This window comes from Arthrobacter sp. SRS-W-1-2016, assembly GCF_002009585.1.
Lineage (GTDB): Bacteria > Actinomycetota > Actinomycetes > Actinomycetales > Micrococcaceae > Arthrobacter > Arthrobacter bambusae_A.
In genome coordinates this window covers 56,318-103,528 of the sequence record NZ_MTPV01000059.1, presented here as the reverse complement: position 1 = coordinate 103,528, position 47,211 = coordinate 56,318, and the positions used below count along the sequence as shown (strand labels likewise).

Genomic DNA, 47,211 nt, shown 5'->3' with positions numbered 1-47,211 from the left:
CCAGTTCTTCGCCCGGACCCAACTGACTCGCAGTTGTTGTCGTTATGACGGGTCAAAACGACAACAACTGCGAGTCAGTTGGGTCCGGGCGAAGAAACTAGCTGGCGCGCTCCACCACGGCGTGGGCGAAGTTCGTGAGCGACTCCTTGACCACGCCTTCGGGCAACGGCTTCAAAGCCTCGATGGCCTCGGCGGACCACTGGCGCGCAATCACCCAGGATTCGGCGGTGACAGGATGCTCGCGCAGTCCGGCAACGGCCAGGGCCAGCGCCTCATCGGAGGACAGGTCGCCGTCAACCAGCTTCAAGAGTTCGACGGCGGATTGGTCACCGTTGTCGGCGGCCTTCCGGAGCAGGAGGACGGGAAGCGTGGGAACGCCTTCGCGGAGGTCCGTACCCGGGGACTTGCCGGACTTGACCTTGACGCCGGTCACGTCGATGACGTCGTCGGCCAGTTGGAAGGCCACGCCGACCTTTTCGCCGTATTCCACCAGCACGTCCTCGAAGGCTTCGTCGGCGCCGGCGAAGATGGCACCGAGCTGGCCCGAGGCCGCAACGAGGGAACCGGTCTTGTCGGCGATAACGGACAGGTAGTGCTCCACTGCGTCCTCGCCTTCACGCGGACCGACGGTCTCGTGCAGCTGGCCGAGGCACAGGCGTTCGAACGTGCGGGCCTGGATTCCCAGGGCACGCGACCCGAGTTCGGAGACCAGGATCGAGGCGCGGGCGAAGATCAGGTCGCCCGTGAGGATGGCCACCGAGTTGCCCCAGACTTCGTGCGCCGTGGGGGCGCCGCGGCGGTAGGGCGCGGAGTCCATCACGTCGTCGTGATAGAGGGTTGCGAGGTGGGTCAGTTCAACCACGACGGCGGCCTGGACCACTTCGGGCCGGGAGGCGTCACCGAGGTGGGCACACAGGAGAGTCAAGAGCGGGCGGATGCGCTTGCCGCCGGCTTCCACCAAGTGACGCGACGTTGCGTCAGCCAGGGGGTCCGAGTTGGCGATTGCTTCGCGGAGCTTCTTTTCCACGCGCGCAAGGTTCGTGGTGATGGCAGGACCCAGCTCCACGTCCTTGGCGATGGCCGCAAAACCGGCAGGAAGCTGCAGGCCAGTGGCGATCGCGGTGGTGGTGGGAGCGGGTTCGACAGCGTCCGGCAGGCCGTGCCCGGCGTGCGTCCAGCTGTGTTCGGCAGAGTGAGTCACGGGTTAACCCTAACTTTTCACGGAGGAAAGCGTTGATTCGGTGCCGGCGCGGGTGGAAGCGGCGGTGGACGTGGTGTTGGACGTGGCCGGGACCAGCATCTCGAGGACGCGGATCGCGCGGTCCTCGAAACCCTTGGCCGACGTATCCGTGAGGTTCGCGAGCATCCGGACCACAAAGCGCATGAGCACCGGGATGGGCATGCCGGTCCGTAGCGCGAGTTTCATGACGGCGGGCTTGCCGATAAGGGCGGCAAAGACGCGGCCCAGGGTGAAGTGTGAACCCCACTGGTCCCGCACATAGTCCGCGTACCGCGCAAGGTAGGCGTCGGCGTCGTCGGCTGTCCACCCGGCCGAACGTGAACGCGATGACGCGTCAATGATGAACTCGGCCGCAAAGCGGGCGGACTCCATGGCATAGGAAATACCCTCGCCGTTGAACGGTGAAACCATGCCGCCGGCGTCGCCCAGGAGCATGAGCCCCGGAGAGTAGTGCGGGGTGCGGTTGAAGCCCATGGGCAGGGCGGCGCCGCGGATCTCCCCCACCTGGTTTTCGGGCGTGAATCCCCACTCGGAGGGCATGCCGGCGGTCCATTCGCGCAGGACCTGCTTGTAGTCGAGCTTGCCGAATTCCTTGGAGGAGTTCAGGATCCCGAGGCCGACGTTGGACGTGCCGTCGCCGACGCCGAACACCCAGCCGTAACCGGGCAGCGGTTTGCCGGACTTGCCCGGGAGCTCCAGCCAGCCTTCCATCCAGTCGTCCTCGTGGCGGGGCGAGGTGAAGTAGGTGCGGACGGCGACGCCGAGAGGGCGGTCGTCGCGTTTGTGCATGCCGAGCGACACGGCGGTCCGCGTCGAGTTGCCGTCCGCGGCGAGCACGACGTCGGCATGGAAGTCGCGCGTCTCGCCCGTCTTGCGTCCGGACTCATCGAGCAGCGCGGCGCGCGCGCCGATCACCCGCCCGGCGTCGTCGCGCAGGGCTTCGGTGACGCTGTGCCGTTCAAGCACCACGGCGCCCGCCGACTGGGCATGCCGGGCCAGCTCCTCGTCGAATCCGAGGCGCGTGCGGATGAGCCCGTACGTGGGAAAGTCGGCGACCTCGGGCCACGGCAATTCAATCGTCCGGCCGCCCGCAATGAGCCTGAGCCCCTTGTTGCGGCGCCACCCGGCGTCCTCGGCGTGCGGGAGGCCGAGCTTCTGGATCTCGCGGACGGCGCGGGGAGTCAGGCCGTCGCCGCAGACCTTCTCGCGCGGGAAGCTGGTCTTTTCCAGCACCGTCACGGAAATGCCCGCCTGGGCAACGTAGTACGCAGCGGTGGACCCGGCTGGCCCTGCGCCGACTATCAGTACGTTCACAGCGTCCTTGTTAATAGGGCCGGTTAGCGGGACTGATCGCCGGCTTGGCGGCGCGGCTTGATCTGGCGGCGCAGCTTGGCCACGGGAACGCTTTCACGGTGTTCGGCACCGGGCTTCTGGGCGCGGTGCACTGCCACGATGCCGCCGCTCAGGTTGCGGTAGGTGACGTCGGTCCAGCCGGCTTCCTGCAGCCAGGCGGCCAGGTGATCCTGGTCCGGCCACGCGCGGATGGACTCGGCAAGGTACACATAGGCGTCCGGGTTGGAGGAGACCTTCGTGGCGATGGCGGGCAGCGCGCGCATGAGGTATTCGGTGTACATGGTCCGCCAAAGGGGCACCACAGGGGCCGAGAATTCGGCGATAACCAGGCGTCCGCCCGGCTTGGTGACGCGGAACATCTCTGCGAGGGCCTTGTGCGGTTCGTTGACGTTGCGCAGGCCGAAGGAAATGGTGCAGGCATCGAAGGAAGCGTCCGCGAAGGGCAGCTTGGTGGCGTCCCCGGCAACGAAGTTGATGTCCGGGCGACGGCGCTTGCCGACCTTCAGCATTCCCAACGAGAAGTCGCACGCCACGACGTCCACTCCGGCGTCGGCGTACGGTTCGCTGGACGTACCGGTACCGGCCGCCAGGTCCAGGACCCGCTGGCCTACGCGAACGTCCATCGCATCGACGACGACGCGGCGCCAACGCCGGGTCTGCCCCATGGACAGGACATCGTTGACGACGTCGTATTTGGGGGCGACATCGTCAAACATCGTCGCAACTTCGTCCGGACGCTTTTCCAAGGATGCTCGGTTCACCCTGCAATTGTCTCAGACAAATATAGGAAGAACTTTCGGGGCACTCCGGTCCGGGCAGGGTTCGCGTTGCGCGCGGGAGTAATGTTGTTCCATCATGACGAGTACGCTCCGCACCTTGACAGTCCCCCTCGATGTTGATTCATCCTCAGGGGGGCTGCCGTCATTTCTGGTCCGGGACGATGTCCTGTGCTGGTCCCGCCGCGAGAACGGCCTGGTGGGCTTTGGCGAACTCGCGCGCTTCACCGCGTCCGGACCGGATCGCTTTCTCGAGGCCGACATTTGGTGGCGGCACCTCGTCATCGAGGCCGACGTCACGGATCCCCTTGAGCTCCCCGGTACCGGTCCTGTCGCCTTTGGCTCCTTTGCCTTCTCCAAGACCTCCGCCTTTGAATCCCGCTTGATCCTTCCGGAAATAGTTGTCGGGATCCGGGACGGGCGGTCCTGGCTCACCCAGTTGACGCTCGACGACGTCGAACTCACCGAAGCGGGTGCCCTCGCCGCCCTGGCAGGCTGGCTAAGCCCCGCCGTCGGGCACCCAACTAACTCGCAGTTGTTGTCGTTTAGAGCGCCCAAAACGACAACAAATGCGAGCCAGTTGGGGGATGGAAAGGTCACGCTCGAGAGCGGTTCGCTGAGCGAGGCCGCTTGGAAGCAGGCGGTGGCCGACGGCGTGGCGGAAATCCGGACCGGAAAGCTGGAGAAACTGGTCCTCGCGCGCGACGTTGTGGCGACGCTGCCCGACGGCGTCAACGCCGCCAAAGTGCTGCAGCAGCTGGCCAGCCGTTACCGCGAATGCTGGACCTACGGCGTCGACGGCTTGGTGGGCGCGACGCCGGAGATGCTCATCCAAGTGGAGGGCCGCACGGCACAGGCGCGTGTCCTGGCCGGAACGCTCGACCGGCGCGACGCCGAGGGCTTGGACGGCTCCCCCATGGAATACGCCGAACGCGTGCTGGCCGGCTCCGAAAAACAACGGCACGAGCACGAGATCGCCATCCAATCACTGACCACGCAGCTCGCACCCTTTTCCGAAGCCATGAACGCCCACAGTGAACCGTTCATCCTGGAGCTGCCCAATGTGTGGCATCTGGCATCGGATGTGAAGGCCGAGCTCGCCGATATTGAGGGACATGTCCCTACGTGCCTGGCCTTGATCAACGCACTCCACCCCACGGCCGCCGTGTGCGGAACGCCCACTTTGGTTGCCGGGGAGTTGATCCGGCAGCTTGAGCACATGGATCGCGGACCGTACGCCGGCCCGGTCGGGTGGCTCGACGCCGCGGGCAACGGCGAGTGGGGCATCGCACTGCGTGGCGCGATCATCGAAAGTCCTACAACCGTGCGCCTCTATGCGGGCTGCGGGATTGTCGAAGGCTCCGTTCCCGACGCCGAGCTGGCCGAGACGTGGGCCAAATTCCGGCCCATGCTCGAGTCGCTGGGCATCAGCAGCTAAGCCTCCAAACCCACGGATTCCCTTCGAAACCTGACTACCGACTGTCTGGGGTGCGAGACAATAGCCACCATGGGGGGCTTGATTTTTTACTTGGTAGGTTATCCAATAGTAAAACTTAGTTTTCTGTGACGCACATCTCATGTTCGGCGCTACACTATGAACCGATTAGTTTCGCATCCACTGCAAAAAAAGGTAAGAAAATGCAGAAATTCCGTTCGCTCCCGGTCAGTTCGACGCTCAAGGCTGCAACCATCATCGCAATCGGCGCCTTGGCACTGACTGCCTGCACCAATGCCTCGGAGGCAGGCCCGTCGAGTGCCGCTTCGCCTTCCGGCAGTGCCAATGCAAGCTTTGACCCCAGCACCATCGCCAAGGACGACACCCTGGCCGCAATGGTCCCCGCCGCGATCAAGTCCAAGGGCACGCTGACCGTTGGCTCGGACACGACCTACGCTCCCGCCGAGTTCCTCGGACCCGATGGCCAGACTCCTGTCGGTTACGACGTCGACATCGCCAAGGCGATCGGCGCCACACTTGGCCTGAAGGTCCAGGTGCAGACCGCCGAATTCACGGGCATCCTTCCCGCCCTCGGCCCCAAGTACGATCTGGGCATCTCGTCCTTCACCATCAACCCCGAGCGTCTCGGCGCCGTCAACATGGTCAGCTACTTCAACGCCGGTACCGCATGGGCCGTGCAGAAGGGCAACCCGAAGAAGTTCTCCCTGGATGACATCTGCGGCAAGTCCATTGGCGTGCAGACCGGTACCGTCCAGGAAGACCCGGACCTCTCGGGCCGCAACAAGAAGTGCGCAGCTGACGGCAAGCAGCCGATCAACATCGTCACGCTCAAGAACCAGACCGACGTCACCACCCGGCTCGTCAACGGCAGCATCGACGCCATGGCTGCCGACTCCCCCATCATCGGTTACGCCCTGACCCAGACCAACGGCCAGCTTGAGAAGCTCGGCGACGTTTACGACGCCGCTCCCCAGGGCATCGCCGTTGCCAAGTCGGACACCGCCCTTGCCGATGTCATCCAGAAGACGCTGACCAAGCTCATGTCTGACGGTTCATACAAGAAGATCCTCACCGGCTGGGGCAACGCTGAAGGCGCCATCACCAAGTCCGAGGTCAACCCGGCGGTCAAGTCTTGAGTATTCCCGCCACCGATAACAAATCAGGTGCACAGATGGATCATCATCAACCAGGCCACGCAGCACCCGTGCTGAACGATGCGGTGCCGGTCCGGCATCCTGGCCGTTGGATCAGCGCGATCATCATAGTTGGCGCCGTGATCCTTATGATTCAGAGCGCGATCACGAACCCCAATTTCCGCTGGGACGTGGTCGGGACCTACATCCTGGACGTCAAGGTCGTCCAGGGCGTGGGCTGGACCCTGCTTCTGACCGTTGCTGCAATGGTTCTGGCGATTGTCCTGGCCATCCTGCTGGCCGTGATGCGCCAGTCCGACAACCCCGTCCTGCGCTACACCTCCTGGGTATGGGTCTGGTTCTTCCGCGGCACCCCTGTCTACACCCAGCTTGTCTTCTGGGGACTCGTCACCGTCCTCTACCCCACACTCTCCCTCGGCATCCCCTTCGGCCCCCAACTCGTCACCTACGTGCTTTCGGACCCCACCCACGGCCTTATCCCGGCCATCCTAGGGCTTGGCCTTAATGAATCGGCCTACCTGGCCGAGATCTTCCGGGCCGGCCTGAAGTCCGTCGACAAGGGACAGACCGAAGCCGCGGAAGCGTTGGGCATGAGCAAGGGAAAGATCATGTGGCGGATCATCCTGCCCCAGGCCATGCGCATCATCGTCCCGCCTACCGGCAACGAGACGATCGGCATGCTGAAGACCACCTCCCTGGTCTTGGCCGTCCCCTTCACCCTGGACCTGACCTTCGCGACCAACGCCCTGGCCAACCGGATCTACCTTCCCATCCCGCTCCTGATCATCGCCGCCGCCTGGTACCTCTTGGTCACCAGCGTGCTCATGGTCGGCCAGCACTACATCGAGGCCTACTACGGCAAGGGCGTTGACACCAACCTCGCGCCGGCGGTCATCAACCCCGCAGCCGCCAAGGCTGCCGCGGCAGTCGCACCGAGCGCAGAAGCAGAGCCGTCGTTGAAGATGGAATTCCCCGAGGAGGAGGCAAAATGACGATCACCACCCAGAAACCGCTGGTACGGATCGAAGGCCTCCACAAGTACTTCGGTCCCCACCATGTGCTCCGCGGCATCGACCTGACGGTCAACCAGGGCGAAGTTTCCGTTGTCATCGGCCCGTCCGGTTCGGGCAAGTCCACGATGCTCCGCTGCGTGAACCTGCTTGAAACCATCAGCGCCGGCCGCATTTCCGTCGGTGACCAGCTGATCGGCTACCGCGAAGTCAACGGCCGCCTCCACGACCTGAAGGTCAAGGAAATCGCCGCGCAACGCCGCGAAATCGGCATGGTCTTCCAACGCTTCAACCTGTTCCCGCACAAGACCGCGTTGTACAACATCATGGAAGCTCCCGTGCAGGTCAAGGGGAAGAACAAGGGCGATGCCAAGAAGGCCGCCCTCGAATTGTTGGACAGGGTGGGCCTGGCCGACCGGGCCAACCACTACCCGGCACAGCTTTCCGGCGGCCAGCAGCAACGGGTCGCGATTGCCCGGGCCCTGGCCATGGAACCGGAGCTGATGCTCTTCGACGAGCCGACGTCCGCCCTTGACCCCGAACTCGTGGGCGATGTGCTTAACGTGATGAAGGATCTGGCCAAGTCCGGCATGACCATGATCGTGGTGACCCACGAGATCGGCTTTGCCCGCGAAGTCGGCGACCGCCTGACCTTCATGGACGGAGGTGTGGTGGTGGAATCCGGCGACCCCCGTGAAATCATCGCCAACCCTCAGCATGCTCGCACCAAGGAGTTCCTCAGCCGCGTGCTGTAGGTTCTGGCGACGCCCGATACGCAAAATGCCCTGCGCGGCTGGAATTCCAGCTGCGCAGGGCATTTTGCGCAGCGCAAGGAATTGGAACTACTGGGACACAGCCGAAGCCACCGCGGCCTTGATCCGCGCGTGCAAGGGACGCAGGTCTGAACGGTCCGTGCGTACTTCCACAATGCTGCGCCCCTTCAAAGGCGAGGCAAGCACGGCGGCGAGCTCCGCCGTCGTACGCACCGAAGCGTGCCCGACGCCGTATGCCGCGGCCAGCGCGGACATGTCCACGCTGTGCGGGGTGCCAAAGAGGCGCTCGACGGCGGTGCCGTAGCCGCCGTCGTCCTCCACCTTGCCGTGCTCAAGGAGGCCGAAGATGCCCCCGCCGGCGTCGTTGAGGACCACGATGCGCAGGTCCGGTGCTGGCTCTCCGGCTCCGAGGAGGAGGCCGCCGGCGTCGTGCAGGAAGGTGACGTCGCCCAGGAGGAGGGTGGTTTCGCGGCCACCGCCGAGGGCGATTCCGGTAGCCGTGGAAATCGTGCCGTCGATGCCGGCCAGGCCGCGGTTCGCGAATACTGTGGCCAACGGTTCGGTGCTTGGCTGCCCGGCGAGGTCGACGTCGCGGATACCGTTGGAGGAGCCCAGGACCAACTGCCCTCGGGCGTGTTTCCAGACGGTGGCTCCCACGGCGGGTCCGTTGGCTGCGTGCTCGGCCTCGAGGACGCCGTCGAGCGCGTGTTGGGCCGCGGCACCGGCCAGGAGCCAGGCGTCGAGCCACTCATCCGAGCCCCTGCCAGCGAACCCTGCCAGTTCAGTCAAGGACTCGAAGCGTTCCTCGCGACGCCGGCCGTGCTCGTACCAGGCCACCGGGACGGGCTCGTACATGGCTGCGGGGAGGTCGTTCCGGGCCAGGAGGGCGGCGACAGGCCTGGACAGCGTAGGCCGACCGAAGACCACCACCCGCTCGATCGGCATCGCCGACCCGGGCCCGAAGTTGTCCAGCATGAGGCGATACGGCCCGACGGCGTTGGGACCGAAGCGCGCATTGGATGAGGGCTCGGCGAGCAGGGGAAGGCCATGGGCGCGGGCGAACGCCTCGGCGACCGGTCCGGCGTCGTGCCCTGCCAAAACCACCGTCCGCCGCTCGGCCAGCTCGGCGCGAGCGGGGGGCATGCTCAATGGTTGGGGACCGGAATCGTAGTGGAAGACTCCGTGGTCCTTGGTGGCGGGCAGCGCCTCGCCCGGTTCCGGAACCAGCGGCTCGCGGAACGCCAGGTTGAGCTGCACCGGCCCGGGAGGGGTGTCCTCGAGGGCGCCGGTTGCCGCGTATATGGCAGTCTCGACGGCCCTCTGCGGGTTGCTGCCCGCCGCGATGTCGACGGCGAAGCGAACGTGTTCGCCGAAGAGGTCGAGTTGGATGGTGGTCTGGTTGGCGCCGGTTCCGTGGAGCTCGGCGGGGCGATCGGCCGAAAGGACCACGAGCGGCACGGCGGCGTGGTTGGCCTCCATGACCGCGGGCAACAGATTCCCGACGGCGGTGCCCGAGGTGGTCAGGACGGCCGCCGGGGCTCCCGTCGAGAGGGCCAGGCCGAGGGCCGTGAAACCGGCCGAGCGTTCGTCGATCCTCACCAAGAGCCTGACGTTCCCGGCTGCTTCAGCCTCGGCCAGCGCGTACGCCATGGGTGCCGAGCGCGAACCGGGAGAGACCACCACGTGCCGCACACCGCCGTCGAGCAGGGCCTTGACAGCGATCCGGGCAGCGGCGAGGGAGCTCAGGGAGCCTTGCGAAGTCACCGCACCAGTCTATTAGCGGCGCCTCCCCCCAAACGCTCGCTCACATATCGGGCCCCAAACCCAAACGCCCGCTCACTCCCTTGAAGAGAGTGAGCGGGCGTTTCCCGAAACACCCACGTAGGTGAGCGGGCGTTTCCCGAAAGACCCATGTAGGTGAGCGAGCGTTGGGAAAAGGGGAACGGGGAACCCTTAGCCGTCCTTGCGGAACACCTGCACGATCGCCGGACGCGGGGCGCGGACCTGGCCGGCGGCCGGCGCGGCTCCGGCGCCCACGTAATCCGGGAAGAAGGAGTGCGGGGCCTCGAACGTCCCTTCCTCGCCCGGGTGCTGCACGGCGACGAAGACGGTCCGCTCGTCGTCGTGCACGATCGGCCCACAGGTCTCGGCGTCGCGCGGTACGGCGAGGAACTGCTCAACCTTGCCGCGATCGCTGCCATCCAAGGTGACTTTGAACAGCCCGTCCGCATACCCGATCGACGACGGCGCACCGTCAGTGGCGATCCACATGTAGCCTGCCGAGTCGAAAGCGACGTTGTCCGGGCAGGAAATGGGCGAGACCTTGTCGGCCGGGAAACCGGAGAAGTAGGTGGAGGAGTTCTTGGCCGGATCTCCACAAACCATCAGCAGGGTCCAGTTGAAACGCGTGGACGTCTGGTCCCCGGTTTCCGTGATTTCCACGATGTGGCCGTCCCGGTTGAGGGTGCGCGGGTTGACCTCGGTGGCGCCTTCCTTGCCGGGCTTGCCGCGGTCCGAGTTGTTCGTGCAGACCACGTAGACCTTGCCGGTGGCCAGGTTCGGCTCGACGTCTTCGCAGCGGTCCATCTTCGTGGGGCCAACTTTGTCCGCGGCGAGGCGGGTGTAGACCAGGACCTCGGGGACGGACATGCCCGGAACAGCGGAAGCGCCGTCGACCACCAAGGGAAGCCACTCGCCGGAACCGTCGAACGCGCCGTCGGACGGCAGCTTTCCGGTGCCGTCGATCTCAGCTGCGGGAGAGTCACCCGCGAACTTGGCGACGTAGAGGTCCCCCTCGGAGAGAAGGTTCATGTTGTTCCGGCGGGCTGCGGCCGAGTCGCCGGCCATGTACTTGCCTTTGGAGACGAACTTGTAGAGGTAGTCGAAGCGCTCGTCGTCGCCCATGTAAGCCACCACACGGCCGGAGGCGGCAACGATCACGTTGGCGCCTTCGTGCTTGAAGCGGCCCATCGCGGAGTGCTTTTTCGGTGTGGAGGAGGGGTCGAACGGGTCGACTTCCACGATCCAGCCAAAGCGGTTGGTCTCGTTGGCGTAGCCCGCGTTATTGGTGTTGAAACGCGCCTCATCCAATTCCCACTTGCGGGCCGTTGGCTTGTTCGAGAGACCGTAGCGCTTGTCGCCCGCCGAGGTACCGGGAGCTACGAAATAGCCGTTGAAGTTTTCCTCCCCGGAGAGGATGGTGCCCCACGGAGTCGTCCCGCCGGAGCAGTTGCCCAGGGTGCCCTTGATCTTCCGACCGGACGGATCGTCGATGGTCTTGACGAGGTCCGTGCCCGCGGCCGGGCCGGTGAGCTCATACGTCGTGTCGGTCAGGAAGCGGCGGTTGAGCGGCGCGCCCTTGACGTAGCTCCACGGCTTGTTCTTGTTCTTCCGTTCGAGTTCAACAACCGTGAGCCCGTGTGCGGCACGTCCGATCGCGCGCGCCTCCGCAGCCGCCAAAGTGGCCGGGAACATGATGTTCTCGTTGGTGTACTCGTGGTTCGTGAAGAGCACCGCACGGCGGTCCTTGGAATCCGGGATGGGCAGGATGTCCGTGTAGTCGTTGTTGTAGCCGAACTGGCGGGCCTGCGCTGCCGCGGTCTGGCCGTTCAGCTCGAAGGCCGGCGAGTCGGCAAAGAGCGGGTCGCCCCAACGGATGATCGGCTGCCACGCGAAGCCATCCGGCACGGTGAACGCGTCAACCGTGTAGTCGACAGGCTTGATCGGGGCGAACTTGAGCTTGGCCTTGTCGAAGCCCGTCTTTGCCGCCGCGGACAGGCCAGTACCTTCGGGCACGTTGCCCGGGAGGTTTCCGCCCAGCACGACGGCGAGCGCGCCCACAGCGCCGAAGCCCAGGGCGGCGCGGCGGGACACAGCTGCGGAAGCGATGTCGCGGAAGTAGGCGTTGGAGCTCGTGTTGCACACCTCGCCCGAGCAAGCGTTGTCGCACTTCAGGGCGCACGTCACGGGGCTGCGCTTGCCCTTCGTATGGCCGAGCATCGGGAGCAAGTCGAACTTGCGCTTGGTTGATTCAGACATGGGAAATACCTCCGGGGATTGAGTGATTTCCCAACCCTTACAGCGCTAGCGGAATCCGAGAGGACGCCCCGGTAAAATTCCGGTGAATTCCCAGACTTTTCCCAGCTTTCTATGCATTCAGGAGCGCGTGCACGCGACGGAGCCGGTCCAGCCACCAGTCGCGACGTCCAGCGGGAGCCGCGTACCGCTCCAGCAGCCCCTCGTCGGCGACGGCTTCGCGGACGCGGATGGCGCCGTCGTCGGGCACCAACGGATCCTGGGTAATGTCCGAGGCGAAGAGCCGCACGGTCCCCAGCCCGCACGCGAACGGCAGCTCCGGCACCGCGGCGGCGAGCGCGAGCCCCGCGCGGATCCCCACCGAGGTGTCCAGCGCCGAGCTGACGACGGCGGGAAGCCCGGCTTGCGTCACGATGTCCAGCGCACGCCGCACTCCCCCAAGCGGCGCCACCTTGACCACGATCAGGTCGGCCGCGCCCGCGCGGGCAACCTTGAGGGGATCGTCTTCCTTCCGCACGGATTCGTCGGCGGCGATGAGCACCGGCGTTCCCTGCTGCGCTAGCCGTCGACGGACTTCGGCGAGGCCCTCGATGTGGGGCACGGGCTGTTCGGCGTATTCGAGTCCGACGGCGGACAGCCGCCCGAGTGCCTCAACCGCCTCCGGCACGTCCCAGCCCGCGTTCGCGTCCACGCGGATCGCGGCGTCCGGCAGGGCGTCCCGGACTGCGGTGACGCGCGCGACGTCGTCGGCAAGTTCCTGTCCGCGCTCGGCAACCTTGACCTTGACGGCGTCCACCCGGCCAAAGCGCTCCAGGACCTCGGGCACCCGGGCGGCAGGCACGGCGGGGACGGTGGCGTTGACGGGAATGGTGTCCCTTAGTTGCGGCGGAAAACCTTGCCATGCGGCTTCGACGGCGGCGGCGAGCCAGCGGGAAGCCACGGCGTCGCCGTACTCGGGGAACGGACAAAACTCGCCCCATCCGGCCGGTCCGCGGAACAGGAGGGTCTCGCGCTCGGTGATTCCCCGGAACTTGACCCGCATCGGCAGGCTGACCACTTTCGCGGTGGCAAGGAGCTCGTCGAGGGCGGGGAATGGAGGCATGGTTTCACTGTAGCGCGGGGCGGGCTGGGCCGGTTCCCGGGGTGGGCCGGCGTCAGGCCGGTTCCCGGGGGGCCGCACCCTCAGACGCTCGCTCACTTTTGGGGCGTTTTCGGCGGACGCTCGCTCACTAGGTGAGCGAGCGATCGGCTGGACGGCCATATAGGTGAGCGAGCGTTCCCGCGCTGGGAAACGGGCGGTATGTCCTCACACGCGTTAGGTAGAATGCAGCAAGAAACGGAACCACAGCCGGAGGAGCCCGCATGCAGCGCAAAGCCACAGCACTCGACGTCGCGAAACGCGCGGGTGTCTCGCGGAGTGCGGTGTCGCTGGTGCTCAACGGCCGTGGGGACGGCAACGTGGCCAAGGAAAGCCAGGACCGGATCCGGCAGGCGGCCGCGGACCTCAACTACTCCCCCAACCCCATTGCCCTGAGCCTGCGGAACCAACGAACTCGCGTGATCGGGATCGTTTCGGACGAGGTGGTGGTGAGCCCGTTCGACGGCAACATCATCGGTGGCGCCGACGACGTTGCCCGCGCCCACGGCTTTGTCACCGTGGTCATGGACACCGAGCGCGACGCCTCCCGTGACGAGAGCGCCGTCGAGACCCTGTTGGACCGGCAGGTGGACGGGCTGATGTACGTCACGGTCGGTTTGAAGCCGCTCGACGTGCCCCACGGCATGCTGCGCGTCCCCTCTGTGCTCGCCAATTGCTATGACAGCAGCCCCGCCCCGCAGCTGCACCACGTGATCCCGGACGAGGTTTCCGGCGGTCGGGAAGCCACCGAGCACTTGCTGCAGCTGGGCCATCGCGATATCGCTTTCCTCGCCGGGGCCGCCACCTCGCCGGCTGTGCCGTTGCGCATCATGGGGCATCGGGAAGCCATGGCCAAGGCCGGCATCCCCGTCCGCGAAGACCGCGTGTTCATGGCCGGTTGGGATATCAACGACGGTTTCCAGGGCGCCATGGGACTGCTCTCCGCCACCCAGCGCCCGACGGCGATCGTGTGCGCCAACGACCGGCTCGCCGTCGGCGTCGCCCTGGCCGCGGCGCGGCTGGGCCTCGACGTACCGCGCGACCTCTCGATCATTGGTTACGACGACGAATTCCGCATCGCGGCCACCATGGTCCCGGCGCTCACCACCATGGCGCTCCCCCTGCGCGAAATGGGCGCGGCCGCGATGAGCATGTTGCTCGAGCAGATCGAGGATCCGGCCAAGCGGTCGACGTCGGACGGCAGCGGCCATCTGGAAACCATGGTCCCCTGCCGTTTGGTGGTCCGCGAGTCGACCGGGCCTGTACCGGCCCTCTAGATCCGACCACTTTTGGCCGGCCCGCCATCCGGGAATCCCCGGAAATACGGGGACCCTGGAAGGCGGCTCCGGCCAAAGGTGGTCAAAAGGTGAGGGCCCGACGGCGGCCTGCCGCCTATTCGGGCAGGTTCAGTTCCCAGACGTCCGCTAGCGCACCTTCGGGAAGCTCAAGGCGCCACGTTTCCCCGGTCGCTGGGTAGGCGCGGAGTGTCGTGGCCACGGAACCGGTCCGATACACCTCCACCAAGGACGCATCTATGAAGATCCGCAGTTCTTCGCCCTCGGACAAAGACCCCGCAAACACGACCTGCCGTTCCGCGCCGGAGGCCAGGACCAGCCGGACCTCGCCGGCGCCGGCGCCGCCAGTCACAACAGCCTCGGCAAACGGCGGCAAGTCATCCACCCCGGACGCCCCGCCGGCAGTCAGGGTGCCCCGATACGCCTCGACCTCCGGCGCAGGAGCAACCACCAGCGCACCGCCCTCAACCGAGAGGAAGCGCGGGTGGGTTAAGACGCCTGCCCAGCCCGCGGCGTCGATCTCCTCTTGCGAACGGCCACGCCGGCCATCACGGCCGGGGCCTTCGTTGGCCCATCCCCACAGCAAGGCACGCGGCGCCGCCCCGGACCCCGACGCAGAATCCAGCTGAACAATCTGGGGAGCATAGAAGTCCCGGCCAAGGTCGGACCTGCCGCCGGAACGCGGGACGAACACGGGCAGCCCCGTCGACGGGTCCTCAGCCAAGGAGCCGATCAGGTGGCCCACCCCGTTGGCGTGCTCGTGATCATCGCCGGAGAGCCAGAGGGAGAACATCATGACCCAGGTTTCGGCCTCGCCGGATGGCACATGGACAAGCTGCGGGCACTCCCAGATCTCAGCAGGCGTGTGCGCAGCCGCCACGGGGTTTTCGGTGGTCAGCCAAATGCCTTGGTACTTCCAGTTGGACATGTCCTCCACCGTGTACAGCAGCAGAGCAGCATGTCCATTGGCCAGCCCGGCGCCCTGCATGGCGTAGCGCTTGCCGTTGAAGTGGAAGATGAAGGGGTCGCGCACGGCCGTGACCAGGCCGTCGTCCGGCATGGAAGCGGCAATGTGACCATCCTGTTCCCAAGTCACCAAGTCCGCGGAGCCTCGGGAAATCACCACTTGCGAGTGTCCGCCGTCGCCCCGCACGCCCGAGTACGCGGCGGTGGGGACACCGCCGTCGTCGGTCACCACTCCGGTCCAGCAACCGAACTCATCCGGGCCGCCGTCCTGCGGGCGCAGCGCGACAGGGTGCTCATCCCAATGAACCAGGTCCGGGGAGCTGACGTGGCCCCACTGGATCCGGTGGTGCCGGGCCGATTCCGGGTTGAACTGGAAGAACACGTGGTAGCGGCCGTTGATGTAGCTGATGCCGTTGGGGTCGTTGATCCAGCCTTGCGCCGGCCGGGGGTGGAAGCGCGGGAAAGCCGGGTCCGGGTGGGTGGCCGCCGCGGCTAGAGCAGGGGCGGAGGATATGACGTCCGTCATCGAGGTCCTTTCAGGGAAGTAGGGGCTATTTGCCGGTGCCGGCGGTGAGTCCGTCACGCAAGGCGCGCTGGCCGAACATGAACACCACCAGGGCGGGAATCATGGAGAGGATCACGCCTGCGAGCACCACGGAGATGCTGCCCGTGCCGAGGTTGCCCTGCAGCGAGACCAAGCCCAGCGGGAGCGTGAAGTTCTGCTCGGAGATGGTCAGGATGAGCGGGCGGAAGAACTCGTTCCAGTGGTAATTGAAGGCCAGGATGCCCACGATCGCCATGCCCGGCATCGCGAGCGGCGCATAGACGGAACGGAACGTGCGCCAGGGCGAGGCGCCGTCGATCGCCGCGGCCTCGCCCAAATCACTTGGCAGCCCCAGGAAGTATTGCCGCATCAGGAAGGTGCCGAACGCCGTCGGGATCGCCGGAAGGATCAGCGCGAGGAGCGTGTCGGACAGACCGATGCCGCGGATCAGCATGAAGACCGGAACGATCGTCACCTGCGCCGGCACCATCATGGTGGCCAGCACAATCGAGAACAGTGCCCCGCGGCCGCGGAACTTGAGGTTCGCGAACGCGTAGCCTGCCAGCGCCGCCGTGAACATTTGCCCGACGGCGATCAGTCCCGTCACGAGGGCGCTGTTGAGGACCAGAAGCATGATGTTGAGCTGTTTGAAGACCTGGTCATAGGACGAGAAATCGGGGTTGAGCGGAAGGAACGACGGCGGCAGCTGGAACGATTCCGCCGGTGGCCGCAGCGAGGTGGACAGGGTCCACAGCACCGGACCGAGGATGAAGACGGACGCGATCAGGAGCAGAACGATTCGTCCCGCCATGCTCCAGTTCCGCTTCTTGCGGGGCGCGGGCCGCTGGGGAGCCAAGCGTTCGACGGCGGCGCGCTGGGTTGAGGTTGTAGTCATGGCGGGCCTTACTGGTAGAAGACGAATCGTTTGCTGAGCCGGAACTGGGCGGCGGTGATGGCCATGATGATCAGCGTGAGGATGACGCCGATCGCCGAGGCCTGGCCGAATTCGAGGCGCTGGAATGCGGACTCGAAGATCACCATCACGGCAGTGCGTGTGGAGTCGCCGGGGCCGCCGCGGGTCAGGACGTAGGGCTGGTCGAACACTTGCAGGGCGTTGATGATCGCCATGACGGATGCCACCAGCGTGGTGGGGCTCAGGAGGGGCAGCGTCACGTGGAGGTGCTTGCGCCAGCCGGTGGCGCCGTCGATCGACGCGGCCTCATACGTTTCAGTCGGGATCGACGCGAGGCCGCCGATGAACAGCAGGAACGAGAACCCGAAGTTCTGCCACACGTACACGAGGATCACGACGGCGGCAGAACCGGCCGGCGTCGTCAGCCACGGGACTGCGGGGATGCCGACGAAGGACAAGAGCCAGTTGACCACGCCGAATTGTTCGTTGAACAAGTAGCGCATGAAGATGGAGACCGACGCCGCGGACAGGATCAGCGGGAAGAAGAAGGCGCTGCGGAAGAAGACGCGGAGCCAGGCCGGGAGCTTCTCCTGCACCATGATCGCCAGTGCTAGTGCGAGGCCGAGCTGAAGCGCGACGGCGACCACCACGAACATGATGGTGTTCAGGAACGAGACACGCACCGTGGGGTCCTGGACCACTTCGGCGAAGTTGTCGAACCCGACGAAGCTTGGCGCGGAAATGATGTCCCAGCGGAAGAACGCGAGGACCACCGATGCGACGATCGGCACGAGCGTGAACAGCCCCATGCCCAGGATGGTGGGAGCCAGGAACGCCCAGGGCAGCCAGCGCTGACGCTGCCTTCCGGTTGTTTCGCTCCCCGATGCGGCGCCGTTCCGGCGTTTGGGCCCCTCGCCGTTCCGGCGTTTGGGCCCCGCGCCGTTGCGGCGCTTGGTGGACATGCCCGTTGTTGCCGTGCTCATGCCTGCCTCCTCAAGGCGATCTCAAGGTCGCGTTGCATGGAGGCGAGGGCCTGCTTGAGCTGGTTCTCATCACCGCTGACGGCCAGGGATACGTTTTTCATCAGGGCGGTCTCGACGGCGGCCTGCTGGGGCGGTGCCGGGATGGGACCTGTGGTGGGGAATTTGTCGAGGGTGTCGTAGAAGACTTTCCAGTGCTTGGGTCCGCGGCCTGCGTACAACTGTTCGTTGACCATGGAGCGGCGCGCCGGGGTGGTGTTCGGCGTCGGGAAGACCAATCGCATGGCTTCCAGGCTGGAGGCGAACTTGAGCCATTCCCAAGCCGCGTCCTTGTCCTTGGCGGTCTTCATGATGGCGTAGCCGGCGGTGCCGAATTGGTGCCGTTGGGTGCGCCAGCGCGGGAAGAACTGGACGTCGAAGTCGTCTTCCTTCATTCCGGCTTCGTGGAGGCCTTCCACCCAGTAGCCGCCGGCCGGGGTCATGCCAATCCTGTTGGAGGCGAACAGTCCGACGAGTGAATTTCCGCCGCCTTCTTCGGGTCGGACACCGAGGCCATCCTTGACGAGGCCGCGGAGGTAGTCGAACGATTCGTACACCCGCGGGTCATCGGCATTGGGTTCAAGCCACTGGTAGCCGCCGGAGCGCAGTCCGCGGGACGGATCCTGGGCGTAGAAGCTGTCCCAGAGCCATTCGCCGCCGGTGGACTTGGATTCCTTGAGGAAGCTGGTGTCGTTGGCATAGAGCCAGGGCACCACACCGCCGAAGAGCCTGTTGGTCCAGTAGTACGGGGTGAAGTCCTGGGGCCTCGCTTTGCGCATGGCCGCAAGGCTGTTGCGGAAATCGACCTGGGTCCAGTTGTCTGCGGGACGTTCGAGTCCGGCTTGCTGGAGGGCCGAGGTGTTGTAGTACATGTTGGCGGCGTTCCAGTCGATGGGGAGCTGGAACAGGCTGCCCTTGTACATGAACGCCTCCACGAGGCTCGGGTGGACGTCCGCGAAGTACTCCTTCATGTCCGCGGCATCGCGGCGAAGGTACTCGTCCAAGGGGTGCGCCAGCTTCTCGGCGAAGAGCTGGGCACCTTCGGTGGCCACGTAGACCACATCCGGCGGCGTTCCTGCTGCCACCATCGTGAGGATCTTGGTGAAGAAGTCCTTCCAGTCCGCGGCCTGGATGGCCTGGACCTTCACCTTGATTTCCGGGTGCACTTTCGCGAACGCATCGATGACCCGCTGGCGGGCGGCTGCGTCCGCCGCGGTTCCCAAGATGGCGATGCTAAGGCTGTTGTCCCCGCGGCCCGGGATGTCCATGCCGGTCAACCGCGGCCACGACGCCACCGTTGCTCCGACAATTCCCGCACCCAAGGCACCAAGGGCTGTCCTGCGTGAGATCTCACGCAGCTTCCCATTGCTTCCTGCCATGTCCAATTCCTTCCTAACACGTGTTAGGTAGCGTAAATCCATCACCTAACACGTGTCAAGCGTCACATTCGTGTTACGCCCCCCTCACCCCCTTCACCCCCTTCACAGCGCCCGCTCACATATCGGCCCCAATCCCCAAACCCTCGCTCACCAATGTCGCCCCACCCAAGCCCACAACCCGCCAGACGTGAGCGAGCGTCCACCCACAACCCGCCAGACGTGAGCGAGCGTCCACCCACAACCCGCCATACGTGAGCGAGCGTCCACCCACAACCCGCCATACGTGAGCGAGCGTCCGCCGAAAACCCCACATATCCGAGCGAGGGTTCACTTCCGAAGACGTGGCGAATACGCTGAAACAAGCTGCCCCATTCCCCCGTCCCTAGCTTTGGAGCCCATTGATGACAGGTTGGAATGCCGAGAACCTTGCAGGTTCGGCCGGCGCAGGCGCCGTGACGTTGTTGGCAGGAACATCGTTTTGCGTCTCCGCGGCCAACGGCGATATGGATCAACTGCGCCCGCACGGGATGTTCTTCCGTGACACGCGGTTCGTTTCGAACTGGGTGCTGGCGGTGAACGGCCACCCCATCGAAGCCTTGGGTTCTCCTGTCCCGGAGCCTTTCCGCGCTGATTTTGTGGGCCGCGCGGCGCGCACCGACGGCTTGGCAGACAGCCACCTGCTGATTGAACGCAGGCGGAGCGTGTTCGGCGGGGTCCGCGAAGAGGTCACGGTCAGGAATTTCTCCAACAAGGCCACACACGCGACGGTTTCACTCAGGGTCAATGCGGACTTTGCCGACATCTTCGAAGTGAAGGAAGGGAGGGCACGCCACGAGAGCGTGCATTTGACGCGGGATGGCAACGGGTCCTTGGTCCTTGAGTCCCAGAGGCAGGGCCGGCACGTCCTGGTCACCATTGACGCTCCGAATGGCGTCGTTGACGGAGATGTCATCAGCTATGACATCTCCCTTGAACCCCAAGGCCATTGGTCCACGGGTGTGACGGCCACTCCCCGCATCGACGGGGTCGGACCCGAGGCCGACGCCGAGGTTTGGGGAAACCAACGCCCCACCGATGTCCCGGAAGAAAGGCAGCAGGAGTGGCATGAAAGGGTTCCTACAACGGAACTTGCCAACAAGGCCTTCGAAAAGGCGTTGGCCCAGAGCAGGGCAGACCTCGGCTCCCTCAGGATCTTCGACGCTGACCATCCCGGGCGGACGGTGGTGGCTGCGGGATCCCCCTGGTTCATGGCCCTTTTCGGCCGGGACTCGCTCCTGACGTCCTTCATGACCCTTCCCTTGGATCCTTCGCTCGCGCTGGGAACCCTCAAGACCCTGGCCGACCATCAGGGCAGGACCGTCAACCCGCTCAGCGAGGAGGAGCCGGGGAGGATCCTGCACGAAGTACGTCTCGGTGCCAGCACGGGCCTCGCCCTCGGCGGCAGCAGTGCCTACTACGGCTCGGTGGACGCTACACCGCTGTTCGTCACCCTCGCCGGGGAGCTCACCCGCTGGGGATTCCATGCCGACGTCGCGGAGTCCCTTCTGCCCGCGGTGGACCGCGCCCTGGACTGGATCCGCGACTACGGAGACGCCGACGGCGACGGCTTCGTTGAATACTCCCGCGCCACGGACCAGGGCCTCCTCAATCAGGGCTGGAAGGATTCCGGGGACGGCATCAACTTCGCCGACGGCACGCTGGCGGAACCACCGATCGCTCTGTGCGAAGTCCAGGGCTATGTCTACACCGCCTATCTGAGCCGGGCCCTGATGGCCCAGGAGGAAGGCGATCTGAAGCTGGCCGCGGTGTGGGGCGCCCGGGCGGCCGAACTCAAGCGAAAATTCAACCAGCAATTCTGGCTCCCCGAACGCGGTTATTTCGCGATCGCCCTGGATCGCGACAAGCGCCCGGTGGACGCGTGCGCGTCCAACATGGGCCATTGCCTGTGGAGCGGAATCGTCGACGACGACAAGGCTCCGCTGGTCGCGGCGCGGCTCATGTCGGACACCATGTTCACGGGCTGGGGCGTCCGGACACTGGCTTCGGACATGGCAGCCTACAACCCGGCGAGCTACCACAACGGCTCGGTGTGGCCCCATGACAATGCCCTCATTGCCGGCGGATTGATGCGCTACGGCTTCATTGAGGAGGCCCAACGCCTCGTCACGGGCCTCCTCGATGCGGCCGAAGCGTTCGGCGGGCGGCTTCCGGAGTTGTTCTGCGGACTGGATCGGAAAAGCTACGGGACGCCCGTCCCCTACCCTTCGTCCTGCTCGCCGCAAGCGTGGGCCGCTGCCACACCGGTCCATCTGCTCCGGGTCCTTCTCCGATTCGATCCGTGTCTCACCCACGGAGGCCTCTGGCTGGCGCCCGTCGTTCCTGAAGGCTTCGGCGGGATCACCATGCGGAACATCCCGCTCGCCGGCTCCAGGATCTCCGTGGAGGTTGCCAACGGAGAAACACACGTCAGGGACCTGCCCGAAGATGTCGCGCTGCACCTCGAGGCGCGCAAACCGCTTGCCGATCTGTTGGACGTCCATTCCGTCACCGCTGGACTGCGGCGGGGGCACTAGGTGCGCATCGGCCTCGTTGCCCCGCCTTGGCTTCCGGTCCCGCCGCCCGCATACGGCGGCACCGAGTCGATCATCGACATCCTGGCCCGCGGCCTGGTTGCCGCGGGCCACGAGGTGCTTCTCGCGGCGGCGTCCGGAAGCACATGTCCGGTGGCCAAAGTCCCCGGACCACCCCTTGCCGACGGCTCGAGGATAGGCAACGGGACGGACGAACTGCGCCACAGCGTGTACGCGTTCGCGGCCATGGACGACGTCGACCTCATCCACGACAACACCCTGGCGGGGCCGCTGTACCGGCATCGGCCGAAAGGAACGCCGATCGTCGCAACGGCCCACCTCCCCTTTTCGGCCGAGAACCACGACATTTACCAAGCAATGGCCACCGACACCGCGATCATTGCCATCTCGCACCATCAAGCGGAAACTGCCCCCGGGATCAAGGTACGTAAGGTCATCCACCACGGGATCGACACCCAATCCGTCCCGCTCGGAGCCGGCGACGGCGGCTACGTCAGCTTCCTCGGCCGGATGCACCCCGGCAAGGGCCTGCCCGAAGCAATAGAGACCGCCCGCCTGGCCCGGATACCCCTGCGGATTGCGGCAAAGATGTACAGCGCGGAAGAACATGAGTACTACGCCGCGGTCATCGCGCCGCTCCTGGGGTCCGACGTCGAATACCTCGGCGAGCTGAACGCGGCGGACAAGTTCGCCCTTCTGGGCGGGTCCGTGGCCCTGCTGAATCCGCTTCAGTGGGATGAACCCTTCGGAATGGCCATGATCGAGTCCCTCGCTGCCGGGACACCGGTGGTGGCAACATTCCGCGGATCCGCCCCCGAGATCGTTTCCGAGGGGGTCACGGGCTACCTCCGCTCGAGTCCCCCGGAGCTGGCGGAGGCCGTCATGGCCGCCGCCAGGCTGGATCGCCGCGAGTGCCGTCGCGCCGCGGAAAACTACTTCAGCGCCGAACGGATGGTTGCCGAACACTTGGCGCTCTATGCGGAACTCCTCGCCGAACAAAAGTGATCCTCCCAGCCAGGTATGACACCCTGAAAGCAATGAGTTTTCCAAAGACGAGCCGGCTGCCGGACATACGCGGGACCTTTGCCAAGCGCTGGACGGACGCCGGCACGGGCTTGCTTTTTGTGCTCGCAACCCTTGCCTGCGTGGTCGCGTTCGTTGCCACGTTCTATTTCTTCGTGCGCACCACGACGGGTCAGTACATCGACGAATCCGCTTTGGTGGAAGCTGCGACCATCAACGGTCCCGCCGAGCGGGCAACCACCCAGTTCCTCGATTGGTTGCCGGTCATCTCGGTGGCGATCGCCGCCGTCGTCGTTCTTTTCGTCACGATCATGCGCCGCCGCTGGAAGTCCGCCGGGATCGCGCTCGCCGCTTGCGTCGCCGCAAACCTGGCCACCCAGCTCCTCAAGGACTGGTTTCCGAACAGGCCGTTCCGCGGCGTCCAGACCATTGAACTGAACTCGTTGCCCTCCGGCCACACCACCTTGGCGGCTTCGGCGGCCGCCGCGGTGTTCTTGGTGGTGTCGCCGCGCTGGCGGCCCGTGGCGGGGTTCCTCGGTGGCACTTTCGCGGTGGCGGCCGGGGTTTCCACGCTGATCAACCAGTGGCACCGGCCCGCCGACGTCGTTGCCGCGTTCCTCGTGGTGGGAGCGGTCATGCTTCCGGCCGGCTGGTTGGTGCTGCGCACGGGAAAGCGCTGGAACGTCCAGGACGGCCGCGGTGGGCACTGGGCGTCGTCGCGTTTATGGCTTTTGTTGGCTGCGGTGGCGGGTATCTCGGCTGCGGCGGTTTCGGTGTATTCGCTGTTGAAGATCGCGCCTGGTGTCGGCCGGGAAAGCAGCACCACCAATTACTTCTGGGCCGGAGTCTCCCTGATTGTCATCACCGGCTATCTGGCAACGGTGGCCGCCACCTGGCTTTTCGACGTGAGCGCCCGACGGCGGCAATCGCCTTAGTGCCTGCCAGTCGCCGTCGTGTTCAACCGCACCAGCTCGGGAGAAATCCCGGAACGCTTTTCAGGACGGCGCCCGATTTCACGTCCACGAGGTCCGTCCGGATGGGAGTCGGTTCGGGGAGCACCGGGTATTGGTCTCCCGTGTATTGCGGTGCTGCGGTTTCGACCGCAAGGTAGTCGCTGGCCGGTGAGATGCACGCGTCAAGGATGCGCGACCAGGCCGCGGCAGGCTGGTAAAGCTGGCGCGAGCCGTTCTTGTCGGCGAGGTTCACCACGGAGGCTTCCTTTCCGCCGTCGTACTTTCTCAGTACCTGCGCGTACTGGCCGGACGTGCCGAGGACCATCGGCTGGCTCGCCGTGGTGGTGGTCCCGTTGGCGACATCGGGCACGAACGCGCCGGTGAGGCTGAGCGGCGTGGAGGTCCCGGTGGTGAGGTTGATGGTCGAATAGCGTGGCGGGTCGATGCCCTTTTTCAGTCCCTGGTCGGCGACGGCGAGTTCGTTGGTGCCGGGGACGAATCCGAGGATCCCGGCATGCGCTCCCAGAGGCGACACCTTGCCGCTTTCCAGCGCATCAATGAGGAACATGGATTGGTCGTCGGTCTGTGCCACCACGGTGGCCGCGCCCGGGACAAAGCGCCAGTCCGCGGCCGAGACCGGACCGTTGATCCCCTGGACGGCGCGCGGAGCCGTGGAGGGACTGCCCACGTCGTACACGAAAAGCGATTTCCAGTACTGGCCGGTGCCCGAAGACGCGGTGAAGGTGAAACCGATGAGGTGCTGGGAGGGTGCCGCATGAAGGTTGGCCACGGTTCCCAGGCTTGGCAAGGGAACAAGCGTTGGCGGCCCGCCGGTGAGGGGCACAATCTCGAGCGAGCTGGTGTTGTCATCGTTGAGCGTGACCACGGCGAGGGCAGTGGGAAGTGCGGCATACTCCTGGATGCGGGGGGCGCTGACGATGACGGTGCCCTGGTCGCTGCCGGACAGGCTCGTGCCGAGGATGGTGTCCGGCTTCTTGTGCCCTGTGTCGTCCTTGCCGGTATCCCTCTGCAGGCTGTACAACGCAAAGGCTGCGGGTGTCGCGGAGCGGGCAAGTGCCGAGGTGGAGTTGGCGTGCGGCAGCTTCGAAAGGTTCGCTGCCGTCAACCCGCCGGCAAGGAGGGCGAGGATCGCGATGGTGCCGTAGAGTCGGCGAGCGAAACGGCGTCCGGCCAGGAGCTCGGCCGCGGCCGCAATCGCTGCGGCCCGTTTGGCCGAGACGGGGCGGCGCTTAGTAGACATAGGGCTGCGCCGGCTGGGTGATGGGCTTGATCGAGTCCGGCATCAGGACGATTGCCTCGCGGCTGGCAGGGTTGGGGTTGGCGTGAAAGCTGCTGGTGACCGTGACCCAGCTGTCGGTTTTGAATTCGTTTTGCCACCCGGGGTGATAGACGGGAACACCGATCGGCTGGGCATCGACCGCGCAGCACGTCACCACGAACCGGGTCACGAAAAAGAGGTTTGGATCTGTCGTGTCCGCGCTGATGAACCCGGTGACCGTGGCGGTCTTGTCGGCGAAAAAGTCCTGCCCCGCGCCCGACCGAAGCAACGATGCCCAGTCCCGCACGGTGAAGGAGGAGTAGTCTCCTTTGCCCGGCAGCGCGGGTGTTTTCAGCGTGAGGGCGGACGCTGAGCCGTTGAGGTCGCGCTGGGCGACAGTTGCGGTGGTAAGGGTCGACGGCGGCAGGATCAGCAGGGCGGCGACGGCGGCGATGATGGTCAACACGCTTCCGGCCGGCCGCAGCCAGCCCCATCGCGAACGCTGCGCGTCGTCGCCGTCGGGGGCGTCGCCGTCGTGCTCGTGGGCGCGCGTGTGCCCGCCCTCGGGGGCGTCGCTGGCGCCGGGGACCAAGGCGAAGGCCGCCAGGGCAAGCACCCCTGCGATGACGGCCATGATGACCGTGAACACGAAATACCGCGGATGGATATACAAGGCAAGCTGCCCCGTCAGGCCCAGCCAGATCGTTGCGACGAGGCCGATGAGGCTGAGCACCACGCCTTGCCAGCGGCCCACGAGCCGCCTAATGACCATAGTTGACCGCCAATCCGAGGACCGCGGCGCACAGTGCCACAAGCACGCTGAGCTGAAGGAGCGTCTTCGCGGTGAAGGTGGTGCGCATCAGGGCGAGCATTTTCACGTCGATCATGGGCCCGAAAACGAGGAAAGCCACGATGCCACCCGGCATGAAGGTCGCACCGAAAGACAGGATGAAGAAGGCATCCACGTTTGAACAGATCGCCACGACGAAGGCGAGCAGCATCAACGCCAGGACGGACCAGACGGGGTTGCTGCCCAGGGCGACCAGCACTTCGCGGGAAACGGCCACCTGGATCAGCCCCGCCATGCCTGCGCCGATGAACAGGGCAGGCATCATTGCCCGCGTCTCCTGCGAGAACATCTGCACGCTGCGCCGCACCCTGCCGGCGGCGCCGCCGTCGTGATCGGCCACGTTGCACGTTTCCTGGAACCGGGTGGTCAGCAGCTCCCCCGGACGCGGATGCCGGCTGTAGATCCAGCCGACGAGGTTGGCGATGAAGAAGCCGCCCAGGACGCGGGAAACCAGGATGCCGTTGTTCCAGCCGAACGCCTGCGCGGTGGTGACGACGGTGACGGGGTTCAGGATGGGCGCGGCGAACAGGAAAGTCATCGACTCCGCGACGGTGAGGCCCTTGACCACCAGGCCGCGGGCCAGCGGAACATTTCCGCATTCGCAGACCGGCAGCAGCATTCCCAGAAGCGAAAGGACCAGCCTCCGCAGTACCGGACTCCGTGGCAGGCGACGGAGCAGCATGCCCTCCGGTAGCCAGACCTGGACAGCGATCGAAAGGACAATTCCGAGGAAGACAAAGGGCAGGGACTCCACGACGACGCTGATCGACAAGGTGGCGAAGTCGCGGGCGGCGTTGGGAAGCCCGAAAGTCTCCGACGTGGAGGGCGCCAGCACCCGCACGACGGCGAACAGCGCAACGAGCGCAAGGCCGACAACCAGCCCGGCAGCGGACTTCGACGTGAGAGCCCGGGCGGGCCTTCTGCGCTCTTGTTCCGGCTGTTTATGTTTGTCGACTGCAGGCAGCGCCACGGGCACTCCTTCCTCCACGGAGCCGGCCGGGCACGCCTGACCGGAAGGGGCTGGCGAAGTTGACTGTACACGCGGGGTGCTTGCGCGACCAGCCTTAGGAAGGGCCAGAACACCGTTTCGAGTGGAGCACTTGCAAGCTACCTAGACGCACCGGGAGCACCACCTAAGGCAGCGTAAGGAAGCGCGGCAAGAACAAGTATTGACCACTCGTTTCAACGGCTGCCCGGGGTCGTAGCCTCGCATGTACGTGAGTGTGAATAAACAACCGGCACCGAGTGCCACCGCTGGAAACCCAGATCGGACTCCCCTTTCGAGCGGCACCTTCTTGGCCCACCAACGAGGGATCACGCGGCTGCCTGTGTATTAGCTAGCCTGGGGAGGAGTTGACCATGAGTACCACTAATGACCAGCAAAGGACGACGGAATCGCCGCGCGAGGGCCGCACACGGCCCCAGATGACCCGATTACGGCCCGGTAGGCACTTTGCCAAACGCTGGACCGCATTCGGCAGCACGGCGCTGGTTGTGGCCGGCCTGCTGGCCGCGGTGGGATTCGCCGCTCCTGCACATGCTGCCCCGAACACGGTGGTGTCGCTGACGTTCGACGACGGCAACGCGGACCAATTGACGGCCGAGAGCACCATGAAGAGCCTGGGCTTGGTCGGCACGTTTTTCATCACCACCGGTTGGATCGACCAGGCCACGTACCTGACAAGCGCCAACCTCCAGCAAATCGCCGCCGACGGCAATGAGATCGGCGGCCACACTGTGACCCACCCGGATCTTGTGTCCCTGACGGCCGCTGAGTCGACGCGGCAGATCTGTGACGGGCGCGTTGCGCTGATGAACATGGGCTTCAAAGTCACTAGCTTTGCGTATCCCTTCGCTTCGGAAAATCCGGCCACCGAGGCCTTGGTGAAGGGATGCGGTTACAACAGTGCCCGCGGCCTGGGTGACGCCGCCAGCAAGGACCCCGCCTCGGCGACGCTTCCCGCGGCGGACACCATCCCCCCGGTCAACGCCTACGACACCGCGGCACCGGATGAAGTAGACAGCACCTGGACCCTGGCGAACCTGGAGAACCAGGTGACCCACGCCCAAACAACCACCGGCGGGTGGGTCCAACTGACCTTCCACCACATCGCCGTCGGCACCGACCCGACCCTGACCATCTCCCCGACCCTCTTCACCCAGTTCGCCACGTGGCTGGCACAACAAAAGGCGGCCGGTACCGTCGCTGTGCAGACCGTGGACCAGACCGTGGGCGGCACCCAGCAGCCGGCGGTTGCAGGTCCGGCTTTGCCTCCACCGCCCGGGCCGGGAGTCAACATGATCCAGAACCCCAGCCTGGAAACGTTGGTCAACACAATCCCGCAGTGCTGGGCAGCCGGCGGGTACGGCACCAACACCCCTGCCTTCTCCATCGTCACACCCGGCCACACCGGTACCAACGCTGAACAGCTCACCGTGACAGGTTGGGTGTCCGGGGACGCGAAACTCCTACCGGCCCTGGACTTGGGCGGCTGCTCGCCCACAGGTGTACCCGGACATACTTATCAGCTGAAAGCCTGGTATAAATCCACGGCGGATACCCAATTCGAGGTCTACTACCGCGTAGGCACCGGGTTCTGGACGTACTGGACCGCAAGCCCCTTGGTCCTTCCGGCGGCGAACTGGACCCAAATCACCTGGACCACGCCTCCCCTTCCGGCCGGCGCATCGGGAATTAGTTGGGGCCTGAACATCCAAACGAATGGCACCATCACCACCGACGACTACGAGATGTACGACAACGGTGTCTCGTTCGCCGACATCCCTTCGACGTATCCGTTCTACAACGAGATCACATGGCTGGCCGCCAACGGAATCACCACCGGATTCCCCGGTCCTAACGGAACCACGTTGTTCGAACCGCTGCAGTCGATCAGCCGGGAAGCGATGGCCGCGTTCCTCTACCGGTACCAGGCCAGCCCGGCGTTCAATGCCCCGGCGGTGTCCCCGTTCACTGACGTTCCTCTCTCGGATCCCTTCTACAAAGAGATCACCTGGTTGGCCTCCACCGGTATTACCACCGGGTATCCCGGGCCGAACAACACGAAAACCTTCCACCCCTTGGATTCGGTGAACCGGGATTCGATGGCAGCGTTCCTCTACCGCTTGAGCGGCAGCCCGGCCGTGACCCCGACCACCGCGTTCCTCGATGTACCTGTCAGTTACCCGTTCTACAAGGAGATCAGCTGGCTCGCCTCCACCGGCGTCACCACCGGATGGCCAGTAGCCGGAGGAGCGATTTACCAGCCCCTCCAACCCGTACACCGCGACGCGACCGCCGCGTTCCTGTTCCGCCTCAACGCCAAATTCCCCCGGCCCTGACGGGCGGGGCGCAATATCCGACCACTTTTGAACAACCTTCCAGTCCGGAATCCCCGAATTTTCGAGGATTCCGGACTGCTGCACCGGCTAAAGGTGGTCAGATCTAGAGGTTCGGACCGTTGAGCGCTTCCGCCCGATAGAGGTTTTCGATGATGGTGTCGGCTTGGGCTGGCCCCATCTTGGGGTACATCGTGCGGAGTTCCTTCACCGCAGCCTCATGTCCGCGGTTGACATGGATGACGCGTAGCCAATTGATCTGCAGGCCGGAGAGGTGCACCCTGACCTTGGAAAACTGTCGGTGTTCGATAATTCGCCAAACGCTCACGGCCGCCTGGGCGAGCGCCAGCACAATGATCAATGGCGTAAAAGTCTGAAGCTGCCGTGGCCAGGTGAAGAACATGGCAGTGAAGAATAGTGCGATCCACAGCGAGCCGGCACCGAATTTCTGCCATCTGAGCCAATCGGGAAACCGTCCGGGGCGAAGTGGCGGGATCTCCAAGAGGGCCGTCTTCTCTGCAGGTGCTACGGAAATGACAGCCGATCCCAGCAGTAGGGCGCCCATCCACAGATGGGCGGCCGGGGTCTGTGACCTCGGGGAGGGAGAGAAGCTCGGACACCATCACCGTGGCGGGCAGGATGACAGGAAGCGCATCGGCCGCCTGCGCCCGCATCAGCGCCATCGGTTTGGACCGTCGGTCCCATGACAGGATGACGACACCCCGAATCAGGCAAATGACACCAATGTAGAAGGCCAGGAAAACGATCCTGCCGTTCTGTGGTCCAGCCGGCGCTGTGGCGGCGAGCCACATCCCGGCGCCGCCTTCAAGCAGCAGGGCGCTGCCTGCCACGATGGATACAGGTTTCGCATTCCGGATGACCCGCATGAACTGTTCCTCACCGCCGAGGCAGTTCCCCCTGCGATCATCGAACGCCAATGCTTCGCAAGTGTCAACGATTCCGACTCCGGATCGCCCGGCGCCCCGACTTTCGCTTTTGGACATGAAGGCCCGACGGCGGCAATCACCTCGGTGCCGACGTCGAGGCGTACCCTGATGCTATGGGCGCCGAAGTCCTGGATCTCAGGCTCACCACGGGCATCCGGATTCCGTGTCTTGTCCAGGGCGACGCCGATGCGAAGCCGTTGTTGCTGTTACATGCCTGGGGTGAATCCGGTCGTAGTTTTGACCGACTTGTGCCCCTGCTGAGGGGCTTCAGGGTTTACGCGCCCGACCTCCGAGGGCAGGGCGACGCGGAGAAACCCGAGCACGGCTATTCACTGGTAGAACAAGCCGAGGACGCCGCAGCGATCCTTGATGCGCTCGGCGTGGACAGGGCGTCTGTCCTTGGTTCCTCCAGCGGCGGTTACGTGGCCCAGCAGTTAGCCATCGGGCACCCCGATCGCGTCGCGGCGCTCGTGCTGGTGGGCTCTCCCCTCAGCCTTCGGGCCCTTCCCGCTTTCGCCGACGAAGTCGCCACGCTCCAGGACCCCATCGACGAGGACTGGGTCCGGAATTCCCTGGCTTGGTTCCCGCTGCTTCACGCGGTTCCTACCTGGTATATCGAGGACCGCGTGCGCGACGGGGTCAGGATGCCGGCGCATGCGTGGAAGGGGATCCTCGATGGTTTGCGGACGGCAACTCCGCCCACCGAGTCCGGATCCATACTCGCGCCCACCCTGATCTTATGGGAGTGCGCGGACCGGATTGCGGAGGACACCATCGCGTTCCTCAGTTCCGTTGGTTGAGGTTCACGAGCGGGTCACACGCTTGCGGGGGCAGCCCTCGGCACCAGTGCGCGCAACCGGAGCCGGGCAGGTTCCTCGACGTACTTGAACAGCAGGTGGGTGGCCAAAGCTATCCCCAGCAGGCACGCCGCCGCGAGCAGGTTTTCCGCCAGCGGACTGGCACCGTGCGGCCAGTCCCTGATGAGCCAGTAGAAGAGGTAGATGAAGAACATGTGGACCAAGTACAGGCTGTAAGAGCTGTGGCCACCGTACTGCAGCCACCGCGCGGACAACGTCGAGCGGAGCCAGCCGCGGGTCAGGCTCAGCAGGGCGATGAAAAGCGGGAAGGCAAGCACGGCCAGCCGTCCCGGGCCGGGTTTTCCGGCCGTCGCCAGGAAGACGACGACGGCGGTCCCGGTCAGGAGGGCGCCGGGACCGGCCAGGGCAGGATTGAACTTCATGCGGTCAGCGTTCCGTGCGGCAATGCACGCAAAAGCGCCGGCAACGAAGCAGCACGCGATCCGCAGCAGCCATTCATACGGTTGATGCTCAGTGGTGGCGATCGGCAGGTCCGGACCCCAGACCGCCGTCGGCAGGAGGACGAGCACGGAGGCGGCCAGCGCTGCGAGCGGATGCAGCCGGCGCAGCCGGAACAGGACCAGCGCGAGCAGCGGGAACGCCAGGTAGGCCAGCCACTCGGCACTCACCGTCCAGCCCGGGCCGAACCAGCTGGCGCCGTCGGTACCGGGTTGGAACCAGAGGTGCATCATCAGCAGCTGCTTGGCCAACCCCCACGGCGACAGGTCCGGGGCCTGGGTCTGGAGGGACCATTCCCGCACGGATTCCTGCGCGGTTCCGTACACGAACCAGAGGCCCAACACGCCCACCACCAGTGCGAACGCGGGCCACATCCGGGCGAACCGGGCCCAGACGAAGTCCGCTGCGGCCCGCCAGCGGAACCGTGGGCCCAGCCGGTCCAGGTATGTGTACGTGATGATGAAGCCGCTGAGCACAAAGAACACATCCACGCCCAGGTCGCCGTTGGCAATGATCGGACGGAACAACTCGTAGACGGGGGCGAGGAAAGTCTGCTGCATGGCTTGAAGATGGAAGAACACCACCCACAGCGCGGCCACAAAACGCAGTGCGGTCAGCGTCGCCAGATCAGGCCGCGACTGCTTAGCTCCGCCTGCAGGCAGGTGATTCTCCGGCCCGGAACCAAGCGGCTGAGCGCTGTCTGTATCGGGATTCCCAGCGGTCGGATTCGCAGTGGGGGCACGATGCGGAGGCGAGATGACTGAGAACATCCAATTCACCATACCGGACGCACCTGACCGGAGTCTGGGAGCTCCCTACCCAACTAACTCGCAGTAGGTGTCGTTTTCAGCCCTCAAAACGACACCTACTGCGAGTCAGTTGGGCCCTAGTAGTTCCTGCGGTGCTTGAGCTTCGGGAGCGCGACGGCGAACACCGCCGCCGCGGCCACGCCCAGGACGCCGGTCGCCCAGACGCCCGCGGCGAGGGACACTGCGCCAGTGAGGGCGGAGAGGAGCACGGGTCCGCCGGTGGCACCGGCGTCGGAAATGAACCGCCACAAGCCGAGGAATTGCCCGCGGCCCTTGTCCGGGGAAAAATCGGCTCCGAGCGTCATGATGAGTCCCGAGCTGATGCCGTTCCCGAAGCCGATCAGGAGCGAGGCCAGCAGCAGCCCCACGAAATCGGCGGACGACGGCATCAGGAACAACGCAGCGCCCATGATGAGGGTGGACGGCACGGCGACCCACATGCGCCCCTTGCGGTCCATGAGCTTGCCGGCCGGATAGAACACCAGCATGTCGATCGCGCCGGACAGCCCGTAGATCAGCGATGCATGCGTTGCGTCCAATCCCAGGTGCTCCGCCCACAAAGGGATGACCACTTGGCGTGAGGCGCGCAGCGCGCTGAGCAGCAGGATCCCGGTCCCGACCGTGAGGAATACGCCCGCATGGGAAACCGCGACACCGCGGAGGGTGGGCTCGGGACCCTTGGGCCCGCCGTCGACGTCGTCCGGCAACACGAGGTCCGGGATGGTGAGGGACAGCACCGCGGCGGCGGCCATGCCCGCCACGCCAACCCAATACGCGCCACTGATCCCGGCGAACTGCATGACGGCCGCACCGACGAACGGGCCGATGAACACGCCGATCCGGGTGACGCCGCCCAGGGTCGAGAGTGCGCGTGCGCGGTAGATGACCGGGACCGCTTCGGTGAGGTACTTCTGGCGGGCAAGGTTGAAGACGCTCGTGGACATCCCGACGACGGTCATCGCCGCGGCGAGCAGCCAAATGCCGTTGTGCGCAAGTAGCGGGGCGAATCCGGCGGCCAACAGGGCAAATGCTCCGGCGGCGCCTGCGGCAACGATGGCCCATCGCTCGCCGAACTTGATAGTGATGAGCGATGCGGGCAGGTTGAAGAACCACGACCCCAAACCGATCAACGTGACCACCAGCGCGGACACGGCCACTGAGGCGCCAAGGTCGCGGGCGGACAATGCCACCACCGGAAGCACCGCGCCTTCGCCGATACAGAACAGCAACGCGGGCCCAAAGGCGGGCAACGCAATGCTGCGGAGATTGAAGGGTTGAAGGGTGCTGGTGGTCGTCATCCCTTTCATCCTAGGACGCCGCCTCCTTTTCGACGCGCCAAATATCTCTCGCGCAGGGATTTCCGGCTGCGTCAGGCATTCCGCGCGTCATAGGGCTCCTCGCGCACGGCGCCGGGGCACGCCTCCCGCCGCCAGCTTCCGTTCGAACACGCCAGGCGCCGCGAGTTCTGCCCACACCCAACGAACGACGCCGGCCCCGGTGGCGCGAATCCGGTCCTCGCGCAGTTTCTCCTCGACGACGGCTTGAGCGCCAGTCCGTCCCTTGAGGAATTCCGGTTTCAAGTACTTGTCGATGCCATCGAACTCCCCGGCCACCCGCACACCCCTCCAATAGAAGTCCGAATAGCCCACAAGGCCCTCTTCGTCGCGGAATTCACGTTGAAGAACCGGGGCCTCGAATCCGGCGACATGCATCAACGCCCGGCTGTAGGATTCCCCCGCAGATCCGGACAAGGAATCCGCGAAATCGACCGCCGCTTGGATTCTCCGGATGGCCGCCGCCGTGTAAATTGCATCCGCCCGCTCCAGAAGGGTCTCTTTCGTGATGGCGGGCAATCCCCGTTTGCGGTCGGCTTTGAGCACATGATCGAGGGGAGCGATGGCTTCGACGAACGGAGTAAAAGCCGCCAGGTCCAGTACGGTGCGCACCCTGTCAGTCACTAGGAGTCCCTCGCAGCGATATACCTTGAGACCAGCGGGGTCCGCATAATGGCGGGTTATCCCGGCGCGCGAACGGCCGCCATCGTTCTGGAGAGTCAGGGCCTGCACCGGATGATGCAGGCCTATGGTGGGAATCCCCCAAACACACGCCGCCGAGTGCCTCGCGAATATTGTCCGGGCACTGGAAGTTTCGGCCGCAGCGCTGATCCGGACACGGTATTGTTCCCACGGTTTCAGCGCCGCCCACGCAGCGCCGTCAACGTACGCACCTTGGCGGACGCGATGCAGGGCACCCGTTTTTGCACTCCGGGCGAGTTCCTTGAGGGTCGTTCCGAGAAAAAGGTGATCTCGGCTAAGGATCAGGCGGGGCAATTGGTTCATGACTAAGAAGCTGCCACGTGGATCGCGGCCCGCGACAGCACCGAATTCCTCCATGTGGACAAGTCCCGGGTCATCCTCCCGACGCGTCCCGTACCTGACGACCCCGTTTTGTCCCTGCGCCCACGGAATTCCGTCAGCGTCAGGAATTTAGCGCAGCGCCTACTTCAGGAAGCTCGCGTTGAACGAGTTCAGGTCCACGTTGATGCCGTTCAGGGTGTGCTCGAACTTCTGCTGGACCCCGACGCGCATGGTGCTTGACGTGTTCCAGCCGCCGTACTGCACCGGCGCGGGCGCCAGGTAGTCTGCGGTCCAGCGGGCGTAGTTGAGGTTGCTCGTGTCGGTATCCCAGAGGGGCACATCCGAGAATGCGGTGCTCTTGCCCATCAGCCCGGGCCACATGCCGCTACCGCTGTAGATCACGGGTCTCACGCCGAGGCTCCGTACACCATCGACCATTGCCCGGGTCACCAGGGATCCGCCGGGTTCGATGTCCAGGGCGAAGAACTGCAACTGGGACACGTACGGGCCGGCGGCCTTGATCCCGTTTTCCCAGCACGACGCATCACGTGTGTAGACCGCGATCTTAAGTCCGGCGTCGAGCGCCATCTTCAATTGGGCCTGGGTTTGTTGCCACGGGGTGCACGTGCCCCAAGCGGTCGAGTGCATGACGTACAGCCGGAAGCCCTCGCCGTAGGCCTGCCGGAACCAGTTGGGGTCGGTGATGGCTGCGGTGGTGTCGAGCACCTTCACGGAACCAGCTTGGGGCACGACGACGGCGGGCGCCGGCGCGGCGGCAGGCTGCGGAACGGCGGGAGGTGCTGGAGTCGGCGCGGCGGCAGGCTGCGGGACGGCGGGAGGTGCTGGAGTAGGCGCGGCGAGCGGCGCTACCTCAGCGGCGGGTGCGGCGTTCGCGATCGGTGCGGGGGCGGCGTCGGGCGCTGTGTCGGCGGAGGGGTGAGTGCCGGTGGCACCCGTCAGTCCGAGGAGAAGCACGGCGGCGAACACGAGCATGAGTTTTTTGGGAATCAAAGAAGGCTCCTGGGTGCTGGCCTCGGGTTCAGAAACGGGCGCAGCGGGGTGTCATGAAGGCACGGGATGTGGTGCACCATGCCCGGGCCCAGTTCCCGGTCATGGCGAGGATGCCACGCAAAAGCGAACGACGTCCAGGTGCAACTCTAGGGAAATCCGGGCAGAACCGACAATTTGCAATCCACGTAGTAGTCGAGTAAAAGCACCCACCTACCCGCGCAAAACCAAGTAGCGAATAGAGTGTCGCCGGCGTCGCACCAGGCAATAACTAAGTAGCCCCCACCCAACTGACTCGCAGTAGATGTCGTTTTGAGCCCTCTAAACGACATCTAATGCGAGCTAGTTGGGCGGGGCTGCCGAAAAGGGAAAGCGCTACACGTACCCGTCCACGATCGCGGCCGCGATCTCTTTGTACGCGCGTCGGGTGTCCGGCCGCAGGACGTCCAGAGTGACCAGGTCACCGTCGGCCACTCCCCTGTCGTGCGGCACGGCAATCAGCTGGCGGCAGATCCCGGAGAGGTGCTCCTCGATGGCGTCCTTGTCCACCCGGGACGACACCTCGTCCTTGTCCGTGATCACCACGATCGCGTTGCGGGCGAGTTCTTCGTAGCCGTGGCTCGCAAGCCACTGAAGGGTGCTGCGGGCACGCTTGGCACCGCTCACGGCATAGCCCGCGGCGATGATGAGGTTGTCGGCCGATTGCAGGATGCCGCTCATCGCATTGTGCGTGACGCCAGTGCCGCAGTCAGTCAGCGCAATGGAGTAGTAGCCCGAGATCAGCTCGCGAATCCGCAGGTATTCTTCGGCGGTCAATGAGTCCGAAACTTCCGGGTCCTGTTCGCCGGCGATCAGGTGCAGCCGGCCGGCGTGGTGCATGTACCGGGCCAGCGCCGTGAGTGAATCGACATTGTCGACGTTCTTGAGCAAGTCCGTGATGGTGCGCGGCGTGGCCTTTTGGTAGATACCCTCGCCCAGGGCACGCTCGACAAGGTCGCCGGAATCGGGGTTGGCGTCGATGGCGCAGGGCGGGTCGCCGCGGAATTCCGCCAAAGTGAGGCCAACGCCCACTGTGGTGGAGGTCTTGCCGATGCCGCCCTTGAGGCTCAGGACGGCCGTGTTGTAGCTGCCTTGGAGTTGGCGGGAAATGCGCCGCGCCAGTTCGTCCTGCTCGCGCTGCTTGGCGCTGGGCCCGAGATTCCAGGCGCCGCCCGTCAGCTTGTAGAGCATGCCGCGGAAGCCACCGACCGGTCGCGGCTTCTGCTCCCGCACGAAGGAACCCGGCGAAGAGATGAAGTCGGAAATCGGAGCATTTGCGGCGGCGGCGCGTCCGGCCCGCGCGGAAGCCGGGGAAACAGCGCCCGACGCCGGTGCTGCCGCCGTCGGGATCGCGCGGCGTGGGTCCGCGGGGCTTGCGTCAGCGCTGGTCGAGTCTGTTACGGCCCCGGCGGACGCGTCGGCGGCCGCTGCCGCTTCAGCCCAGGATCTGCTTTGGAGCGGGGCAGGAGTGGATGCAGGTGCGTCGGAATCGTTCGGCGTAATGATCGGCATGGTTCCTGTCCAGGGGTCACCCTCTTCGCGGCGGCGATCGCGGCGTCGACGAAGTTCGGGCTGCCCTTCGTTTGATGCAGCGGCGCTGGCTTCGTTGTCCACAGAATCCGGCATGGTCTTGTCCCCTAGGACTCGCAGCGTTGTGCGCCGCGGCTCTCGTTTAGATTGCTTCAACCAGCAATTCTAGGTGGCCACGGCCTCAAACCTGACATATGGGCCATGCCGCGCAGTTCGGACCCTGGTTTTGAGCCTGCTTTTGGGCCCGTAGCCAGCGGTGAGGCGGCAGAATGCGGCGCCACGCGGACTTCAGGACGAGTCAGGCAAGGAATCCTGCGGCCGTAGGCTCAGCTGCTTGGCGTGGAAGTCGAAATGCAGCGTGGGGTAGTTGTAGACGTCCGCGAGTGTCATTTCGGCCGTAAAGAACGGATCCCAACGAGTCGGGAAAGGCATCGATCTGGCCAGGGTGGCTGGAGTTTCGCGCTCAAGGCGGCTCGCCAGGGCCGTGATGGTTGTCTCGAGTTTCCGGCCCATCCGGCGGCGGCCATAGACCATGGCGGCGGCCCGGGAACCCCAATAGTTCACCACGTCGAACGGTCCTGTGGCGGCATCCAGCATAGCCGCGAAGCCCTTGCCCCAGGATCGGGGCAGGCGGCCCACCACGCGGACCAGAGGCAAGAGAGACCGGACGATCATGTACCCGAAGACCATATGGAAAAGCAGTTGTTCGTTGGTCCAGCGGGTCCCGGCGCTCTTGCGCTTCAGATCCGACGTCGATGAGTTCTCCAGCCAGCTGTTCAGCTCGTGAAGGGCCCGTCGGTATCCTTCGAGGCATGCCTCCCGGGCCGGGTCCATCAGGCTGTGCCCGATCGCCCGTGGGTAAGCCCGGTGGGGAACCCCACTAGCACCGGTTCGGGAGCGGCGCAGCAGCCGGTTTCCACGGGTGCGAGGGTGTCCGGGGCGGGGACATCGCAACTTGTGCCGGCGTCCGTGGAGCAGACGCCTGTTTCGGGCAGCTCCAAGTGGACCGTGTCGGCGGCGGCCTGGTCGCCTGCAAGGGACGCTGCGACGGAGCGGACCTGTTCGTAGCCGGTGGCCAGGAGGAATGTCGGGGCGCGGCCGTAGGACTTCATGCCCACGATGTAGAAGTCCTTCTCCGGATGCGCCAGGACACGGGCGCCGTGCGGGGGCACGGTGCCGCAGGAGTGGAATTCGGGGTCGATCAGCGGGCCGAGCTCGACAGGTGCCTCGACCGCTGGGTCCAGGTTGAGGCGGACTTCGCGCAGGATGTCCAAGTCTGGCCGGAAACCGGTGCAGGGAACGACGACGTCGGCGTCCAGGGTGCGGCCGTCGACGGCTTCGACGCTCACATGGGTGTCCAAGGTCTTGAGCGAAGAGATACCGAATCCGGCGTGCAGTTCGACCGTTCCGGCCTCGACCAGACGGCGGAGCCGGGACCCGAGCTGCCCGCGCGCGGGCAGCCCATCGGCGTCCCCCCCGCCGTAGACCTTCTCCGCAGACGCGCCCCGGACGGCCCACAGGATCGTGGTTCCGGGTTCGTCCTTGGCGAGGTCGGCGAGGTTGATCAGGGTGTTCGCCGCGGAGTGCCCTGCTCCGACCACGAGGACCCGGCGGCCAGCGAAGGATGAACGGTCCCGGCCCATGACATCCGGCAGGGGCGCAGAGATCCGGCCAGCGGCGGTGTTCTCGCCGATGGCCGCCAGGCCCGAGGTGCCGAGCGGGTTTCGGGTGGACCAAGTCCCCGAGGCGTCGATGACGGCTGCCACGGTGTGGTCTCGGGTTTCGCCGTCCTCGTGTTCGACCCGCACAACGAATGGCGTGGTGTCGCGGTCCCGGACGTGGGTTTTGTCGAGGCCGGCACGGGTGACCGCTATGACGCGCGCACCTGTCTGGAGACGGGAGCTGATGGCCGGAAGGGCGGCCAAAGGCGCGAGGTAGTCGTCGATCAGTTCCCCGCCGTACGGGAGTGCCGTGAGGCGGGGTGCTTCCCAGCCGGATGGCTCAAGCAGGCGGACGGCTGCGGCGTCGAGGTTGAACCGCCATGGTGAGAACAGGCGGATGTGCCGCCATTGGTCGATAGCGGCGCCCGCCGTCGGGCCTGCTTCGAAGATGACAGGTTCCAGGCCGCGTTCGAGCAAGTGCGCGACGGCGGCCAGGCCGACAGGTCCGGCGCCGATCACAGCGATGGGTAGTTTCTTCATTGAATCCAATCCTGTCCTCTGTTTGATCCGTGGCCTCGCTGCGTCCGTCGTTACATGGCGGGGGTGAGGGAATCGATCAGGCCCTCGATGCGGGACTTGATCTCGTCGCGGATCGGGCGGACGGCTTCGATGCCCTGGCCGGCCGGGTCTTCGAGGACCCAATCCTCGTAGCGCTTGCCCGGGAAATAGGGGCATTCGTCGCCGCAGCCCATGGTGATGACGACGTCGGATTCCTTCACGGCCTCGGTGGTGAGGATTTTGGGGATTTCGGCAGACATATCGATGCCGAGTTCGGCCATGGCTTCGACGGCGGCCGGGTTGACCTTGTCCGCGGGCTGGGAACCTGCGGAACGGACCTCGATCCGGCCCTCGCCAAGGGTGGTGAGGAAGGCCGCGGCCATCTGGGAACGGCCGGCGTTATGGACACAGACGAAGAGGACGGAGGGCTTCTTGGCGGTCATGAGAGGACCTTTCGATCGGATGCGGAGGCTGGCGCGGAAGCGGGCGTGGGCACAGGCGCGAGCAAAGCCAACGAGGCAACGCTCGGATAAAGGGCACGGACAAGGAAAAGCCCGACGGCGCCGCCCACCAGCTGGGCGAGGATGAACGCCGGCGCGGAGCTCGGGGCGATGCCGGCGAACGTGTCGGTGATCATCCGGGCCACGGTGACGGCGGGGTTGGCGAAGCTGGTGGAACTGGTGAACCAATAGGCGGCCGTGATGTAGCCGCCGACAGCGAAGGCAACCCTGTCAGGCCGCCCGGAGCGGATGATGCCGAAAATGACCAGGAGCAATCCGGCGGTGGCGATTACTTCGCCGAGCCACAGCCCTCCCCCGGCCCGTTCATGCGTGGAGAGCGTCACGGCGTCGAGGCCGAACATCAGGTTGGCGAGCACGGTTCCCGCCAGGCCGCCGGTGAACTGGGCAGCGACCAGTGCCAGCGTGGTGGGCGTGTCCAGGATCCCCAGGGCGCGTTCCACCAAAGTGACCACAGGATTGAATGATGCCGAGACAGGCTGCAGGGCCAGGATCAACGCCACGAGCGCGGCGCCGGTGGCGACGCTATTCTGCAGGAGCTGCAGTCCGACGTCGTTCGGCGACAGTCGCGAGGCCATGACGCCGGAGCCCACTACGGCCATGACCAGGAAGGCGGTGCCGGCGAACTCGGCCACGGCCCGCCGAGCCAGCACGCTCACTTGGCCTGTCCCCCGATCAAGGCCGCCAGGCCGGACAGGGCATCGGTGCGGGCTCGGTAGTAGACCCAGACACCGCGTTTTTCGCGTTCCAGGAGGCCCGCTTCGTGGAGGACCTTCAGGTGGTGGCTGATGGTCGGCTGCGACAGCTCGAACGCGTCGTTCAGATCGCAGACGCAGGCTTCGCCGCCCTCGTGGGACGCCACGAGGGACATCAGCCGCAGCCGTACCGGATCGCCGAGCGCTTTCAGCAGCGGCACGATTCCTTCGGCTTCGGATTCCGACAAGGGTTCCCTGGACAGCGGCGAGCAGCACGCCACCGCCTGGACGGGCGTCAACTCCAATGACATAGACACACGTAAATATTTACATTCGTCAATGTTTAATGCAAGGCCGTTTAACGCAAGGCCGTCTAACGCTAGGCCGGACCGTCGTCGGCGATCGCCGCCGCCGCTGCCGTGATGCGGTTGGCCATTCCCTTGAAGATGACACCGTGGAAGGGCAGGACTGCCAGCCAGTACAACCGTCCGCCCAGGCCCTTGGGGAAGAAGACCGCCCTCTGACGGTAGAGAGCTCCGCCTTCGGCCTCCTCGGCGCGCATCTCCAGCCAAGCTCGCCCGGGCACCTTCATTTCCGCGCGGAGGCGCAAGAGGGAGCCGCGGTCGATCTGTTCCACGCGCCAGAAGTCCAGTGCGTCCCCCGTGTTCAGCCGGGTGGGATTGAGCCGGCCGCGTCGGAGCCCGACTCCTCCGGCGATCTTGTCCATCCAGCCGCGCACGGACCAGGCCAAGGGAAACGAGTACCAGCCGTTGTCTCCGCCGATGCCTTCGATGACTTGCCACAGTTGCTGGGGGGTGGCCGTCGTGAGTTGCTGTTGGTTGTCCTGGTACACCAGGTGGCCGGCCCATTGCGGGTCGCTGGGAAGCGGATCGCTCGGAGCGCCGCGAACGGAGGAGTTCTGCCAGCTGGTTTCGACTTCTCCGCCCGACTCGCGCGCCAACGCCAGGCGAAGCGATTCCCGGTATCCAAGCAGCCCGGCGTCGGGCGGCTCGATGTATTGGTGGATGTCCTGTTCTCCGACCACGCAGTTCTGCTGCAGGGACCCGATCAGCGGCACGGCCAGGGAGCGGGGTATGGGGGTGACGAGGTTGACCCACTGGGATGCCAACCATGGGGTCAGGACGGGCAGTGCAATCACCGGCCGGCGCCGCAGGCCGGCTTCCGCGGCGTAGCCGTTCATCATCTCGTCGTAGCGGAGGACGTCCGGGCCGCCGAGGTCGAAGCTGCGGTTGAGTGAGGCCGGGAGTCCGGCGGCTGCGACCAGGTAGTACAGCACGTCGCGGATCGCGATCGGCTGGACTTTGTTCCGCACCCATCGGGGAGCCACCATGACGGGCAGCACTTCGGTCAGTTGCCGGATCATTTCGAAGGACGCCGAACCGGAACCGATCACGACGCCGGCCTGAAGCACTATCGCGGGCACCTGCGGTTCCGCGAGGAAAATGTCGCCCACTTCCTTGCGGGATCGGAGGTGCCGGCTGAGCGTTCCTTCCGGGTGCAGCCCGCCCAGGTAGATGATCCGTCCGGCACCGGCATCGGCCGCTGCCCGCGCAACGTTACTAGCGCAGAGCCTTTCGGTCTCTTCAAAGGACCGCTGGCCCGATGGGCCCATCGAGTGCACCAAGTAGTAGATGGCGCCGGCCCCGGCAAAGGCCTCGCGCAGGGAGTCCACGTCCTCCAGGTCGCCGATCATCACGTCCACGCGGGCTGCCCAGGGGACATCCTTGAGCTTGTTCGAGTGCCGCACCAGGACGCGGACGTCGTAACCGGCGTCAAGCAGGCGCGGGACGAGCCGTCCGCCGATATAGCCGGTGGATCCCAATACCACTGCTAGTGGATTCATCGTGCCCCTTTCCGATGCCCCTGTGGAGCCGGAAACCGGCGTCCAGGGACAGCGTAGCCAGCCTACGTCTATCCGGCCGTGTGGTCATTTCCGCGCATGCGGAAGGCAACCACGAGGCCGGAGACGGCGGTGAGTGCGGCGACCGTGGCGATGGCAGCGGGAATCCCATACAGATCCGCGAGAAGTCCGGCGCAGAGCGCCCCGATGGCGAAGCCGCCGTCACGCCAGAGCCGGTAGACCCCAATAGAGCGGGCCCGCCAGGCGGGGTGTGAGACGTCTCCGATTGCAGCAAGTAGTGCGGGGTAGACCATTGCCGTTCCGAGTCCCAAGAGGACTGCGGCGACGAACCAGAGCCCGAATCCGTGGGCAGCGGCGACTATCCCGAGTGCCGTGGCTTGGACGAGCATGCCAGCCACAATGAGCCACTTGCGGCCCCACCGGTCCGAGGCGGCTCCGGTGACGAGTTGCCCCGCGCCCCAGACCGCGGGATAGACGGCGGCCAGGATGCCTACCTGATTCAGGGAGAGCCCGGAAGTGACGAATAGGACTGGAAAGAGACCCCAGGCGAGGCCGTCGTTGAGGTTGTTCACGAGTCCCGCCTGGCTGGCGGCCGAGAGCGAGCGGTCCTTGAAGCTGGTGAGCGTGAAAACCTGGCGCGTGGTGAGGCCGGCGTGCGCACCGGCGCGCCGGGTTGCCTCGCTTCTGGCGTGGTGGTGGGTTTCGCGTGCGGTCAGGACAGACAGGCCCAAACCGAGGGCGATGTACGCAGCTCCCAGGAGGAACGGACCGGGCCGGAGCCCGTACGCGGAGGCGATGTACCCGGTCGCAAGGGCAGTGACGGCTACCCCGAGGTAGCCTGCCGCTTCGTTCAAGCCCATTGCGAGGCCACGTCTCTTCGGTCCGACGAGGTCCATCTTCATGATTACTGCGGTGGACCATGTCAGGCCTTGACTGACGCCTAGGAACACGTTCGCCGCGACAATCCATCCCCAGGACGGCCCGAAGATGAGCATGACCGGCACGGGGATTGCTAGAACCCAACCTGCGACGAGAACGGGTTTGCGGCCGTACCGGTCAGAGAGCGTTCCCGCGAAGTAGTTCATCGCGGCCTTGGACAGACCGAAAGCGAGAATGTACGTCAGCGCACTCGTGTAGAGGCCTAGCTGGAACGTCCGGGAAGCGAGCAAGGGCAGCACAGTGCGCTCCTGCCCGAGTGTGCCGCCCACCAGGGCGTTGACTGCTACCAGCAGCATGAACTGGGCCAGGTTCTGCCGAAGTCCCAGCGTGGCTCCGGTGGATTCCGGGTCATGGGGCGGGAGTGTCCTTCTCCGCATTCGTGGTGCTCCGTTCATGGCCTGTTAGGAGGTGCCCGGGCGCGTGGGGGACGCGCCCGGGCCGAATGTCCGGGCGGGAGGGGGGACCTGCCCGGACGGCTTCGAGTTATTTTGCTGCGGCGGCGTTCTGCTGAGTGTGCTGCCACATGGTCCACGCTGCGTAGCTGCCGTCGAGTTCGACGACGTCGTACCCTGCCCGGCGCAGCGCGCTGGCCGCGACGGAGTTTCGGACGCCGGACTGGCAGTAGCTCACGATGGTGCCTTCGGCGGGGAGCCGGTCCAGGTGCCACATGACCCGGCCGCCGCTGAGCTGGTGGGAGCCGGGGATGTGTCCGGCGGTGTGCTCGGTGCGGTTGCGGACATCCAGCACCATGGCGGCGTCGAAGCCGGCGAGGTCGACCGGCTGGATCAGCTTTGGCGCGAACGTTGGCAACCCGTCAATGCTGGTGATGTAGCCGGCAACGTTGTCGATGCCGACCCGGACCAGGTGGTCCCACATGTCCTGGGCCTGCTTCTGGTCCTGCGCCAGAAGCACCAGCGGGTTCTTGTCAGTCTCGGGGTTCACCACCCACGCGGCGTAGCTGGCAACTGACTTTCCGGCGGGCACGTTCAGGGAGCCGGTGACAGTTCCCTCATGGACTTCGCCGTTGGGACGGGTGTCAATGAACGTGACCTTGTCCGCTGCCAGCTCAGCCGCGACGTCGGCGGTGTCCAGCTCATCGAGGGGCATCCGCTCACCCATGACGGATGGTCCTTCGCGGTTTTCGCGCTTCATCCGGCCGAAGTAGGCGTGGGCGTCGGGCTGGCCGTCGAGGAGTTCGTCGATGAAGCCTTGTTCGTCGTTCGCGGCGAGGTAGGGGCCCCACCAGGCGTAGAGCCGCTCGTAACCCACCGTGGAAGACGGAATCGCACCGAGGGCCTTGCCGCAGGCGCTCCCGGCTCCATGGGCCGGGTGGACCTGGACGTAGTCCGGCAGGGTCAGGAATTTATCCCGCAGGCTGGCGAAGAGCTGCCTGGCACCTTCGAAGCGTGTGTCCACGCCGCCGGCCGCCTCGTCCAGCAAGTCCGGGCGGCCCAGGTCCCCGGAGAAAACGAAGTCACCCGAGAGCAGGTAGCCTGGCTGGTCGCTGAACGCGCCGTCCGTCACGAGGAATGACAGGTGCTCGGGGGTGTGGCCCGGGGTGTGCACTGCCTGGATGCTGACGTTGCCGATGATGATCTTGTCGCCGTCGTACAGCCGCTCGCCGTCGAATTCGTACTGCCAGTCCGGGCCGCCTTCGCCCGAGACGTGTATTTTTGCTCCGGTGGCGGCGGCGAGCTCGCGGGTGCCGGAAAGGTAGTCGGCGTGGATGTGGGTCTCGGTGACGGCCACGATCTTCATTCCGTTCTTCGCGGCCAGGTCTTGGTACACCGCGATGTCGCGGCGGCCGTCCACAACAACAGCCTCGCCCCTGGCCTGGCAGCCGATCAGGTAGCTGGCCTGGGCGAGGTCTTCGTCGTAAATGCGTTCAATAAGCATTGATGCTCTCCTTCGGATAGGGGTGGAGGGAAATTTACGGCTCAGGTGGTGGGGAGCCCGGCGCGGGTCCAGGCGACCATGCCGCCGGCCATGGTGTCCGCCGAAAAGCCGGCACCGTTGAGGGCGTCGGCCACGGCGGCGGAACGGTTGCCGCTGCGGCAGACCGCGATGACCGGGATTGCCGGGTCCAGTTCGGACAGGCGTGCCTCCAGCTGGCCCATGGGGATGTGCAGGGCGCCGGGGATCATGCCTTCGGCGACTTCGAAGTCCTCGCGGACATCGAGGATGCGGGCGGTGGTGCGGCGCTGTTCGGCTTCGGTGATGGTGATTTCGGCCATAGGATTCTCCTTCGGAATATTGTGGGCTGTTGTTAGCGGACGGGTTCGCCGGCCTGGCGCCAGGCCGCCATGCCGCCGCGCAGCGAGTAGGCGTCGTACCCTTTAGCAGCGAGCAACCGGGCCGCGGAGGCGGACCGTACCCCGGAGGCGCAGACGGCGATGACGGGCCGGCCCTTTTGAATCCCCGCCTGGCTGGCCTGCAGCCGGTCCAGGGGGACGTGCTTGGCCTGGGGCGCTCGTCCGGAGCGCCATTCCTGGGCGGACCTGACATCGATCAGGGTGGCACCGGAGGCCAGAAGTTCCTTGGCCTGGGCGACGCTTATGGTTCTGTAGGGCTTGCGGAATGCCTTCTTGAGGGAATCGATCAGTCCCATGGTGCTCTCCTATTGGGCGAGGTCAGGCGTTGACGGTGCCGGCGGTGACCCACACCGCGACGGCGAAGATGAGTACCGCGAATGAGATGCGGATGTGCTTGTCTTTCAGGCGGCCGGCCAGCCTGGCGGCCACGAGGGAACCGAGGATGGCCGGGACCGCGAACGCCATGGTGGTGGCCCAGTCGATGGTGTAACCGGCAGCATGGGCACTGAATCCGGCGGCGGAATTGATGACGATGATCGCCAGGGACGTTCCGACAGCCTGCTTCATGCGCAGGCCAAGGAAGATCGTCAGCGCGGGGGTGATGAGGAAGCCCCCGCCCACCCCGAGCAGTCCGGTGAGGAAGCCCACGAGCAGCCCCACCCCCACCGCCTTCGGGGCGCAGGACCGGAAGGCCCGGTGCGGCCCCGTGCTGCAGGACCCTTCGGATTCGCGCGGCTTCCTGAGCATGCGGATGCCCGCTGCCACCATGATCACGGCGAAGGCCAGCATCAGGATGTTCGGGTCCAACAGCCGGCCCACGGCCGCCCCGCCCCAGGCCGCCGGAATGCCGGCAGCCCCGACCAGTGCGATAACCGGCCAGTTCAGGCCCTCCCGGACCCGGGGCAGCAGGGCGGCCAGCGAGGACGCTCCCACCACCAGCAGCGAGGTGGGGATGGCGTGGGCCGGGCTCATGCCCACCCCGTACACCAGGGCCGGAACGGCGATGATCGACCCGCCCCCGCCCACTACGCCCAGGACGATCCCGACGACGAGCCCCAGGACCAGGGCCGGAATCATGCCGCGGAGTCCTCTTCAAGCACCGGCGCGGGAAGCTGCAGGATGGCGCTTTCGCGGGTGGGCTCCGTGGCGGCCTTGTTCCATGGCATGGCCGAGAGGGCTTTGCCCATGGCGCACGTGTTGGTGGCGGCTGAGAAGGTCAGCCCGGCTCCGATGACGCCGGCCAGCATGCGCACCTTCGGAGAGACGAACCTGCCCCCGGCCAGGCCCAGCACCACCAGGGAACCTGCAGCCAAACGGACCTGGCGCTCCAGGTCCCAACGGTCCTTTCCAGTGACAACATCGCCGCCCGCGGCTGCGAACCCGGGAACACCGCCCGTCAGGACGTAGGCGCCGTCGATCCCTGATTTGCCGAGGCGCTGGCGTGCCTGCTCGGCGCGCACTCCCGACTGGCACACCAGAACCACGCGAGAGCCCAGCCTCGCCGCGAGCTCGTCGGTGTGCTCGGAAAGCAAAGGCAGCGGCACGTTGTATGAG

At 65.5% G+C, this 47,211-nt stretch carries 41 protein-coding genes (1 of these 41 running past the window's edge); 10 read left to right on the top strand and 31 right to left on the bottom strand.

Going from position 1 to position 47,211, the window contains the following annotated elements; translation table 11 throughout:
* Positions 1-97: 97 nt before the first annotated feature.
* From BMF89_RS14640 to BMF89_RS14630, 3 genes are read right to left on the bottom strand one after another with little or no spacing between them, the layout of a single operon-like run.
* Entirely contained in the window at positions 98-1,201 is a 1,104-nt protein-coding gene (locus tag BMF89_RS14640) for a polyprenyl synthetase family protein (protein WP_078107837.1), read from the bottom strand.
* A gap of 9 nt (positions 1,202-1,210) precedes the next feature.
* Positions 1,211-2,554 carry a geranylgeranyl reductase family protein gene (locus tag BMF89_RS14635; RefSeq protein ID WP_139359677.1) on the bottom strand — a complete coding sequence of 448 codons (1,344 nt, stop codon included), beginning with the start codon at positions 2,552-2,554 and terminating at the stop codon, positions 1,211-1,213.
* A 23-nt stretch (positions 2,555-2,577) separates the two neighbouring features.
* Complete coding sequence (locus BMF89_RS14630) at positions 2,578-3,354, bottom strand: demethylmenaquinone methyltransferase (protein WP_078107836.1); 777 nt, start codon at positions 3,352-3,354, stop codon at positions 2,578-2,580.
* A gap of 94 nt (positions 3,355-3,448) precedes the next feature.
* On the opposite strand from BMF89_RS14630, the gene BMF89_RS14625 reads away from it, so the two are divergent.
* From BMF89_RS14625 to BMF89_RS14610, 4 genes are all read left to right on the top strand, one after another.
* Entirely contained in the window at positions 3,449-4,807 is a 1,359-nt protein-coding gene (locus BMF89_RS14625) for an isochorismate synthase (RefSeq protein ID WP_078107835.1), read from the top strand.
* 200 nt (positions 4,808-5,007) lie between these two features.
* Complete coding sequence (locus BMF89_RS14620) at positions 5,008-5,961, top strand: ABC transporter substrate-binding protein (RefSeq protein WP_078107834.1); 954 nt, start codon at positions 5,008-5,010, stop codon at positions 5,959-5,961.
* Between the two features lie 35 nt (positions 5,962-5,996).
* Positions 5,997-6,971 (top strand): amino acid ABC transporter permease, encoded by a 975-nt coding sequence (locus BMF89_RS14615; RefSeq protein WP_078107833.1) that lies wholly within the window; start codon positions 5,997-5,999, stop codon positions 6,969-6,971.
* Entirely contained in the window at positions 6,968-7,744 is a 777-nt protein-coding gene (locus tag BMF89_RS14610; RefSeq protein ID WP_078107832.1) for an amino acid ABC transporter ATP-binding protein, read from the top strand. The genes BMF89_RS14615 and BMF89_RS14610 overlap by 4 nt, the downstream gene beginning before the upstream one ends.
* Before the next feature lie 87 nt (positions 7,745-7,831).
* Here the strand turns inward: BMF89_RS14610 and menD are convergent, their stop codons facing one another.
* The 3 genes from menD to BMF89_RS14595 form a co-directional block, all read right to left on the bottom strand.
* Complete coding sequence (gene menD, locus BMF89_RS14605; RefSeq protein ID WP_078107831.1) at positions 7,832-9,526, bottom strand: 2-succinyl-5-enolpyruvyl-6-hydroxy-3-cyclohexene-1-carboxylic-acid synthase; 1,695 nt, start codon at positions 9,524-9,526, stop codon at positions 7,832-7,834.
* Between the two features lie 189 nt (positions 9,527-9,715).
* Positions 9,716-11,800: a PhoX family phosphatase gene (locus BMF89_RS14600; RefSeq protein WP_078107830.1), complete on the bottom strand. Its 2,085-nt coding sequence runs from the start codon at positions 11,798-11,800 to the stop codon at positions 9,716-9,718.
* A gap of 109 nt (positions 11,801-11,909) precedes the next feature.
* Complete coding sequence (locus tag BMF89_RS14595) at positions 11,910-12,899, bottom strand: o-succinylbenzoate synthase (RefSeq protein ID WP_078107829.1); 990 nt, start codon at positions 12,897-12,899, stop codon at positions 11,910-11,912.
* Positions 12,900-13,159: 260 nt separating this feature from the next.
* Here BMF89_RS14595 and BMF89_RS14590 point away from each other — a divergent pair, with 260 nt between their 5' ends.
* Positions 13,160-14,212 (top strand): LacI family DNA-binding transcriptional regulator, encoded by a 1,053-nt coding sequence (locus tag BMF89_RS14590; protein ID WP_078107828.1) that lies wholly within the window; start codon positions 13,160-13,162, stop codon positions 14,210-14,212.
* A 115-nt stretch (positions 14,213-14,327) separates the two neighbouring features.
* On the opposite strand, the gene BMF89_RS14585 is transcribed toward BMF89_RS14590, so the two are convergent.
* From BMF89_RS14585 to BMF89_RS14570, 4 genes are all read right to left on the bottom strand, one after another.
* On the bottom strand, positions 14,328-15,722 hold the full coding sequence (locus BMF89_RS14585) for a glycoside hydrolase family 32 protein (protein ID WP_078107827.1): 1,395 nt from the start codon (positions 15,720-15,722) through the stop codon (positions 14,328-14,330).
* 25 nt (positions 15,723-15,747) lie between these two features.
* A complete protein-coding gene (locus BMF89_RS14580; protein ID WP_236818659.1) occupies positions 15,748-16,551 on the bottom strand; it encodes a carbohydrate ABC transporter permease in 804 nt (267 codons plus the stop codon).
* A 92-nt stretch (positions 16,552-16,643) separates the two neighbouring features.
* Positions 16,644-17,636 carry a sugar ABC transporter permease gene (locus BMF89_RS14575; RefSeq protein WP_078107825.1) on the bottom strand — a complete coding sequence of 331 codons (993 nt, stop codon included), beginning with the start codon at positions 17,634-17,636 and terminating at the stop codon, positions 16,644-16,646.
* The gene (locus BMF89_RS14570; RefSeq protein WP_078107824.1) at positions 17,633-19,051 is read right to left on the bottom strand and encodes an extracellular solute-binding protein; all 1,419 of its coding nucleotides are present in this window, start codon (positions 19,049-19,051) and stop codon (positions 17,633-17,635) included. The genes BMF89_RS14575 and BMF89_RS14570 overlap by 4 nt, the downstream gene beginning before the upstream one ends.
* Positions 19,052-19,452: 401 nt before the next feature.
* On the opposite strand from BMF89_RS14570, the gene BMF89_RS14565 reads away from it, so the two are divergent.
* Genes BMF89_RS14565 through BMF89_RS14555 form a run of 3 tightly spaced genes read left to right on the top strand, consistent with a single transcriptional unit; the run spans position 19,453 to position 23,600 of the window.
* The gene (locus BMF89_RS14565) at positions 19,453-21,624 is read left to right on the top strand and encodes a glycogen debranching N-terminal domain-containing protein (protein WP_078107823.1); all 2,172 of its coding nucleotides are present in this window, start codon (positions 19,453-19,455) and stop codon (positions 21,622-21,624) included.
* Positions 21,625-22,647: a glycosyltransferase family 4 protein gene (locus BMF89_RS14560; RefSeq protein ID WP_078107822.1), complete on the top strand. Its 1,023-nt coding sequence runs from the start codon at positions 21,625-21,627 to the stop codon at positions 22,645-22,647. It begins immediately after the preceding gene.
* A gap of 32 nt (positions 22,648-22,679) precedes the next feature.
* The gene (locus BMF89_RS14555) at positions 22,680-23,600 is read left to right on the top strand and encodes a phosphatase PAP2 family protein (protein WP_078107821.1); all 921 of its coding nucleotides are present in this window, start codon (positions 22,680-22,682) and stop codon (positions 23,598-23,600) included.
* A 22-nt stretch (positions 23,601-23,622) separates the two neighbouring features.
* Here the strand turns inward: BMF89_RS14555 and BMF89_RS14550 are convergent, their stop codons facing one another.
* Genes BMF89_RS14550 through BMF89_RS14540 form a run of 3 tightly spaced genes read right to left on the bottom strand, consistent with a single transcriptional unit; the run spans position 23,623 to position 26,717 of the window.
* Positions 23,623-24,879: a hypothetical protein gene (locus BMF89_RS14550; RefSeq protein WP_078107820.1), complete on the bottom strand. Its 1,257-nt coding sequence runs from the start codon at positions 24,877-24,879 to the stop codon at positions 23,623-23,625.
* The gene (locus BMF89_RS14545; RefSeq protein ID WP_078107819.1) at positions 24,869-25,669 is read right to left on the bottom strand and encodes a TIGR03943 family protein; all 801 of its coding nucleotides are present in this window, start codon (positions 25,667-25,669) and stop codon (positions 24,869-24,871) included. Before BMF89_RS14545 ends, BMF89_RS14550 begins: the two co-directional genes overlap by 11 nt.
* Positions 25,659-26,717: a permease gene (locus tag BMF89_RS14540; RefSeq protein WP_306874266.1), complete on the bottom strand. Its 1,059-nt coding sequence runs from the start codon at positions 26,715-26,717 to the stop codon at positions 25,659-25,661. Before BMF89_RS14540 ends, BMF89_RS14545 begins: the two co-directional genes overlap by 11 nt.
* A gap of 389 nt (positions 26,718-27,106) precedes the next feature.
* Here BMF89_RS14540 and BMF89_RS14535 point away from each other — a divergent pair, with 389 nt between their 5' ends.
* Positions 27,107-29,089, top strand: a complete 1,983-nt coding sequence (locus tag BMF89_RS14535) for a polysaccharide deacetylase family protein (RefSeq protein ID WP_139359676.1) — start codon at positions 27,107-27,109, stop codon at positions 29,087-29,089.
* A 103-nt stretch (positions 29,090-29,192) separates the two neighbouring features.
* Here BMF89_RS14535 and BMF89_RS14530 read toward each other — a convergent pair whose 3' ends face one another.
* The gene (locus BMF89_RS14530) at positions 29,193-29,651 is read right to left on the bottom strand and encodes a hypothetical protein (protein ID WP_078107816.1); all 459 of its coding nucleotides are present in this window, start codon (positions 29,649-29,651) and stop codon (positions 29,193-29,195) included.
* A gap of 495 nt (positions 29,652-30,146) precedes the next feature.
* On the opposite strand from BMF89_RS14530, the gene BMF89_RS14525 reads away from it, so the two are divergent.
* Entirely contained in the window at positions 30,147-30,833 is a 687-nt protein-coding gene (locus BMF89_RS14525; protein ID WP_078107815.1) for an alpha/beta hydrolase, read from the top strand.
* 14 nt (positions 30,834-30,847) lie between these two features.
* Here the strand turns inward: BMF89_RS14525 and BMF89_RS14520 are convergent, their stop codons facing one another.
* From BMF89_RS14520 to BMF89_RS14440, 17 genes are all read right to left on the bottom strand, one after another.
* Positions 30,848-32,119, bottom strand: coding sequence for an acyltransferase (locus BMF89_RS14520; RefSeq protein WP_216353826.1), 1,272 nt, complete (start codon positions 32,117-32,119; stop codon positions 30,848-30,850).
* Positions 32,120-32,235: 116 nt separating this feature from the next.
* Positions 32,236-33,456, bottom strand: a complete 1,221-nt coding sequence (locus tag BMF89_RS14515; protein WP_078107813.1) for an MFS transporter — start codon at positions 33,454-33,456, stop codon at positions 32,236-32,238.
* A gap of 87 nt (positions 33,457-33,543) precedes the next feature.
* Positions 33,544-34,116, bottom strand: coding sequence for a hypothetical protein (locus BMF89_RS22445; protein ID WP_253190826.1), 573 nt, complete (start codon positions 34,114-34,116; stop codon positions 33,544-33,546).
* 540 nt (positions 34,117-34,656) lie between these two features.
* Complete coding sequence (locus tag BMF89_RS14505) at positions 34,657-35,526, bottom strand: hypothetical protein (protein ID WP_078107812.1); 870 nt, start codon at positions 35,524-35,526, stop codon at positions 34,657-34,659.
* A 372-nt stretch (positions 35,527-35,898) separates the two neighbouring features.
* Complete coding sequence (locus BMF89_RS14500) at positions 35,899-37,188, bottom strand: MinD/ParA family protein (RefSeq protein ID WP_078107811.1); 1,290 nt, start codon at positions 37,186-37,188, stop codon at positions 35,899-35,901.
* A gap of 192 nt (positions 37,189-37,380) precedes the next feature.
* Positions 37,381-37,926: a DinB family protein gene (locus BMF89_RS14495; RefSeq protein WP_078107810.1), complete on the bottom strand. Its 546-nt coding sequence runs from the start codon at positions 37,924-37,926 to the stop codon at positions 37,381-37,383.
* A complete protein-coding gene (locus BMF89_RS14490) occupies positions 37,926-39,293 on the bottom strand; it encodes an FAD-dependent oxidoreductase (protein ID WP_078107809.1) in 1,368 nt (455 codons plus the stop codon). Before BMF89_RS14490 ends, BMF89_RS14495 begins: the two co-directional genes overlap by 1 nt.
* A 50-nt stretch (positions 39,294-39,343) precedes the next feature.
* Positions 39,344-39,754, bottom strand: a complete 411-nt coding sequence (locus tag BMF89_RS14485; protein ID WP_078107808.1) for an arsenate reductase ArsC — start codon at positions 39,752-39,754, stop codon at positions 39,344-39,346.
* On the bottom strand, positions 39,751-40,488 hold the full coding sequence (locus BMF89_RS14480; protein WP_078107807.1) for an aquaporin: 738 nt from the start codon (positions 40,486-40,488) through the stop codon (positions 39,751-39,753). The genes BMF89_RS14485 and BMF89_RS14480 overlap by 4 nt, the downstream gene beginning before the upstream one ends.
* Positions 40,485-40,835, bottom strand: a complete 351-nt coding sequence (locus BMF89_RS14475) for a metalloregulator ArsR/SmtB family transcription factor (protein ID WP_078107806.1) — start codon at positions 40,833-40,835, stop codon at positions 40,485-40,487. Before BMF89_RS14475 ends, BMF89_RS14480 begins: the two co-directional genes overlap by 4 nt.
* 68 nt (positions 40,836-40,903) lie before the next feature.
* Positions 40,904-42,388, bottom strand: a complete 1,485-nt coding sequence (locus BMF89_RS14470; RefSeq protein WP_078107805.1) for an SDR family oxidoreductase — start codon at positions 42,386-42,388, stop codon at positions 40,904-40,906.
* Positions 42,389-42,456: 68 nt separating this feature from the next.
* A complete protein-coding gene (locus BMF89_RS14465; protein WP_078107804.1) occupies positions 42,457-43,722 on the bottom strand; it encodes an MFS transporter in 1,266 nt (421 codons plus the stop codon).
* Positions 43,723-43,828: 106 nt separating this feature from the next.
* Positions 43,829-45,241 carry an MBL fold metallo-hydrolase gene (locus BMF89_RS14460; RefSeq protein ID WP_078107803.1) on the bottom strand — a complete coding sequence of 471 codons (1,413 nt, stop codon included), beginning with the start codon at positions 45,239-45,241 and terminating at the stop codon, positions 43,829-43,831.
* 41 nt (positions 45,242-45,282) lie between these two features.
* On the bottom strand, positions 45,283-45,579 hold the full coding sequence (locus tag BMF89_RS14455) for a rhodanese-like domain-containing protein (protein WP_078107802.1): 297 nt from the start codon (positions 45,577-45,579) through the stop codon (positions 45,283-45,285).
* Between the two features lie 32 nt (positions 45,580-45,611).
* Entirely contained in the window at positions 45,612-45,953 is a 342-nt protein-coding gene (locus tag BMF89_RS14450; protein WP_078107801.1) for a rhodanese-like domain-containing protein, read from the bottom strand.
* Positions 45,954-45,975: 22 nt separating this feature from the next.
* Positions 45,976-46,734, bottom strand: coding sequence for a sulfite exporter TauE/SafE family protein (locus BMF89_RS14445; protein WP_078107800.1), 759 nt, complete (start codon positions 46,732-46,734; stop codon positions 45,976-45,978).
* Positions 46,731-47,211, bottom strand: partial view of a rhodanese-like domain-containing protein gene (locus BMF89_RS14440; RefSeq protein ID WP_078107799.1) — the 3' portion only. 137 nt of this gene lie beyond the right edge of the window; the window shows 481 of its 618 coding nt (coding positions 138-618); its start codon lies off the right edge, out of view; its stop codon occupies positions 46,731-46,733. The genes BMF89_RS14445 and BMF89_RS14440 overlap by 4 nt, the downstream gene beginning before the upstream one ends.

Excerpts from the sequence above, each read along its gene's own strand:
- BMF89_RS14495 (WP_078107810.1), bottom strand. The coding sequence starts at position 37,926 with ATGGACCCGGCCCGGGAGGCATGCCTCGAAGGATACCGACGGGCCCTT.
- BMF89_RS14515 (WP_078107813.1), bottom strand. The coding sequence starts at position 33,456 with ATGACGACCACCAGCACCCTTCAACCCTTCAATCTCCGCAGCATTGCG.
- BMF89_RS14465 (WP_078107804.1), bottom strand. The coding sequence starts at position 43,722 with ATGCGGAGAAGGACACTCCCGCCCCATGACCCGGAATCCACCGGAGCC.
- BMF89_RS14470 (WP_078107805.1), bottom strand. The coding sequence starts at position 42,388 with ATGAATCCACTAGCAGTGGTATTGGGATCCACCGGCTATATCGGCGGA.
- BMF89_RS14550 (WP_078107820.1), bottom strand. The coding sequence starts at position 24,879 with ATGTCTACTAAGCGCCGCCCCGTCTCGGCCAAACGGGCCGCAGCGATT.
- BMF89_RS14600 (WP_078107830.1), bottom strand. The coding sequence starts at position 11,800 with ATGTCTGAATCAACCAAGCGCAAGTTCGACTTGCTCCCGATGCTCGGC.
- BMF89_RS14530 (WP_078107816.1), bottom strand. The coding sequence starts at position 29,651 with ATGGGCGCCCTACTGCTGGGATCGGCTGTCATTTCCGTAGCACCTGCA.
- BMF89_RS14545 (WP_078107819.1), bottom strand. The coding sequence starts at position 25,669 with ATGGTCATTAGGCGGCTCGTGGGCCGCTGGCAAGGCGTGGTGCTCAGC.
- BMF89_RS14625 (WP_078107835.1), top strand. The coding sequence starts at position 3,449 with ATGACGAGTACGCTCCGCACCTTGACAGTCCCCCTCGATGTTGATTCA.
- BMF89_RS14615 (WP_078107833.1), top strand. The coding sequence starts at position 5,997 with ATGGATCATCATCAACCAGGCCACGCAGCACCCGTGCTGAACGATGCG.
- BMF89_RS14450 (WP_078107801.1), bottom strand. The coding sequence starts at position 45,953 with ATGGGACTGATCGATTCCCTCAAGAAGGCATTCCGCAAGCCCTACAGA.
- BMF89_RS14585 (WP_078107827.1), bottom strand. The coding sequence starts at position 15,722 with ATGACGGACGTCATATCCTCCGCCCCTGCTCTAGCCGCGGCGGCCACC.
- BMF89_RS14570 (WP_078107824.1), bottom strand. The coding sequence starts at position 19,051 with ATGGCAGGAAGCAATGGGAAGCTGCGTGAGATCTCACGCAGGACAGCC.
- BMF89_RS14490 (WP_078107809.1), bottom strand. The coding sequence starts at position 39,293 with ATGAAGAAACTACCCATCGCTGTGATCGGCGCCGGACCTGTCGGCCTG.
- BMF89_RS14595 (WP_078107829.1), bottom strand. The coding sequence starts at position 12,899 with ATGCCTCCATTCCCCGCCCTCGACGAGCTCCTTGCCACCGCGAAAGTG.
- BMF89_RS14500 (WP_078107811.1), bottom strand. The coding sequence starts at position 37,188 with ATGCCGGATTCTGTGGACAACGAAGCCAGCGCCGCTGCATCAAACGAA.
- BMF89_RS14445 (WP_078107800.1), bottom strand. The coding sequence starts at position 46,734 with ATGATTCCGGCCCTGGTCCTGGGGCTCGTCGTCGGGATCGTCCTGGGC.
- BMF89_RS14475 (WP_078107806.1), bottom strand. The coding sequence starts at position 40,835 with ATGTCATTGGAGTTGACGCCCGTCCAGGCGGTGGCGTGCTGCTCGCCG.
- BMF89_RS14610 (WP_078107832.1), top strand. The coding sequence starts at position 6,968 with ATGACGATCACCACCCAGAAACCGCTGGTACGGATCGAAGGCCTCCAC.
- BMF89_RS14580 (WP_236818659.1), bottom strand. The coding sequence starts at position 16,551 with ATGGCGGGACGAATCGTTCTGCTCCTGATCGCGTCCGTCTTCATCCTC.
- BMF89_RS14485 (WP_078107808.1), bottom strand. The coding sequence starts at position 39,754 with ATGACCGCCAAGAAGCCCTCCGTCCTCTTCGTCTGTGTCCATAACGCC.
- BMF89_RS14555 (WP_078107821.1), top strand. The coding sequence starts at position 22,680 with ATGAGTTTTCCAAAGACGAGCCGGCTGCCGGACATACGCGGGACCTTT.
- BMF89_RS14525 (WP_078107815.1), top strand. The coding sequence starts at position 30,147 with ATGGGCGCCGAAGTCCTGGATCTCAGGCTCACCACGGGCATCCGGATT.
- BMF89_RS14590 (WP_078107828.1), top strand. The coding sequence starts at position 13,160 with ATGCAGCGCAAAGCCACAGCACTCGACGTCGCGAAACGCGCGGGTGTC.
- BMF89_RS14520 (WP_216353826.1), bottom strand. The coding sequence starts at position 32,119 with ATGTTCTCAGTCATCTCGCCTCCGCATCGTGCCCCCACTGCGAATCCG.
- BMF89_RS14460 (WP_078107803.1), bottom strand. The coding sequence starts at position 45,241 with ATGCTTATTGAACGCATTTACGACGAAGACCTCGCCCAGGCCAGCTAC.
- BMF89_RS14565 (WP_078107823.1), top strand. The coding sequence starts at position 19,453 with ATGACAGGTTGGAATGCCGAGAACCTTGCAGGTTCGGCCGGCGCAGGC.
- BMF89_RS14455 (WP_078107802.1), bottom strand. The coding sequence starts at position 45,579 with ATGGCCGAAATCACCATCACCGAAGCCGAACAGCGCCGCACCACCGCC.
- BMF89_RS14575 (WP_078107825.1), bottom strand. The coding sequence starts at position 17,636 with ATGAGCACGGCAACAACGGGCATGTCCACCAAGCGCCGCAACGGCGCG.
- BMF89_RS14535 (WP_139359676.1), top strand. The coding sequence starts at position 27,107 with ATGAGTACCACTAATGACCAGCAAAGGACGACGGAATCGCCGCGCGAG.
- BMF89_RS14620 (WP_078107834.1), top strand. The coding sequence starts at position 5,008 with ATGCAGAAATTCCGTTCGCTCCCGGTCAGTTCGACGCTCAAGGCTGCA.